Source organism: Parasutterella secunda (assembly GCF_023336895.1).
Taxonomy (GTDB): Bacteria; Pseudomonadota; Gammaproteobacteria; order Burkholderiales; family Burkholderiaceae_F; genus Aphodousia; species Aphodousia faecalis.
In genome coordinates this window covers 1-57,671 of the sequence record NZ_JAMBLT010000004.1, presented here as the reverse complement: position 1 = coordinate 57,671, position 57,671 = coordinate 1, and the positions used below count along the sequence as shown (strand labels likewise).

General features: G+C 46.8%; 54 protein-coding genes, 2 tRNA genes and 1 other RNA gene (1 of these 57 running past the window's edge). 28 read left to right on the top strand and 29 right to left on the bottom strand.

Going from position 1 to position 57,671, the window contains the following annotated elements; translation table 11 throughout:
* Positions 1 to 209, top strand: the 3' portion of a protein-coding gene (locus tag M3080_RS05485) for a FeoA family protein (protein WP_022472891.1). The gene continues 22 nt to the left of window position 1, outside the view; only the last 209 of its 231 coding nucleotides appear in the window; its start codon lies off the left edge, out of view; its stop codon occupies positions 207 to 209.
* Between the two features lie 17 nt (positions 210 to 226).
* A complete protein-coding gene (gene feoB / locus M3080_RS05480) occupies positions 227 to 2,575 on the top strand; it encodes a Fe(2+) transporter permease subunit FeoB (protein ID WP_249092225.1) in 2,349 nt (782 codons plus the stop codon).
* Positions 2,576 to 2,859: 284 nt separating this feature from the next.
* Here feoB and rnpB read toward each other — a convergent pair.
* Positions 2,860 to 3,170: RNase P RNA component class A (rnpB, locus tag M3080_RS05475), an RNA gene on the bottom strand.
* 9 nt (positions 3,171 to 3,179) lie between these two features.
* A complete protein-coding gene (locus M3080_RS05470) occupies positions 3,180 to 4,523 on the bottom strand; it encodes a sodium:solute symporter family protein (RefSeq protein WP_249092224.1) in 1,344 nt (447 codons plus the stop codon).
* A 187-nt stretch (positions 4,524 to 4,710) separates the two neighbouring features.
* On the opposite strand from M3080_RS05470, the gene M3080_RS05465 reads away from it, so the two are divergent.
* Positions 4,711 to 5,448, top strand: a complete 738-nt coding sequence (locus M3080_RS05465) for a gamma-glutamyl-gamma-aminobutyrate hydrolase family protein (protein ID WP_249092223.1) — start codon at positions 4,711 to 4,713, stop codon at positions 5,446 to 5,448.
* Positions 5,449 to 5,700: 252 nt separating this feature from the next.
* Here M3080_RS05465 and dcuC (M3080_RS05460) read toward each other — a convergent pair whose 3' ends face one another.
* Complete coding sequence (dcuC, locus tag M3080_RS05460) at positions 5,701 to 6,981, bottom strand: C4-dicarboxylate transporter DcuC (protein ID WP_249092222.1); 1,281 nt, start codon at positions 6,979 to 6,981, stop codon at positions 5,701 to 5,703.
* 261 nt (positions 6,982 to 7,242) lie between these two features.
* Here dcuC (M3080_RS05460) and M3080_RS05455 point away from each other — a divergent pair, with 261 nt between their 5' ends.
* From M3080_RS05455 to M3080_RS05445, 3 genes are all read left to right on the top strand, one after another.
* The gene (locus M3080_RS05455) at positions 7,243 to 8,400 is read left to right on the top strand and encodes an outer membrane beta-barrel protein (protein WP_022473215.1); all 1,158 of its coding nucleotides are present in this window, start codon (positions 7,243 to 7,245) and stop codon (positions 8,398 to 8,400) included.
* Between the two features lie 9 nt (positions 8,401 to 8,409).
* Positions 8,410 to 9,696 carry a glutamate-1-semialdehyde 2,1-aminomutase gene (hemL, locus tag M3080_RS05450; protein ID WP_249092221.1) on the top strand — a complete coding sequence of 429 codons (1,287 nt, stop codon included), beginning with the start codon at positions 8,410 to 8,412 and terminating at the stop codon, positions 9,694 to 9,696.
* A gap of 112 nt (positions 9,697 to 9,808) precedes the next feature.
* Complete coding sequence (locus M3080_RS05445) at positions 9,809 to 10,201, top strand: transcriptional initiation protein Tat (protein ID WP_249092220.1); 393 nt, start codon at positions 9,809 to 9,811, stop codon at positions 10,199 to 10,201.
* Between the two features lie 218 nt (positions 10,202 to 10,419).
* On the opposite strand, the gene M3080_RS05440 is transcribed toward M3080_RS05445, so the two are convergent.
* The 8 genes from M3080_RS05440 to M3080_RS05405 all read right to left on the bottom strand — a co-directional run bounded on the left by M3080_RS05440 (position 10,420) and on the right by M3080_RS05405 (position 17,190).
* Positions 10,420 to 10,905: a CreA family protein gene (locus tag M3080_RS05440; protein WP_022473212.1), complete on the bottom strand. Its 486-nt coding sequence runs from the start codon at positions 10,903 to 10,905 to the stop codon at positions 10,420 to 10,422.
* A complete protein-coding gene (locus tag M3080_RS05435; protein ID WP_249092219.1) occupies positions 10,902 to 11,417 on the bottom strand; it encodes an MFS transporter in 516 nt (171 codons plus the stop codon). Before M3080_RS05435 ends, M3080_RS05440 begins: the two co-directional genes overlap by 4 nt.
* A complete protein-coding gene (locus M3080_RS05430) occupies positions 11,395 to 11,715 on the bottom strand; it encodes an MFS transporter (RefSeq protein WP_249092218.1) in 321 nt (106 codons plus the stop codon). Before M3080_RS05430 ends, M3080_RS05435 begins: the two co-directional genes overlap by 23 nt.
* Positions 11,716 to 11,789: 74 nt before the next feature.
* Positions 11,790 to 13,301, bottom strand: coding sequence for a hypothetical protein (locus M3080_RS05425; RefSeq protein WP_249092217.1), 1,512 nt, complete (start codon positions 13,299 to 13,301; stop codon positions 11,790 to 11,792).
* A gap of 88 nt (positions 13,302 to 13,389) precedes the next feature.
* Positions 13,390 to 13,776, bottom strand: coding sequence for a cupin domain-containing protein (locus tag M3080_RS05420; protein WP_249092216.1), 387 nt, complete (start codon positions 13,774 to 13,776; stop codon positions 13,390 to 13,392).
* Between the two features lie 68 nt (positions 13,777 to 13,844).
* Positions 13,845 to 14,264 (bottom strand): MarR family winged helix-turn-helix transcriptional regulator, encoded by a 420-nt coding sequence (locus M3080_RS05415; protein WP_249092215.1) that lies wholly within the window; start codon positions 14,262 to 14,264, stop codon positions 13,845 to 13,847.
* 137 nt (positions 14,265 to 14,401) lie between these two features.
* Positions 14,402 to 15,511 carry a polyphosphate kinase 2 gene (gene ppk2, locus M3080_RS05410; protein ID WP_249092214.1) on the bottom strand — a complete coding sequence of 370 codons (1,110 nt, stop codon included), beginning with the start codon at positions 15,509 to 15,511 and terminating at the stop codon, positions 14,402 to 14,404.
* Positions 15,512 to 15,660: 149 nt separating this feature from the next.
* Positions 15,661 to 17,190: an SLC13 family permease gene (locus tag M3080_RS05405; RefSeq protein ID WP_249092213.1), complete on the bottom strand. Its 1,530-nt coding sequence runs from the start codon at positions 17,188 to 17,190 to the stop codon at positions 15,661 to 15,663.
* A 321-nt stretch (positions 17,191 to 17,511) separates the two neighbouring features.
* Here M3080_RS05405 and M3080_RS05400 point away from each other — a divergent pair, with 321 nt between their 5' ends.
* Both M3080_RS05400 and M3080_RS05395 read left to right on the top strand, forming a co-directional pair.
* Positions 17,512 to 18,780 (top strand): homoserine dehydrogenase, encoded by a 1,269-nt coding sequence (locus M3080_RS05400; protein WP_249092212.1) that lies wholly within the window; start codon positions 17,512 to 17,514, stop codon positions 18,778 to 18,780.
* Positions 18,781 to 19,025: 245 nt separating this feature from the next.
* Positions 19,026 to 19,808, top strand: coding sequence for a DUF134 domain-containing protein (locus M3080_RS05395; protein ID WP_249092211.1), 783 nt, complete (start codon positions 19,026 to 19,028; stop codon positions 19,806 to 19,808).
* A 95-nt stretch (positions 19,809 to 19,903) separates the two neighbouring features.
* Here the strand turns inward: M3080_RS05395 and M3080_RS05390 are convergent.
* The 6 genes from M3080_RS05390 to M3080_RS05365 form a co-directional block, all read right to left on the bottom strand.
* Positions 19,904 to 19,988: transfer RNA gene (locus M3080_RS05390), tRNA-Leu, on the bottom strand.
* Between the two features lie 25 nt (positions 19,989 to 20,013).
* A tRNA-Val gene (locus tag M3080_RS05385) sits at positions 20,014 to 20,088 on the bottom strand.
* A gap of 112 nt (positions 20,089 to 20,200) precedes the next feature.
* Complete coding sequence (folK, locus tag M3080_RS05380) at positions 20,201 to 20,683, bottom strand: 2-amino-4-hydroxy-6-hydroxymethyldihydropteridine diphosphokinase (RefSeq protein ID WP_022473203.1); 483 nt, start codon at positions 20,681 to 20,683, stop codon at positions 20,201 to 20,203.
* Positions 20,684 to 20,685: 2 nt separating this feature from the next.
* Positions 20,686 to 22,227 carry a polynucleotide adenylyltransferase PcnB gene (gene pcnB, locus M3080_RS05375; protein ID WP_249092210.1) on the bottom strand — a complete coding sequence of 514 codons (1,542 nt, stop codon included), beginning with the start codon at positions 22,225 to 22,227 and terminating at the stop codon, positions 20,686 to 20,688.
* 40 nt (positions 22,228 to 22,267) lie between these two features.
* On the bottom strand, positions 22,268 to 22,954 hold the full coding sequence (locus M3080_RS05370) for an HAD family hydrolase (RefSeq protein ID WP_249092209.1): 687 nt from the start codon (positions 22,952 to 22,954) through the stop codon (positions 22,268 to 22,270).
* Positions 22,951 to 23,598: an HdaA/DnaA family protein gene (locus tag M3080_RS05365; RefSeq protein WP_022473200.1), complete on the bottom strand. Its 648-nt coding sequence runs from the start codon at positions 23,596 to 23,598 to the stop codon at positions 22,951 to 22,953. The genes M3080_RS05370 and M3080_RS05365 overlap by 4 nt, the downstream gene beginning before the upstream one ends.
* A 103-nt stretch (positions 23,599 to 23,701) precedes the next feature.
* On the opposite strand from M3080_RS05365, the gene purM reads away from it, so the two are divergent.
* The 5 genes from purM to M3080_RS05340 all read left to right on the top strand — a co-directional run bounded on the left by purM (position 23,702) and on the right by M3080_RS05340 (position 29,084).
* Entirely contained in the window at positions 23,702 to 24,730 is a 1,029-nt protein-coding gene (purM, locus tag M3080_RS05360; RefSeq protein ID WP_022473199.1) for a phosphoribosylformylglycinamidine cyclo-ligase, read from the top strand.
* A gap of 66 nt (positions 24,731 to 24,796) precedes the next feature.
* A complete protein-coding gene (locus M3080_RS05355) occupies positions 24,797 to 25,891 on the top strand; it encodes an adenosine deaminase family protein (protein WP_249092208.1) in 1,095 nt (364 codons plus the stop codon).
* Between the two features lie 553 nt (positions 25,892 to 26,444).
* Positions 26,445 to 27,242 carry a DUF3100 domain-containing protein gene (locus M3080_RS05350; protein ID WP_022473197.1) on the top strand — a complete coding sequence of 266 codons (798 nt, stop codon included), beginning with the start codon at positions 26,445 to 26,447 and terminating at the stop codon, positions 27,240 to 27,242.
* A gap of 34 nt (positions 27,243 to 27,276) precedes the next feature.
* Entirely contained in the window at positions 27,277 to 27,741 is a 465-nt protein-coding gene (locus M3080_RS05345) for a hypothetical protein (protein ID WP_022473196.1), read from the top strand.
* Positions 27,742 to 27,770: 29 nt separating this feature from the next.
* Positions 27,771 to 29,084, top strand: a complete 1,314-nt coding sequence (locus M3080_RS05340) for an amidohydrolase (RefSeq protein WP_249092207.1) — start codon at positions 27,771 to 27,773, stop codon at positions 29,082 to 29,084.
* 56 nt (positions 29,085 to 29,140) lie between these two features.
* Here the strand turns inward: M3080_RS05340 and M3080_RS05335 are convergent, their stop codons facing one another.
* Complete coding sequence (locus M3080_RS05335; protein WP_249092206.1) at positions 29,141 to 31,540, bottom strand: autotransporter outer membrane beta-barrel domain-containing protein; 2,400 nt, start codon at positions 31,538 to 31,540, stop codon at positions 29,141 to 29,143.
* A gap of 264 nt (positions 31,541 to 31,804) precedes the next feature.
* Here M3080_RS05335 and dcuC (M3080_RS05330) point away from each other — a divergent pair, with 264 nt between their 5' ends.
* Positions 31,805 to 33,184 (top strand): C4-dicarboxylate transporter DcuC, encoded by a 1,380-nt coding sequence (gene dcuC / locus M3080_RS05330; RefSeq protein ID WP_249092205.1) that lies wholly within the window; start codon positions 31,805 to 31,807, stop codon positions 33,182 to 33,184.
* Positions 33,185 to 33,282: 98 nt separating this feature from the next.
* Positions 33,283 to 34,560 carry an amidohydrolase gene (locus M3080_RS05325; RefSeq protein WP_022473193.1) on the top strand — a complete coding sequence of 426 codons (1,278 nt, stop codon included), beginning with the start codon at positions 33,283 to 33,285 and terminating at the stop codon, positions 34,558 to 34,560.
* Positions 34,561 to 34,683: 123 nt separating this feature from the next.
* On the opposite strand, the gene nrdD is transcribed toward M3080_RS05325, so the two are convergent.
* Entirely contained in the window at positions 34,684 to 34,866 is a 183-nt protein-coding gene (nrdD, locus tag M3080_RS05320; protein ID WP_249092204.1) for an anaerobic ribonucleoside-triphosphate reductase, read from the bottom strand.
* Positions 34,867 to 35,133: 267 nt separating this feature from the next.
* On the opposite strand from nrdD, the gene M3080_RS05315 reads away from it, so the two are divergent.
* Entirely contained in the window at positions 35,134 to 35,739 is a 606-nt protein-coding gene (locus M3080_RS05315; RefSeq protein ID WP_022473191.1) for a phosphoribosyltransferase family protein, read from the top strand.
* 104 nt (positions 35,740 to 35,843) lie between these two features.
* Here M3080_RS05315 and M3080_RS05310 read toward each other — a convergent pair whose 3' ends face one another.
* From M3080_RS05310 to M3080_RS05300, 3 genes are all read right to left on the bottom strand, one after another.
* On the bottom strand, positions 35,844 to 36,779 hold the full coding sequence (locus tag M3080_RS05310) for a DMT family transporter (RefSeq protein WP_249092203.1): 936 nt from the start codon (positions 36,777 to 36,779) through the stop codon (positions 35,844 to 35,846).
* A gap of 95 nt (positions 36,780 to 36,874) precedes the next feature.
* Entirely contained in the window at positions 36,875 to 37,513 is a 639-nt protein-coding gene (locus M3080_RS05305) for an isochorismatase family protein (protein ID WP_249092202.1), read from the bottom strand.
* Position 37,514: 1 nt separating this feature from the next.
* Entirely contained in the window at positions 37,515 to 38,585 is a 1,071-nt protein-coding gene (locus M3080_RS05300; protein WP_249092201.1) for an NAD(P)H-dependent flavin oxidoreductase, read from the bottom strand.
* Positions 38,586 to 38,705: 120 nt separating this feature from the next.
* Here M3080_RS05300 and mnmA point away from each other — a divergent pair, with 120 nt between their 5' ends.
* Positions 38,706 to 39,797, top strand: coding sequence for a tRNA 2-thiouridine(34) synthase MnmA (mnmA, locus tag M3080_RS05295; protein WP_249092200.1), 1,092 nt, complete (start codon positions 38,706 to 38,708; stop codon positions 39,795 to 39,797).
* Positions 39,798 to 39,909: 112 nt separating this feature from the next.
* Positions 39,910 to 42,036: an ATP-dependent helicase gene (locus M3080_RS05290; RefSeq protein ID WP_249092199.1), complete on the top strand. Its 2,127-nt coding sequence runs from the start codon at positions 39,910 to 39,912 to the stop codon at positions 42,034 to 42,036.
* Positions 42,037 to 42,077: 41 nt separating this feature from the next.
* Here M3080_RS05290 and M3080_RS09370 read toward each other — a convergent pair whose 3' ends face one another.
* Positions 42,078 to 43,229, bottom strand: coding sequence for a metallophosphoesterase (locus M3080_RS09370; protein ID WP_022473184.1), 1,152 nt, complete (start codon positions 43,227 to 43,229; stop codon positions 42,078 to 42,080).
* A gap of 68 nt (positions 43,230 to 43,297) precedes the next feature.
* On the bottom strand, positions 43,298 to 44,203 hold the full coding sequence (locus M3080_RS05280; RefSeq protein WP_249092198.1) for an AraC family transcriptional regulator: 906 nt from the start codon (positions 44,201 to 44,203) through the stop codon (positions 43,298 to 43,300).
* 308 nt (positions 44,204 to 44,511) lie between these two features.
* Between M3080_RS05280 and M3080_RS05275 the strand changes: the two genes are divergently transcribed.
* The 4 genes from M3080_RS05275 to M3080_RS05260 all read left to right on the top strand — a co-directional run bounded on the left by M3080_RS05275 (position 44,512) and on the right by M3080_RS05260 (position 46,685).
* Positions 44,512 to 45,273 carry a carboxymuconolactone decarboxylase family protein gene (locus M3080_RS05275; protein ID WP_249092197.1) on the top strand — a complete coding sequence of 254 codons (762 nt, stop codon included), beginning with the start codon at positions 44,512 to 44,514 and terminating at the stop codon, positions 45,271 to 45,273.
* 229 nt (positions 45,274 to 45,502) lie between these two features.
* Positions 45,503 to 45,799 carry a hypothetical protein gene (locus M3080_RS05270; RefSeq protein WP_249092196.1) on the top strand — a complete coding sequence of 99 codons (297 nt, stop codon included), beginning with the start codon at positions 45,503 to 45,505 and terminating at the stop codon, positions 45,797 to 45,799.
* Between the two features lie 74 nt (positions 45,800 to 45,873).
* Positions 45,874 to 46,188: a quaternary ammonium compound efflux SMR transporter SugE gene (gene sugE, locus M3080_RS05265; RefSeq protein WP_022473180.1), complete on the top strand. Its 315-nt coding sequence runs from the start codon at positions 45,874 to 45,876 to the stop codon at positions 46,186 to 46,188.
* A gap of 11 nt (positions 46,189 to 46,199) precedes the next feature.
* Positions 46,200 to 46,685 carry a pyridoxamine 5'-phosphate oxidase family protein gene (locus M3080_RS05260; RefSeq protein ID WP_249092195.1) on the top strand — a complete coding sequence of 162 codons (486 nt, stop codon included), beginning with the start codon at positions 46,200 to 46,202 and terminating at the stop codon, positions 46,683 to 46,685.
* Between the two features lie 65 nt (positions 46,686 to 46,750).
* Here M3080_RS05260 and M3080_RS05255 read toward each other — a convergent pair whose 3' ends face one another.
* The 4 genes from M3080_RS05255 to M3080_RS05240 are packed head-to-tail and all read right to left on the bottom strand — an operon-like array spanning position 46,751 to position 49,675.
* Entirely contained in the window at positions 46,751 to 47,470 is a 720-nt protein-coding gene (locus M3080_RS05255) for an amino acid ABC transporter ATP-binding protein (protein ID WP_022473178.1), read from the bottom strand.
* Positions 47,457 to 48,119 carry an amino acid ABC transporter permease gene (locus M3080_RS05250; RefSeq protein WP_022473177.1) on the bottom strand — a complete coding sequence of 221 codons (663 nt, stop codon included), beginning with the start codon at positions 48,117 to 48,119 and terminating at the stop codon, positions 47,457 to 47,459. Before M3080_RS05250 ends, M3080_RS05255 begins: the two co-directional genes overlap by 14 nt.
* A 24-nt stretch (positions 48,120 to 48,143) precedes the next feature.
* The gene (locus M3080_RS05245; RefSeq protein WP_022473176.1) at positions 48,144 to 48,881 is read right to left on the bottom strand and encodes a basic amino acid ABC transporter substrate-binding protein; all 738 of its coding nucleotides are present in this window, start codon (positions 48,879 to 48,881) and stop codon (positions 48,144 to 48,146) included.
* Between the two features lie 41 nt (positions 48,882 to 48,922).
* Positions 48,923 to 49,675: a basic amino acid ABC transporter substrate-binding protein gene (locus M3080_RS05240; RefSeq protein WP_022473175.1), complete on the bottom strand. Its 753-nt coding sequence runs from the start codon at positions 49,673 to 49,675 to the stop codon at positions 48,923 to 48,925.
* 625 nt (positions 49,676 to 50,300) lie between these two features.
* Between M3080_RS05240 and M3080_RS05235 the strand changes: the two genes are divergently transcribed.
* On the top strand, positions 50,301 to 51,143 hold the full coding sequence (locus tag M3080_RS05235; protein ID WP_249092194.1) for a pyridoxamine kinase: 843 nt from the start codon (positions 50,301 to 50,303) through the stop codon (positions 51,141 to 51,143).
* 14 nt (positions 51,144 to 51,157) lie between these two features.
* Here the strand turns inward: M3080_RS05235 and dacB are convergent, their stop codons facing one another.
* Positions 51,158 to 52,516: a D-alanyl-D-alanine carboxypeptidase/D-alanyl-D-alanine endopeptidase gene (dacB, locus tag M3080_RS05230; protein WP_283162554.1), complete on the bottom strand. Its 1,359-nt coding sequence runs from the start codon at positions 52,514 to 52,516 to the stop codon at positions 51,158 to 51,160.
* 241 nt (positions 52,517 to 52,757) lie between these two features.
* Here dacB and M3080_RS05225 point away from each other — a divergent pair, with 241 nt between their 5' ends.
* The 5 genes from M3080_RS05225 to M3080_RS05205 all read left to right on the top strand — a co-directional run bounded on the left by M3080_RS05225 (position 52,758) and on the right by M3080_RS05205 (position 57,394).
* A complete protein-coding gene (locus tag M3080_RS05225; protein WP_022473172.1) occupies positions 52,758 to 53,045 on the top strand; it encodes a co-chaperone GroES in 288 nt (95 codons plus the stop codon).
* 40 nt (positions 53,046 to 53,085) lie between these two features.
* On the top strand, positions 53,086 to 54,720 hold the full coding sequence (gene groL, locus M3080_RS05220; protein ID WP_249092192.1) for a chaperonin GroEL: 1,635 nt from the start codon (positions 53,086 to 53,088) through the stop codon (positions 54,718 to 54,720).
* Between the two features lie 74 nt (positions 54,721 to 54,794).
* The gene (locus M3080_RS05215; protein ID WP_022473170.1) at positions 54,795 to 55,424 is read left to right on the top strand and encodes a YigZ family protein; all 630 of its coding nucleotides are present in this window, start codon (positions 54,795 to 54,797) and stop codon (positions 55,422 to 55,424) included.
* 119 nt (positions 55,425 to 55,543) lie between these two features.
* Positions 55,544 to 56,896, top strand: a complete 1,353-nt coding sequence (locus M3080_RS05210; RefSeq protein ID WP_022473169.1) for a dicarboxylate/amino acid:cation symporter — start codon at positions 55,544 to 55,546, stop codon at positions 56,894 to 56,896.
* Between the two features lie 63 nt (positions 56,897 to 56,959).
* On the top strand, positions 56,960 to 57,394 hold the full coding sequence (locus tag M3080_RS05205; RefSeq protein ID WP_249092191.1) for a rhodanese-like domain-containing protein: 435 nt from the start codon (positions 56,960 to 56,962) through the stop codon (positions 57,392 to 57,394).
* Positions 57,395 to 57,671: the final 277 nt, after the last annotated feature.

The following is a 57,671-nucleotide window of genomic DNA, read 5'->3' as shown; positions in this document are numbered from 1 at the left end:
TCGGAGCTAAGGGTCGTGTGAAATCCATGACCACTTCGACCCCTGAATACCGCAGACGCTTACTGATGCTAGGTGTTACACCGGGAAGCGCTCTTGAAGTCGTCCGCGTTGCTCCACTCGGCGACCCTATTGAAATCCGCATTCGCGGCTGCCTCATCACCGTTCGCAAAGACGAGGCTGAAATCCTTGATATCGACCCGATCGGTTAATGAAGGAGTTTGCAGTAATGAGTCAACATATCATCAGCCTTATCGGCAATCCCAATTGCGGCAAAACAACGTTATTTAATGCTCTCACTGGTTCTCGACAGCGTGTCGGTAACTGGCCGGGCGTCACTGTTGATAAAAAGACCGGGAATTTCTCCTTCGAAGACCACGATATTGAAGTTGTGGACTTGCCCGGTATTTATTCAGTGACCCCGACATCCGTCTCTGGCGAAGATGAAATTGTCGCTCGCGATTATCTCTTAAGCGGCGAAGCACAGGTAGTTGTCAATATTATTGACGCCTCCAACTTGGAGCGTAACCTCTATTTGACCAGTCAATTAATCGAAATGCATGTACCGATGATCGTTGTCGTCAACATGCTCGATATTGCTAAACAACACAAAATCAAACTGGATTTAGGTGCTTTGGAAAAACAACTGGGGTGCCCAGTTATTGGTCTGGTTGCCAACCGCAACAAAGGCGTAGAGGAACTTAAGAAAGCTCTGGTGAAGTTTCTCGATGCGCCCGTCACAACACAAGTCACCGTTCAGTATGACGAAGTGATTGAAAAGGCAGCCGATCTCATTTCCGCTCAATTGGGACTTAAAGAAAACGGCCGCTGGTTTGCCATACAGTTTCTTGAACATGCTCCGGGCATTGAGGATAAGTTCGAAGGCATTAATCTCGAAAAAGTGCATCAAGTTGTCCAAGAAACAGATCAGCATTTTGAAGGCAACACCGATATTGAAATCACTAATGCCCGCTACGAGTTAGTCTCCCAAATCGTTGAAAAAGTGGTCATCCGCGAAGGCGATATCACGGGTACCTTGACCGACCGTATCGACCGCATCATCCTGAACCGTTGGATGGGGTTGCCGATCTTTTTGTTGATCATGTACCTGACCTTCCTCTTTACCCAAAATTTCGGCGCTGTCTTCATCGACTTTTTCGATATTTTAGTGGGCGGCATCTTTGTGGACGGTCTGGGACAACTTCTTGCCTCTTGGGGAACGCCTGAGTGGCTCACGGTCTTTCTGTCTAACGGTATCGGTGGTGGTCTGCAAACCATTTCCACCTTCATTCCGGTGGTCTTTTTCATGTTCCTATTCTTAGCCATTTTGGAAGAATCCGGATACATGGCTCGTGCCGCATTCGTTATGGACCGCCTCATGCGTGCACTCGGACTTCCGGGCAAAGCATTTGTCCCGCTTTTAGTCGGCTTTGGCTGCAACGTGCCCGCCATCATGGCCACACGCACAATGGACCGCGCCAGTGACCGCATTATCACCGTCATGATGACGCCGTTTATGAGCTGCGGTGCACGCCTTCCGGTATACGTTCTCTTTGCCACAGCTTTCTGGCCGACAAACGGTCAAAACCTGGTCTTTGGTCTCTATCTCATCGGCATTGCCGCTGCCATCTTGACGGGTTATCTCTTAAAACGTACGGCTCTTCCCGGCGCTGCCAGCGCTTTTGTCATGGAAATGCCGCCGTACCACATTCCGACTCTCAAGGGCGTAATGCTTCGCACCTGGGATCGTGTCCGCACCTTTATGTTCCGTGCCGGTAAAGTGATTGTTGTTATCGTGGCATGTCTGGCATTCTTAAATTCCATGGGCACAGACGGCTCCTTCGGTAATGAAGACAGTGAAAAATCGGTTCTCTCGCAAGTCGGCAAAACCATTGTTCCGGTCTTTGAACCTATGGGCATTCAGGAAGAGAACTGGCCTGCCGCCGTCGGTGTGTTTACCGGCATTTTCGCCAAAGAAGCGGTAGTCGGTACGCTTAATTCGCTCTACGACACATTAGCCGTTGATAAGGCTCACGAAGAAGCTGCCGCAACCGGTGATGAGCCTGCTGAAGAAGGAGGATTCTCTCTCTCGGATACCTTCTCTGAAGCGGTTGGCACAATCGGTGAAAACTTCGCCGGTTTAGCCGGAGCGTTATCGGATCCCTTAGGTATCCACGTTGATGATCTCTCGGATCAAGCTTCTGCTGCCGAAGAGCAAGGCGTATCCCTTGGCACAATTGACACGATCAAAACTTTGTTTGGTTCTAGTTCCGCGGTCTTTGCCTACCTCCTGATGGTCTTGCTTTACGTCCCGTGTGTAGCCGCTGTTGCTGCGATCTATCGTGAAGTGGGGACAAAATGGACAATTTTCGCTTGCGCTTGGACATTGGCGCTCGGCTACTCTGCCGCCACCATCTTTTACCGTGTGGCTAACTTTGCCGCTGCACCAGTCTATTCAATCGTCTGCATAGTGATTGCTCTTGGCATCCTCTACGGTATGTATTGCTGGATGAAGCGCATGGCAAAAAAAGATGCCGGGAAAGGTCCGAAAATTATTCCGATCATTCCTGTAGCCTAATTATTTTCTTTCTCTGAAAAAGGCGGCGATGGGCACCTTGCCGCCACTTGCCCCGGAAGGTTTCACCTTTCGGGAATTTTTTCAAAAAAAACGCGGATGAAAGCATTGACCGATACCTTCATCCGCGTGCGACCTAACGAGAGATCGTTGATCATTTAGGTTTGATTGAATCAAACGTTTTTAGCGTCGATAATCCTACTCCACCCAACAACGGACGGTATAAGAACGGGAAAGATTTTTTAGCCTAAAGGCAAAAGAATGCGTTTTTGAAAAAAAGACAGGAAAGACAAAGCCCACCGATAAGCCGGATTATGTTTCGAGAAAAAGCATCCTCGACCGACAATCATTCATCTAGGACAAAACTCGCGCCTTGCCTCAAGCCATCTACCCGCAACCTCCCCGAGCAGGATCAGCGGTTGCCTATTTGATGTTGCTCCCCGTAGAGATTGCCCGTTTCACCCGACCCTAACGCCGGCTCGTCTCTGTTGCTCTAATCCGTACCTTGCGGCAGGCAGCCGTTAGCTGCTACGGTGCTCTATGGAGTCCGGACTTTCCTCGTGAACCAATGGTTCCCGCGATCGTCGTGGCGGACTTTGCCAGGCGCTCATTTTAACGAATTTTCTCTTTTCGGGATCACAGATGGATTTTCCATCTGACTCGTCTTGGAAAACCAGGCAAACATGGCAGACAAAACCACGCCCACGATGGCGAGTGGCCAGCCCGTTAAATTCCCTGCCAGCCCCAAAGCGCCGCCAATAATAGCTCCGACAAGCCAGATACGTTTATTGACCGAACCCTGTTTCTTTAAGAGCAGTACCAAAAGGGGCACTGCAACCCCCGGCACAAATAGAGCGTACGCATATAAGAGCCAGCCGATGATGTCCGAGGATTGATAAGTCAGTAAAACCGCTCCAAAACCAAACAATGCGATCAAGCGGCGCAACCGTGATGATTGGTCCCCATCAAGAAGATCCTTTTCTACAATACCCGCTGCAGACAATAAAACCGTGTCAGCCGATCCCGCTAAAGCGCTTACCAGCCCCAGCGCCAGAGCCACTTTAATAAAAGAAGGCATAACAGAGGCATCGGAAAGCCACCCAGACAAGGGGTTGGCTGCCGACAAATTGCTCATTGCCAAAAACGTAATAATGACGGCAAAAACCAATAAAAGTGCGGATCCCACCCATGCTCCCAATGAGGCCGAGCGGCTAGAGGATGCAGCAAATGTTCTTGAAAAAATATCAGGCCCGACCATATAAGTGACGCCCACCAAAAGAGCAAGCTTCAGCCAATCCCAAGCACCAAACGAATCATTAAAAGGAATCGGATCAATTGCGCCCCAGTCGACACTGGAGCTTGTCAGGCACCAAAGGGCTGCCGAGACAAACCCACCGGTTAAAAGAGCTGTCTGCATGGCATCTGTACGAAGAACAGCTTTTTGTCCGCCAAAAGCCGTGTGTAACACGATGGCCACCGTCAGAAGTAAATAAAGCACTTCCCCTTGTGATGAGGGCAGAATATCTGTCAATAAAGTCCGAAGCGCCGTGAATTGAGCGGCAACTACCCCTACCCAACTCACCACGATAATAAAAGCACTCCAACGCTTGGCACCGTTGCCCACAAGACGCCCCAATACATCGGGTAAAGTACAAGCTCCTGTTGAACGAATCGCACGGGCGATCCACAAACCGTGCAAAAAGAGCCCAATTGCACCGACCCCCAGCCACCAAAAAGCAGCTGTTCCGATCTTTTGAGCCAAAGCACCAATACCGAGCGTGGCAGAGCCTCCGATGATGGTACTAACCAAAGATAAGGCACAGAGTATGGCGCTGGCGCCGCCACTTGCCGTTAAAAAATTTCGAGCATTTTGTTCTTTTGTTTGTTTAGAGCGATACACACTCAAAACAATTAACAAAAAGATGTACAAACAAAGTAAAGCAAGAAGCATAGGGACGATCCGGCAAACGTCAGATGGAGTTCTGATTGTATCGAAAAAGTTCAGAAACTTTAGAATCTTCACGGCTCTTCTGACTATCTCTCTTTTCTGCAAAAGATTGGTGATAAACTGAGAAACTGGTTTTACGCCAACAAAACATAGACAGATTGACCTTCAAGGTTTACCAAGAAAGGAAACTATGATGAAGAAGATGCGCATTGCCATTACGGCCGATACGTTGCCACAAATTTCCCACGTCATCAATCACAAACTCGCTCCTTTTGCACCGCGTCAGTTGGTGGAGGTGATTGACGAGCTCGGCGCGATTCCCATCATTCTTGCTGATGTTCATAACGCTACTCCGGAAGACTTTGTTGACCTTTTTGATGGTTTGATTATTCCGGGTGGGCCTGATGTGGATCCGAGATTTTTCGGTCAGCAACCTGTTCGTGCACTCGGCCGCACAAACTACAAACGCGATGTTTTCGAGCTCGGCATGGCCAAAGCCGCCCATGCTGCAGGTAAGCCCATGCTCGGCATCTGTCGCGGTTGCCAAGTGATCAATATCGCTTTCGGTGGAACAGTTTGGCAAGATTTGACGACTCAGTGCTCCGATTCTTATATCCAACACTCACAATTAGCGCTTGGGAACTACCCAGTGCACGAAGTACGCCTGACCGAAGGTTCTTCTTTATTTGAAACGCTTGGAGAAACGGCTCAGGTTAATTCACGCCATCATCAGGCCGTCAAAGATCTGGGCAAGGGACTGAAGGTTACAGCCGTCGCCCTCGATGGAGTCATTGAAGGTATAGAGGGCACGGAGGGTGCATCTATCGTTGCCGTGCAATGGCATCCAGAAAATATGTGGCCGGATCACGAAGAAATGAAGCGAATTTTCAGCGATTTCCTTGCCCGCGTCAAAGAAAGCGTTCAATAATCTGCGAGGGACGCCGTCACCCTCTTCTCAATCGGCGGCACATCGATTATTGCACTTTATTTCTGACTAATTTGGGAGTGTTGTCAAAGTCTTCTTTAGACCTATTCGACACTCCTTATTTCTTTGCAAAAAGGCCTGTTTTTTTTGAGTTAGAAATTTTTTTGTTTAAATAAAAAGGGATTACAGCGTCCCTTCTGATAACGGGACTTCTGTAACCCCTTTCTCAAACTTTGCTAACTTTAGCCGTTCTGACTAGACCATAAACAAAGCCAATACGAAAACAGCAATCGTGCAACCCGGTGCGGTGCGTTTGACGACGTCCATCGGATTAGCCATAGCGATACCGGCGACAACAACCATAGCACCAGCGATCGGACTCATCGTACGACCCAAAGCACCCGTTAAGAAGGCTAGGGCACCTAGAGCTTTAACTTCCATGCCAAATTCAGGAGCATGCGGCGTCACAGCTTCGTTGAAGGCCATCGTGGCAGCGTCACCGGAACCAGTAATCGTACCCATGATCCACGGACCAAGGGAACCGCCCCAACGGGCGATGTCATTTGAATGCTTCAATACGTCAACGAACGTATCAATCAAACCGGTAGCACGCAAACCGGCAGCGAACACACCAGCGGCGATGATGATACCCATCACATCAGCGTATCCTTGACCCATACCGTTGAAGAATTTCTTGGAGAATTCTTGAGGATTGGTACGGTCCATAGCATAAGCGACCAACAAAGTAATGACGGCACCCAAGACCATGGCTTGAGCCACACCCATCTTGATAGCGGGAACCCAAACGTTACCAACAACGAGGATCGTGATCGGGATGAGCGTCATGATTGCCTTTAGAACACTGGGCTTAAAGCCGTCATCATCCGTTTGAGCAACAGCTTGAGCTGTCTCAGTCTTGCTACCCTTATGGTCTCCCAAAACCAGGCAAACCAGAAGGATACCGACAACAACGATCGATGCGGAAATAATAGACCATACAGCATGGAAGCCAATGAATTCCATGACTTCGATGTTGGCCATAGCTGCTACGAACGCATTGTGGGATGTGCCAGGAGAAAGGAAAGAGCCAATCGTACCGCCCATCACAGCGGCTGCGGCAGCGGCAGGTTTAATACCGGCTCGCAACATCACCGGAATCAAAGTAGAACCAACAGCAGCAGCACAACCGGCAGCAGACGGAAGAGCAATGTTAATGAAGAAGGTCACGATCGTGCAGATCGGGATCAGGAGAACACCCAAACCGCGGATGGGCGATGCTAAATAGTGAACAAGACTGCGGTCACATTGGGTGTAACTGGCAATAAAAGCAAAACCCATCGATGAGCAGATATTCATCACCAACGAATTGTTGGTCATGGACTTGGCAAACGAATTCAAGGCACTGATTGGATCCAAAGACACCAAGCAAAGCACAAAACCAGCGGTAAAAAGCACCAAACGCGTTTCATAGCGCTTGATCAAAGCGTAAACCGTCACAATCGTAACAGCTATAGCCAACCATTCAAGTAAAGACATAGAAAATTCCTTTCGAGGTTAAAAATCCTATGAGATGAGCGTTCTTAATGACGTTTTCTCATCACTGCTAAGTATCCTACTGTTTACACTTTCTGCCCACAGGAAAATCCCTGAACTAAAACCTGCCTCCGTTTGCCCCCTGTGATACTCTCAGCAGTCATTTGAAAGAGTCACTTATCAAAGAGGTGGAGAAAGAGGGAAAAACATGAAATAATTGAACATTTTCCAAAACTTAACAAACAAAATACAAAGGAGCACACAGTGCCCTCATTGAAAAAAATTGCATTGGCCACTTCACTCTCCCTGGCCGCTGTTGCCGCTCATGCCGGCTTTCTCGACAGTTTCGTCGAAACCCTTCCCGGTGCTGTCTCCCCCTATCCGGACGCAGGCTTTGTCGGCAATCAGTTAAATGGTATGCATGACATTATCGAACACGGTCGTACTGGTCTTTTAGTTCCGGCCTATACCAATCATCCCCGCTGGGACTACGACAACCGTGATGAAGAAAACGCCTATCCGTTTGGGGCTGGTATTTCCCGAGGCATCATCGATGAACACGGTAATGAACGCTTAATGTATATGATGCTTTTCCGCGATTCCCATTATGAGTTTGAACCCATTATGGGCTACGCTTGGGTCGCCCGTTTTCCCATTGCCAATTCCGGCTTTCATTTGGGAGCGGGTTACACTGCCGGTCTAACCTTCCGTCAAGACTACAACTGGTTGCCGATTCCAGTTCCGCTTCCTCTTGTCAGTGCCGGCACTGATTGGTTTAATGTGTACGCCACGTACATTCCGGTTTCTAACGTCTTTTTCTTCTTCTCCAAGATTGAATTTGACGATCAGTCTCGACGCTTCTCCCCGTGGCCCGATAGTGTTGCATCAGCGTGGTCTAACACAACCGAACTTTACGCACAGGGCTCTTGGGTAAAAACGGACCTCTCTGACGGAGGCGGCGACGTGCCGGGCGGATTCACATTAGACTCCGACTCCGGCTATAAGTTTGGTATTCGCCATTTCATGGATCGCCACTGGGCTTGGGATTTAAGCTATCAAAGAAGCGAACATGATTTAAATGCTCCGGGTAAAACGGTTAATAAATACCGCCTGACCAATACCAACTTAATGCTTCAGTACCACTTTGAAGTGTTGGATGCCATGCGCATGCATGTCGGCGCCGGTGCTGCTTATTCTGAATTGAAAGCAAAAGACGGCGGTGACTACAAAGAACACAGCATCAATCCTGTTGTTCAAACGGGCTTTACCTGGGCGGTTACGGATCATCTGCGTGTAATGGGTGACATGACCGTTAACTTCCCGCACTTCCACAATGTGGAAATTAATGAAAACGAAGCCCTTGACGGACGTTTCAAGCCTGCCAACACGAGCTTTAACTTAGGTGTGGGTTACGCCTTTTAAGGATTAAAAATGGATACGAATGATTCATTATTTGAACGCGCCCGTCAAAGCATTCCGGGCGGCGTGAATTCTCCCGTCAGAGCCTTTGGCTCAGTCGGCGGTTCTCCCCGATTTATGAAAAAAGCCCAGGGTCCCTACATGTGGGACGAGGACGGCAAACGCTACATTGATTACATCGGATCATGGGGCCCCATGATTTTGGGACACAACAACCCCGAAGTCATTAAAGCCGTACACGAAGCCGTCGATATGGGCCTGACATTCGGCTGCGCTACCCAACGAGAAATTTTAATTGCCGAAGAAATTAAAAAATTAATTCCCTCTATTGAGGAAGTGCGTTTAGTAAGTTCTGGCACTGAAGCGGGCATGAGCGCCATTCGCCTTGCACGCGGCTTTACGGGACGCAATAAGATTATTAAATTTGAGGGTTGCTACCACGGCCACAGCGATAGCCTTTTGGTAAAAGCCGGCTCCGGTATGCTCACGTTCGGCAACCCGAGTTCTGCGGGCGTTCCCACCGGTGTAACGGAACACACGCTTGTTCTCGAATACAACAATCCCTCTCAGCTTGAAGATGCTTTTAAGCGTTACGGAGACGACATCGCCTGTGTAATCGTGGAGGCGGTAGCCGGCAATATGAATATGGTTCCGGGCAAACCGGAATTCATTCAAACCATGCGCAAGCTTTGTACTCAATACGGTGCGCTCTTGATTGTCGATGAGGTCATGACTGGCTTTAGAGTCGCATTGGGCGGAGCTCAAAGTCTCTACAACGTGACTCCTGATATCACAATGTTTGGTAAAGTCATTGGCGGCGGCATGCCCGTGGCAGCCTTTGGCGGCAGACGCGATGTCATGGAAAAGATTGCCCCCTGCGGTCCCGTCTATCAGGCTGGCACACTCTCCGGGAACCCTGTTGCAGTTGCGTGCGGCCTAGCCACTTTGAAACTTATTCAACAGCCGGGTTTCTACGATCGGCTCTCTGCTCAGACATCTCGTTTAATTGAAGGTTTGAAAGCTGCTGCCAACCAAGTCGGCGTAACCTTCTCGGCTCGAAGTGTCGGTGGTATGTTCGGACTTTATTTCTTGGATAAGTGTCCCGAAGGTTTTGCAGACGTAATGAAGTCTGACACCAAACGCTTCAATGTGTTCTTCCATAGCATGTTGGATCAAGGGGTTTATTTCGCACCTTCTGTTTTTGAAGCAGGTTTTGTTTCCATCACCCATAGTGATGAGGTGATTGACGAAACCGTTAAAGCAGCTAAGGTGGCCTTTGAAAAAGTGGCCAGTATTTAAATTTCTTTTTCCTCTTTTATTAAGCCGAAAGACTGAAATGTTTTTCGGCTTTTTTCGTCATGCAAAAACAGCTGCATCGGAGTAACCTGGTCAAAACAGCCAAGAGGACCATATGCGAAAGATTTTTCTATTTGCCTTTGTTTTTATCAGTTCATTTCTGACAAGTGTCGCCTTTGCCCACCATTATGGCTACAACCATCATAACGGTCGTTATTATGACGATAGCGGCCGTTACGAAGGACGTATCGACAACGGTCGCCTTTATGATCATAGCGGTCGATATCAAGGAAAAGTGGATGCTAATGGCCGCCGCTATGACAGCAGCGGTCGCTATCAGGGACGTATGGATTCTTCCGGACGAATTTACGACAGCTCCGGACGCTACCAGGGACGAATCGATGCCGACGGTCGCCACTATGACCACTCCGGCAGATATTTAGGTCGAGAAGACACCAACGGTCGCTTTTATGACAACACCGGTCGTTATCAGGGACAAATTCGTTAGACACGGGAAATTTCCCACAATTGCCACTTTTTTAAGCAACGAGTTAACTCTCTGTTCCACTTGAGTTTTCTTACAAAAATATGAAAGTTATTCACAATTTCTGTGGATAACTTTCATAAATCAAAATTCCGCAAAAAGTGGGAAAACCCTCATTGATTTTTAGTTAAAACCAATAAAACTCAAAATAATGAGGGTTATTTTTCCATGTAAGTGGGACTTTATTGCACTTTTGGAAGCGGCTTTATGTAGCCCTCTGTCCCAAAAAGCGGAATCGCAGAGAGTGAATGATGGAAACTACCGCTTGTTTCTTTGGTGGAGTAAGCAACATATAGAAGCGTCTGAGATTCTGCATCATAGATACGGCGAATCTTCATATTTTTCAGCAACACGCTCTTTGAGCGCTTAAAGATTACTTCTCCCGATTTACTTTTATCAATAGCCTCAATCATCTGGCGTGTGATAGGGCCCGTTCGGTGGCATTCAATGGAATTGTTGGACGGATCGCTCAATGACAAATTTGCCTCTATGCTAGCCACATGACAGGTCACTCCTGTCACCACAGGATCGGTAAAGCGATTAATTTTGATGTCTTTAAACGTAAAAATACCCAACGAAACATCGCCGACATCCTCTTCGCCGCAACCGGTTAAACCTACCAATGCGGCGGCAAGGACCAATAAGCATTTGCCTTTTGTTAATTTCATTGCCATCTCCAAAAATCTACTTTTTGTCGAAAAATATTACTCGAAAAAGACACAATTACCAAAAAGGCCGCAAGCATTAATAAGGCAGTAGAAAGACTGGTGACTTTTGCGATGAATCCAATAAGTGCCGGGCCTGTCAAAAGTCCTGCATAACCTAAAGTTGTCACAGCAGCAAGCGCCAAACTCATTAGCATTTCGTTTTGATCCGCTGTACTGGCAAAGGCAATCGGAATGACGTTGGCTAATCCTAGTCCCAACGCAAAAAAGAGTATGACAACAAGCCAAATGTGAGGCAATAGGACACATCCCGTTAACATGAGAGCGCCAATCAGACAACCATATCGCACACAATTTCTGGGACCTGCATACGCAATTAATTTGTCGCTAATGAGACGCATGAGGGTCATGGCCGTAGAGAAAGCTGCAAAGGCAAAACCAGCGTTTTCAATCACAGCCGACTTTTCTTCGACCAAGAAAACACCACCCCAGTCAAGCACCGCCCCTTCTACCATAAAAAGCAAAAAAACAAATCAATCCCAACCAAAGCACGAAACCTCTTGGCCAAACAAAAGATTGGGATACACCTTGAGCTTTGCCTGCGTCAGGTAGAAGGGAATTGACCGAGAATCCCCAAATAATGATACAAATCAGCAGCCAAACGCCTGCGGCATAAAGTAATTCAATCCCGACATTGAGAAGAGTTGCCATCGCTAAAGCGCCAACCATGCTTCCCAGTGAATACAGAGCGTGAAACCCGGCAATCAGGCGTTTTTCGCTTCGATGATCTACTTCAACAGCGTGTACATTCATCGAAACTTGAAGCTCCCTCGTATGAATACGAAGGATTCACTTTGACCAACAAAAAGCTTTTCAGGCGGAGATGCTCACGCAGCGCTCGGCTTGACGTCACTTTTTGCACAAAGTGTTCGCGATAAACTCCTTACCCGCTCCTTCGGCTTTTCAACCTCCGGACTCGTGAGTCTCGGAACCTCTTTCGACGTTCCTTGATCGTTACGAAGTTCATGTCGGCATAGACCGCTATCGCTCAACAGCGCTTCCGCAGTCGCCCACTCGTTTAACAAGCGGGTTCGGTCATGCCCTTTTTCCGTCACATGGCACGCTAAGAACGCTGACATCACATCCCTTTGAACCAGAATGTCTGTCTCGCCCCAGCGATGCCACCGCTCTTTCAACGCCTTCTTTCGGTACGTGTCCGTGGCAGGATCGTATTGCGACAATTTCAGCTCATAGGCGTTTAATTCAATCACTTGACTGTTAGCTCTTTCAGCCGAACGCTTCAAGTGACTGACAAACGTTCCCATGCCTGTCCTTGTCGTTGATTTCCCAAAGTTTCGTTGATACGAACGGTAACTGTTCTTTTCGATCTTGATCGTGCCTGCTCGTTGCAGCAGAAAATTCGCCAGCTCCCCGTGATCACGCTTGCGCGTGGCCGCCAAACACCGATGGTGTTCAGCCAACTTTACTTGGAGTTTTTCCATCCGACGACTGATCTTCCAAGACGTCGGAGACGGCTTCGCCGTCCCGTCCGCATTGAAATGATCAGGATTGTTCGCCCGTCTGGATCGGTCGATTTTGCACTGCAATCGGCGGATCGCTTTTTCCTGCATATCCACATTCGGCGCTACCCGAACAAGTCCCGCTTTCTGCGGATGGAAATAAGCCAAGCCGCTTGGTCCTGGATCTATTCCCATCACTTCCGACTTCGGCGCGTAGATCTTTCTAACCGGGGGCATCCCTTCCAGACAGATTTGCGCGAACCAACGCTTCTTACCGTTGAGTGTCCGACGGGCAATACGGCAATACTTAATGCGTTTGGTTTGAGTCGGCTCGATAGGATCGGCCAAGGCTTCCTTGAAGTAGGAGGTATCTGGAATCATTAGTTTCATGACCTGTTTGCGCCAAACAATTGATTGGCGGTCAGGCTTGAACATGATTTCGCGATTATCCGTTCCTTCAATGGAATTGAGTCCTTGACGATAGGACTTAAAGCGTGGTTTACCGGCACCTAAGAACATGTAGCGCTCCAACGCGCGCCAAACAGTTCGTCCGACACACTGGGCTTCGTGAGCCCCGATGTCGTTGCGACCGCTGGCCTTGCGGTGGTTATTTGCTATTGTTCTTAGACCGTTTTCGGTTAAACCATAGGCTTTTTGCAGATCGGAAAAGCGTTTGCTGCGTTCTTTGCCTTGGGGCATTGAACGCGTTTGGCGCCACGGCAGACTCTCCCGCATTCGTTGGAGTCTGCCTAAAGCGGAGCCGAGCGTGGCGTTATACAACGTCCGCCCAAGCTCGAATGCCTGAGTGAGAAAACGATTTTGCTGATCGTTCACACACAGCGGCAACTCGATGACAAATGTAGGAGTATTCGATTTCATGATCGGTATCCTAGCCGATATTCATACTGATCGCCTTATCCCCTGACAAAGTCAGAAATTTGCGGCGTTAGCTCTCTATCAATCCAAACTACTTCAACCAAGACGGCTTTTTAAATTCTTCTGAAATGATCCCATCCGACATCGTATAGCCTTGCAAGCTGCCCGCCCTGCTTTGGATACAAAGGTAACGCAAAGCGCTGTCGTCTGCAGCCTTTAAACAACGCTCACCTTTGGGATCTACTCGCAAACAGTCTCCTTCAGAAATAAGGAATTCTTCACCGTCGACGAAAAAGGATCCCTTTCCTGACAAAACAATATAAAGCTCCTCATTATTTTTGTGGGCATGCACAAAAGGGATGCTTACCCCAGCGGGCAGATTATTTATCGAGACTTCGGTTCCAGTCAACGATAAGAGTTCGTGAAGTTCTGTACGGCTAGCCGTCATATTCACATGTTGTAATTTTGCATTCTTCATTTTCTTCTCCTTTAGTTCGATATCGAACTTTTAATAAAAACAAAAGTTAGTATCAGTTGATCAATCCGTCAATCAACACATTTTTTAAGTAATCTTTCCAACGTCTTGATTTCTTCTTCAGTCAGATTCTCTGTTATGAGTTGGTTGAGCCCCTCAGAAATTTCCTCGAAAATAGGTTCTAACTCAAGGCCTTTTTCCGTCAGAGAAACTAAAATTCCGCGACTATCCTTAGGATCACACTCTTTTCGAACATATCCCGCTTTTTCTAACTTATCCACTAAAACTGTTACGGTGGATTTACTACGCTTGACACTGCGAGCCAAATCCCCCATGTTGCATGTACCTTTAGTAAAAAGTTGAACCATGACATCTCCGTGGCTAGGAACAATTCCCTTTAGTCCGGCTCTCTCCAGCGACGCAAGAATATAAGCGTTACCTTTGGCACGAAGCTTCGCAGCATCGGAAAAAATAGATAAATACGATTTCATAATTTTCCTTTAATTCGATATCGAACTATATTAAATAAGTCAATCATTGTCAAACTCCTTTCTGCTCAAAAAGAAAGGACACCAACTTAAACGACTTTCCGTTTGCTTGGTGTCCTTTATGTTTTTACCGTTCTAAATTACTTCTTAGGGGTCGCAGTAATGGACGGTTCTTCGCCTTGTTCAAAAACAATATTGGCGCGGCCTACGATAAGGGGATCCACGGGACCGATCGCATTTTCGTTTTTGTTAGTGTAGGGCAAGAGGTGTAACACGTAACGCATCGCATTAAGACGTGCGCGTTTTTTATCATCACTCTTTACGACAATCCAGGGGCACTCCACCGTATCGGTGTTCAAGAACATCATTTCTTTAGCACGAGTGTAATCATCCCACTTTGACAATGATGCTACATCAATCGGAGACAATTTCCAGCGCTTTAACGGGTGAATTTTCCGTTCTTTGAAGCGACGGCGCTGTTCATCACGGCTCACTGAGAACCAGAACTTAATAATGTAGATGCCGTTATGAACAAGATTGCGTTCAAATTCAGGACACTCTTTCATGAAGCGGTCATATTGCTGCTCATTACAAAAACCCATCACTCGTTCAACACCGGCGCGGTTGTACCAAGAACGGTCAAAAAGAACCATTTCTCCACGTGTCGGAAGATGTTCAACGTAGCGTTGAAAATACCATTGCCCCAATTCGCGTTCATTCGGCTTTTCCAAAGCTACAACGCGAGCGCCACGAGGATTCATGTGTTCCATGAAGCGCTTAATGGTGCCGCCTTTACCGGCTGCATCTCGGCCTTCAAAAAGAATAACCACGCGCTGCCCGGTTTCCTTAACCCAAGCCTGCAACTTCAACAATTCCACTTGAAGGGCAAACTTTTCCTTTTCGTACGTTTTGCGATTAAGACGATTTTTGTATGGATAGACTCCGGTGCGCCAATCTTTAACCAAAATATCGTCGGGATTATCCACTCGCGAACTGGTTGCCGCGTAATTTAGACGTTCTTGACGAAGCAAAAGACGTAGCAAGCGAATGCGATCTGCGGGTGCTTCGCCTTTGAGAATAGTCCCCAATGCTTCCAATTCTTTTTGATCGGCGGCTTCCGTTGTTTCATCGGTCACAATACCTTGCACTTCATCAGTCGCACGAGCGTGAGAAACATCGCCTCTGGAAACAAGTTGGCTTCGATAAGGACCACGTTTGGACTTAACTGTGTTTTTCGAATTTTCGGTCATGATTTATGATCCTAAGAAAAAAGAGAATATCTATTTATTGTGCTCCAGGAACAAAATAGTATCAATAAATAGTATCCATAATTGCAAACTTATCAAAACGTTTTGGGGCGGTTTAACCGCCCCAAATGAACAGAAGTGTGTAGATAGAATTAAGGAATCATTCCAACACTAAAAACAGAGCAGATGATCGTGACAACAACGATCCCGCAAACATTAAGCCAAAAGCCTGCGCGAATCATCTCAGCAATACGAATGCGCCCCGTCCCGAAAATAATGGCATTAGGCGGAGTACCGACAGGCATCATGAACGCAAGCGATGCGCCGAACGTTGTTGCCACCAAAAGCGCTTCAGGATGCATACCAATAGAATCGGCAACGGCCGCAACCAAAGGCATCATGGTTGCAGCAAGCGCTGTATTGGAGGTAAATTCGGAAGCAAAAACCGTTAGCGTTGTAAGACCGCTGATTGCAGCAACTTCAGGTAGCGATGATAAGAACGTTGCTTGCGCTCCGATAATATCCGCCAAGCCTGTCTTTTGAATCGCAGCGGCCATAGACAAACCACCGCCAAATAACAACAAGACATCCCAAGCAACTGTATCGCTCGCACTGGACCAATCCAAAGCGTGTACTCCACGCTTATAGTCAACAGGGATAATGAACAAAATAATCCCAGCTCCCATTGCGATAACCGTATCAGACAATGCTTTAAATGGTGTCATATCTCCAATCTGAATGCCGCGAATCACAGGACCAAAACACCACAGTAGAGCCGCCGTCACAAAAACCGTCAAGACAATTTTTTCACCACGAGACATTGGTCCTAATTTGGAATACTCGTGCATAACCCAATCTTTTCCACCGGGCAATTCGCTCACCAATTCCCTGAATAAAACCTTTGTCATTAACAGCTGAGTTGCAACAATCATCACAACAACAATGGGAAAAGCAATAAGCATCCAATCAATAAAGCTCACGGGGACGTTATAGGTTTGTTCAACAAAGCGCGCAAAAATACCGTTGGGCGGCGTGCCAATCAATGTTAGAACACCGCCTAAACTGGCTCCATAAGCGACAGCCAATAAGACACAGACGCCGAAATTGTGCTCGGCACGGTCTATCGGTAAGTCTTCTCGGGTTGAACGAACGACTTTCAGCACGGCCAGAGCAATCGGAACCATCATGGCTGCCGTTGCCGTATTACTCACCCAGGCGGAAATAAACGATGTTGAGAGCAAAAGTCCCAAAATGATCTGCTGAGGCTTGGTTCCGACGATGCGAATCGTTAACAATGCAATACGACGGTCCAAGTGCCAACGAGCTATGCCCGCTGCAATTAAAAACCCACCTAAAAATAAGAAAATGGTGCCGTTTGCATACTCTTTGAGCGTATCTGACGATCCCATCACGCCAAAGAGCGGGAAAAGCACTATAGGTAAAAGGGAGGTAACAGCAATCGGGACAGCTTCGGTAAACCACCAAATGGCCATCCACAACACAATAGCTGCACAAGCACGCGCCGCATGAGAAAAGGTTTCAGAGACCCCGGCTGAGGTTGTGTATTGCTCAGGAAGAATAAAGTAAAACAGCAATGCCACCAACGGACCGAGAATTAACGGAATAAGTTTGGATTTGTTGCTGATGGCGCCAATTTCAATACTGGATTCATGGTGCTTCATAAAGGAGCTCCTTTCTTGATTCGTCCAACGGGCGGATCACTGATGGTGCCAGAGATGCCAGTTTGATTTGTAGAAACAAGATCTTTTGTTAAGATCGTTATTAATTTTGATGTTAATCAAATTTAAAAACCAGATCAAGCGATTTTGAATATTTTTTATAATTTTTCTCAATCAAAATAAGGAATTTTTCTTAGAGGAATAAAGAAACAAATAATTGAAGATAACGACAAAAAAGAACAAATCGGCTCCATTTAGGCGAGATACAAAATGTATTCTCATCCTAGGTTAGAATGGAATAGGTTGTGAAAGAAAGGATTTCAAATGGCAGAAAAATTAATCGTTGGCATGGCAGGATTCGGTACTGTAGGCAGCTCTGTCTACCAAGTCTTAAAACGAAACGCTGCGTTAATTCATGCGAGAGCAGGCAAACAGATTGAAATTAAACGGGTAGTTTGCAGAAAAACTGATAAGGTCATCTTGCAAACACAGGGAAACGTCATCGCCAGCAACGATTTAAATTCAATCATTGATGATCCTTCAATTTCTGTTGTCATTGAACTAATGGGAGGCATTGAACCCGCTAAAACATTTATTTTGAATGCCTTAAAAAACGGAAAAGATGTTATTACCGCCAATAAGGCTCTTTTAGCTACTCATGGCGATGAAATCTTTACAGAAGCTCGAAAACAAAATCGCTCCGTTTTCTTTGAAGCCTCGGTTGCCGGCGGTATTCCTGTTATCAAAGCATTACGAGAAGGACTTGCCGGTAATCAAATTTCCGAAATTAGCGGAATTCTCAACGGCACCTGCAACTATATTTTGAGCGCAATGCACAAAACGCCTCTGTCTTTTGCAGAAGCATTAAAAAATGCACAACAGTTAGGTTATGCTGAGGCTGATCCGACCTTTGATATCGAAGGATTGGACACTGGGCATAAATTGTCGATTTTGACTTCCCTGGCCTTCGGTGTTCCCTTTCACTTTGATATTACGGCTGTTGAAGGGATAAAAGGGATTTCTTCTCTTGACATTCAATTCGCTCAAAAGCTCGGTTTTGTCGTTAAACTACTGGCTACTGTAGAGAAAATCAATGATCGTCTCGCTTATCAGGTTGCGCCAACCTTAATTCCTCAAAACAGCATTCTGGCTCAAGTCAGTGATGCCATGAACGCGGTTGAAATAGTAGGCGACGCTGTTGGCAAAACCCTCTTTTACGGAGCAGGCGCCGGAGGCGAAGCTACCGCCAGTGCGGTTCTTGCCGACGTTATAGATATTGCCAAAGGACATAAAAGCATTGTCAAACCAGACTCTGCCACTGTTGTGACTTTTCTGGATAACAATGAAAAAAGAAATAAGAACTACATTCGATTTAACTCCAGCAGCTTGAATGACTTAACAAATCATGTTTTGCCCACGCTGGAAAAACATCAAATTGTCGTTGAAAAAATTGAGGAGATTAATGAGAACCTCGTTCTTTTGACTCAAGAAATTGACGAAAAAACTTTACAAAAAGCCTTGACGGAACTTTCTCAAACATATTGCAATCAGCTTTCATTTACACGTTTTCGCTTGGCAAAAAGCGTAAATTAACTTCAAGTTATCTCAAAAAGAGGCGAAACTTCATGTATCGCCTCTTTTCTGTTCCCTTTTTCTTGCTAAACAAAGTCAGTGATTTTCGTCTCATTTCTAAGCACGGATCCAAAAGAAAACTCATGTTTTTTGAGAGTCATTTATTGATGAGTCAACAAATTTTGTGCAGAGATTGATTTGACCTTTTGTTGGAATAGTTCTATCCTATATCCGACATATGTCGAATATTACGGACGTGAAAAACCATGCCAAGACCCAGTCGATGCCGACGAATATGCTCAGAACCTGTTTTTAGAGCGTTTAATTCCGAAGGAAAAAGCGATCCTATTACTCTCTTTGTTGATGAGTATGAAGTGATTCGTTTAGTGGATTACGAAAAAAGAACACATGAACAATGTGCTCAGCAAATGCAAATTTCGAGAACTACCGTTACCGAAATTTATGAAAAGGCCCGATTCAAAGTCGCAGATGCGATCGTAAATGGCAGACCTTTATTGATTGGTGGCGGTCACTACAGAATTTGCAATGGATTAGCTGAACACACTTGCCCTGGTCGTTGCCGTTGTAGACATGGGAAACAACATCAAGTCAATCAATTTCTCCAAGGAGCCAATACTATGAAAATTGCGATCCCCATCAAAAACGAAAATATTTACCAACATTTCGGTATGGCAGCTGCATTTAAGATTTACGATGTAGAAAATGGTCAAGTCGCTTCAACCAAAGTTGAACAGACTAACGGACGCGGACATGGTGCCATGCTCGACATTCTTCTTGCTGAGAATGTGAATTGCGTCATTTGCGGCGGTATTGGTGATGGTGCCATGCAAGCGCTGAAACAAGCCGACATTAAGCTTTATGCCGGTATTGACGGTGTAGCTGACGAAGCCGTCACATCCCTTTTAGCCGGAAATCTTCAAAGTAATTTGGAAGCGGCCTGCAGCAAACACCAGCATGCCCATCATGGACAATGTCAGCATGACAATTGCGGTCAACATGGCGATTGTCACTGTGACTGTGGGAAATAATCAGTTTTGAAATAGTTCTTGCTTGAATCCGATCTGATGCTCAATTTTCAGATCGGATACAAAAAAGCACGTTAAAAACGTGCCATTCTTTTAATTGGTGCCCGGGGAGAGACTCGAACTCTCACGGCTCATCACCGGTGGATTTTGAATCCACTGCGTCTACCATTCCGCCACCCGGGCATTTCAAATTGTCATCACTTACTACTGGTGCGCGATACAGGGTTCGAACCTGTGACCCCTGCCGTGTGAAGGCAGTGCTCTACCGCTGAGCTAACCGCGCGCTTGAACAAGCGAGGATTGGAATTATACCGAGCTTCTTAGGCTTGTCAAGAAAAATTACTAAAAAATTTTTCTTGATGGTGCAAAAGCCGATCAAGGCATAGCTTACCGAACTAAAGAAGTCGTTCAATTCCTTGTTCTGCAACGCTTTTCAGATAGTTTTTTGCCAACCCTTTCCCTGGAATAACAACTTCAGGAGAAATTTCACAAAGAGGAACTAAAACAAAAGCCCGCTCATGCATTCGAGGATGCGGAAGCGTTAAAAACTCGCTTTGTCTCACTTCATCCTCAAAAAGCAATAAATCCAAGTCCATTGTACGGGGAGCGTTATGAATACCTACCGGCCGGACACGCCCAAACTCCTTTTCGATTTCAAGCAATCGATGCAATAGTTGCTCAGCGGTCAACTCTGTTTTAATTTCGATGACCGCATTAATGTAATCGGGGCCGCTCGAGTCAATCGGTGTCGTTTTATAAAACGAAGACGTTTTAATCACAGCAACTTCATCTTCTTCATTGATTCGATCAATAACATCTTTTAAAGCTTGCTGAGCTTGCCCAAGATTAGCTCCCAAAGCAACATAGGCCTTTGCCATCATTAATCCTCAATCTGAATTTTTTTACGGCGAATGGCAGGACGGCGACGGCGTTTAGGCCGGGCCGCTTTAGTGTTCTGCGAGAGTTCTTCGTCATCAATGAGGTCAATCATGCCATCGCTGCCGGCTGTACCGCTTAAATCACGCACAAGCTGCCAACTATCGGCCTCGAGCAGCAATTGTTTTTTAATTTGGGCCTTACTGGGTCGCTTCGGTTCGCCTTTTCTCGGTTTTCGCGCCTGGGCGTTCGCAGCAGCTTGCTCGCGAACCATCTCTAGGCGGGTTGCTTCGTCAACCTCTTGGAACTTAGTCCACCAGTTCACAATCGCAGGATCAACGTATTCCAATTGACTTCTTAAAAGCATAAAGTCGTACCCGGCGCGAAACTTTGGAATATTCAAAAGTCCCATTGCCGACTTTGTTCCACGACGCAGCAATTTAATTTGTAGAACCCAAATTGTCAGAATGTCCTCTACAAAGCGCTTTTGAATAGCCAGCTTCTCGCATTGCTTATCAAGAACATAGCGGCCTGCTTCAATCATCGCCTGTATTTGACTCTCACCACGTGAAATACGCTCTTCAAAGTGACGGTACGTTAGGGGCCACAACAATGTCGCAAAGAGAAACGACGGAGAAACCTTTTTACCGATTGCAATCCGCTCGTCGGTCCGCTTCATCGCGAGCATTAAAAAGCGTTCCCCTTTTTGCTCTTTTAGTGCCACTTCTAAGAGAGGAATTACATTACGGTATAGCCCCAACTGTCGCAATTTTTCCGTACAGTCAATGGCACGGCCGCAAGTAAGCAATTTCACAGCTTCATCAAACAAACGAGCCTCTGGCACATTGGCTAAAAGCGGCGCCAAACGACTGATTGGCTCAAGCGTCGCTTCATCAATTTTGAACTGTAATTTAGAGGCAATGCGAACCGCTCGGAGCATGCGAACAGGATCTTCCCGATAGCGGTCTTCCGGATCTCCGATCATTCTCACGACGCCATCCAAGATATCACGCATGCCATTATGGTAGTCAATGAGCTCTTCCGTTGTGGGGTTGTAATAAAGCGCATTAATGGTGAAGTCGCGTCTTGCCGCATCCTCCCACATTTCCCCGAAAACATTGTCGGAAATTACGCGTCCGAATTTATCTTTTCTAACTCCGGCGCCTTCTAATGCACGAAATGTTGAGCACTCAATTTTCTCCCGACCGAACATGACGTGCACAAGCCTAAAGCGCTTTCCGATGATAATGGCACGCTTTTGACAACGCTTGACTTGTTCGGGCGTTGCATCGGTTACTACATCGAAATCTTTCGGAGTAACGCCAAGCAAAAGATCGCGAACAGCGCCACCAACCACATAAGCTTCGTAGCCCGCCCGCTGCAGATTTCGCACCGTTCGCATTGCTTCCAGACTGACTAACCGCCTATCAATTCCGTGTTCATCACGGCCAATAATCCGCGGGGTTTTTACGTAGTGTTCTGGTTCTTTTTTTGTTTTTGAAGAAGAAAATAATTCCTTAGTGTAGGCAATAATGTTTTTAAACATTGTTCGTCCTTGAAAGGCGGCGACTTCCGAAATCAAGGGCTCAGGCTCGATCAAAGAGCTTTAAAACAGCCCAACCGCTTTTTTGCGCTTTTTCTTTTAATTGGGGATCCGGATTGGTCGCGACCACATGACCATGAAAAGATTCGACGAATTGTAGCAAGGGAAGGTCTGTTATGGAGTCAGTGTACACAACGCTGTCGGAAAGTTCAGTCAAAGGCATGCCAAGCTTTTGACAAAATTCTTTTAATCGATCAATTTTATGCAGGCCATAACAAAAACCGCCCTCGAACTCTCCCGTGAATTCACCTCGAGAGTCAACAACCGGCCTTGTTGCCAATAAATGTTCAATTCCAAAAAGCTGAGCGACTGTCTCGGAAACAAAGGCTTGAGTGCCGGTTGCTAATACCGGAACGTAACCCTCAAGACGCATAGCCTCAACGACATTTTTAGCGGCTGAGGTGACATTAGGTTTAACGACCTCTTCAACAAATCGTTCTCTTAACCTTTCGATATTCTGACGGGAAAAACGTGATAAAAGCGCCATATGAAAGTGCATGAAGGGTTCAACTTGAAACCTGCCGCAGCGATAGTCTTCGAGATAGCGTTTTGATAAGACTAATTCTTCAGAGAGATCAGCTCCGCTTTTATTTGCTAAAAAATCAACCCACACCACACCGACATCAATGGGCATGAGTGTCCCGTCCATATCAAAAATTGCCAGTTTCAAAGGTTTTCTCCATGTTTGGTAAGCCAGGCTTTTAACGCCGGAATCGTTACCGTGGCTTTCTTCTTGGCCAACAGTTCCCGATCCATTTCATTGAGTAGTTGTGACAGCGTTTTAATATCCCGCGGCAAATAATTTTTCATCCAGTTTTCCGCCTCTGCCGTCACCTCTATTCCGCGTTCCTTGGCTTGAGCTGCGATCGCTTTCCACATATCCCCTTCAAGAGGTTTGATATGGAAAACCGCTCCCCAAGTTAAACGTGTGCAGATATCGGGTCTCACAAATTTTTCGGCGGGCGACTTTTTACCCGTCATCACTAAAGTGGCCCCCGGATGAACTCGCACTTCGTTAATCAACGCAAAGAGGCGATCCAACCCTTCCTCTGTGAGTGTATCCACATCATCAACGGCGTAGCGCAAACGATCAGCCGAAAACGCAGGGACATCATTTTCCTTTAATCCCATGGCAACAGCCAAATGGGTTTTGCCGACTCCCGACTCACCCCAAAGGTAAATCAATTGAGGTTCGCCTTTTTCCTGCATTTGCCTTAAGCACGTCAGAGCGCCGCCATTGGCTCCAACAATAAAATTGTCGAGCGTTGCGGCAGGTTCCATAACAATGTCTAACGGCAATTGTTCAAAGCGCATATTTATCTTAATGTGAAGGTTTCCTAGCCTTGCTAGAATCAACAAGTTAATTCATGCGGATACGCAAGTGTACCGCCACCTTCACCTTTTTTGGGCAAAGAACATGACACAACTTTCTTACGCTGCTGCCGGTGTGGATATTGACGCCGGTGATGAACTGGTTGAACGCATCAAACCGCTTGCTAAGCGCACGATGATTCCTGGCGTTTTAGCCAGTGTCGGCGGCTTTGGCGCAATGTTTGAAATTTCCAAAGAATACAAGAACCCCGTATTGGTCACCGGTACCGACGGTGTGGGCACAAAATTGAAACTTGCCTTCACCCTCGGCCGTCATGATACGGTGGGACAGGACTTGGTTGGCATGAGTGTCAATGACATTCTTGTGCAAGGTGCCAAGAGCCTTTTCTTCCTCGACTATTACGCCTGCGGTAAATTGGATGTGGACATTGCCGAACGCGTGGTTGCCGGTGTCGCTCATGGTTGCGAATTAGCCGGTTGTGCCTTAATTGGTGGTGAAACCGCGGAAATGCCCGGTATGTACCCGGAAGGTGAATACGATCTAGCCGGTTTTGCTGTCGGCATCGTGGAAAAAGATGAGGCTATTGACGGCAAGTCCATCAAGGCCGGCGACGTTGTTTTAGGCTTAGCCTCAAGCGGTCCCCACTCTAATGGCTTTTCACTGATCCGCAAGGTCGTGGAAGTTACCAATACCCCTTGGGACATGCCGCTTGATGGTCGCACATTGGCCGATTGCGTGATGGAACCCACGCGTATCTACGTCAAGCAGGTCTTAAATGTCATGAAGTCTGTGACAATTAAAGGCATGGCTCACATTACCGGGGGCGGCCTGATTGAAAACGTGCCCCGCGTGTTACCCGAAAACACGCAAGCTGTTATTCATGCCGACAGTTGGACGCGTCCCGCAGTCTTTGACTGGCTGCAAGAAGCCGGCAACATTGATTCCCATGAAATGCACCGAGTCTTCAATAACGGCATCGGCATGGTGGTTATCGTGGATGCGGCCGATGCTGAACGCGCCATGCAGGCGTTTAAAGCTGAAGGCGAAAAAGTGTTCCGCTTAGGCGAAATTGTTGAACGTCCGCAAGACGCCCCCGGCTGCATCGTAATCTAAATTCAATCACTATAATCAAGAGGCGATGCGCTGCATCGCCTTTTTGTTTTTCTCGGAGAATGATTCATGCGTAAAGATAACCCGGCTTTTGTTCCAGACTCCCCATTTGCCCGTCCGATGACTGCAGAACATATGGAATTTTTTAGAGCTATTCCGAAAACCGAACTGCATTGTCACCTGTTAGGCACCACTCAAAAATCCACTTTTGAAGATTTGGTGAAAGAGTCCGGCGCGCCGATTACGCAAGAAGAAATTGACGGCTTCTTTACTCGCGGTGACAAACCCGTTGGTGTTCTTCGTATTTTCCGCGCTCTTGAAGAACACATTTTGATCAAGCCCGAGATGCTCAAACGCATCACATACGAATATTTAGCTGACTGCAAAAAGCATGGTATTCGCTACACAGAATTTTTCTGGAATTACACCGGTCTTGCCCGTCACTACAGCTACAAAGACGCCCAGGCTGCCATCATTGAAGGCATTCACGAAGGTGAGCGCGACTTTGGCGTCATCGGTCGCTTGATTCCCTCGATTGACCGTGAAGATACCCCGGAAGCCGCCGTGCAATTGGCTCAAGAAATGATTGCTAATCGTGCTCCCGAAACAATCGGCATCGGCATTGACTACCGCGAAAATGACCATGAACCGGAAAACTTCTGGAAGGCTTTTTATATGGCCAAGGAAGCCGGCTTTAAAGTGACCATCCACGCTGGCGAATTCGGCTGTCACTGGAGAAACATTGAAACCGCCATGAAGCTTCTTAAAGCTGATCGACTCGATCACTGCTACACCATCATTGATAATCCGGAATTGGTGGAAGAAGTGAAAAAAGCCGGCTTAATTATCACGGTCGTTCCGACCAATTCTTACTACTTGCGCACATTTAGTGATGAGGAATGGGCACTTAAACAACCCATTCGTAAGATGGTTCCGATGGGACTTCGCGTGCATCCGAATACGGACGATCCGACCATGCACCATGTCAACGCCACTCAAACATGGATGTTGATGTATAACTTCCTCAATTTCAAGGTCAGTGACTTAAAGGCTTTCATGCTAAATGGTATTGATGGCGCTTGGATTGACGAAGAAACAAAACAAAAATGGAAGCGTGAATGGAGCGAGGAATTTGATCGTTTAGCGGAAAAATTCCCAGGCTAAAACAACACGTTAAAGATCACCGGGCCACCTTCAAACAGGTGGCCTTTCCTTTTTCCACCTAGGCCAAAGCCACTAGTCAATAGGAAAATAATTTCGCCTATTGTTTTGTACTCTGCTACAGTAGGAACATGTTCGAACTATCGAACGGTGTTTTAGGAGAGTCATCATGCTAGTACGCATAGACCGGTATGTAGCCAAACGAAATTATTGTCAACTTTTAGACTGCAACGTTTTGCGCTCTCACGCCACCTCCTCCTCACACTCATCATCTACCTCCACTACATCAACGGGCGCTTCCTGCTAAGGATGCCCGATTGAACAAAGGCTTTGTGATAGCCCACTCGCCCAGAGTCAAAAATCACAGTTTCCAACTTTTAACAATTTAACTTTCTCAAAAGACCAAAGTCTTTTTAGGCATTTTTGTAAGTGTCTCTAAAAGTACTTCCATTAGGGCTAAAAGTATTTAAACACTCCCCTAATCGTTGAGAAAGACACAGCAAAGACTTTTTCTCCTACGGTAAAGGGCCTTTGCAGTAAAAGAAAAGGACATATCATGCAAAAGATCGCAAACTTTAAATTGCATATATTGGCCCTCATCGTTGTGGTGATAGCCGAAGCCATCGGTACGCAGAAATTCGGACTCGTTGTGATGCTGCCTTTGCTGTTTGCATTGGTTATCGGCGGCATCATCAGTTTGCCGCGTCTGCACATTTTGAATAAATCGCAAATGGACAGAGCAGCTAAATTCATGCCGATTGCCATGCTTGTTTTGATTGCCAAGATCGGTCTGGATATCGGTCCGAATCTGGAAATTTTGCTCAATTCCGGTTGGGCACTCATCATGCAGGAATTCGGCCACTTCTTCGGCACCCTTATTTTCGGTCTCCCCGTCGCCCTACTTTTGAAAATGAAGCGTGAAGCCATCGGTGCCTGCTATTCCATTGACCGGGAAGCCAATGTCGCCATCATCGGTGAAAAATTTGGATTAGACAGTGCAGAAGGTCGCGGGGTAATGGGTATGTACATCTGCGGTACCGTTTTCGGCGCATTGTGGATTTCTTTATTGGCCGGTGTTATTGCCCAATTAGACATTTTCCATCCGCACGCTTTGGCCATGGGCGCCGGTATTGGTTCGGCCAGTATGATGGCCGCAGGCGTTGGTTCGATTGTCGCCTCCTATCCGCATGAAGCGCAGCTGGTTCAAGCGTACGCCGCCGCAGCCAATCTGATGACCTCGATTCTCGGCATTTACTTCGCACTCTTTGTTTCGCTGCCGGTCACGATCAAAATCTACGAATTCTTTACCGGCGACAAGCGTGTTGAAAACAAAAATGCCCAAGCTGAAATTTAATCAGGCAACCTAACGAACGGAAAAGGAAAAGATCATGTTAGCTTATCTCGAAAAAATGAAAGACATCCTGTTTATTCTGGTTGTGACGGCTGCCTATTCTGTCATCGCACATACGGTCGGCAGCAACGGCGATTTAGCAGCCGGTTCGATCGGTGCTCTTGTCTTGGTCGTTATTACGGTTATCGGTATTGTCATCAGTTGGCTGCCGGGCTTTAAGATGCTTCCCATGGTGTTTTGGGTCTCGATTGTCGCGGTTGTTGTCTCCATGCCGCAATTTCCCCTGAGTGATTGGATTCTGGCTCAAACGAAAAATGTCGGCTTTTTATCGATTACGACGCCCATTCTTGCTTACGGCGGCCTATGCTTAGGCAAGGATTTACAAGCTTTCAAGCAACTGTCTTGGCGCATCGTTCCGGTCGCTTTGGCAGTTGCCGCCGGCAGCTTCATCTGTGCCACGGCTTTGGCTGAATTAATGCTGCATCTGGAAGGTATTTTCTAAAGAATTCTTTGACTGAAAGGAAGGTTCAAATGAATAAAGCGCAATTAAAAGAAGCGGTCTGCAAGGCCATTGATGCCCGCTTTGAAGATGTTGAAAAATTGGCAATGGACATCTTTGCTGAGCCTGAACTCGGCTTTAAGGAACAAAAGACCTCTGCTAAAGTAAAAGCTGCCTTTGATGCCCTTGGCCTAGCCCATACGGATGGCTGGGGCATCACGGGTGTGAAGGCTCGTGTCAAAGGGAAAAAGTCTCGCAAAACTGTTGCGCTTTTGGGTGAACTCGACGCCATTGTCTGCCGGGATCACCCGAACGCTGATCCTGTAACGGGCGCGGCTCACTGCTGTGGTCACAACGTACAAATCGGCAATCTTCTTGCTGTAGCCATGGCCTTTAAAGATGCCGACATCATGAAGTACCTTGACGGTGATGTCGTCTTTTTCGCAGTGCCTGCCGAAGAATACGTGGAAATTGATTATCGAAACGGTCTTCGCGAAAAAGGCCAACTGCGCTATTTAGGTGGTAAAGCAGAAATCATTGCCCAAGGTGGTTTTGATGATGTGGACATGGCCATGCAGATGCACGTAGACCCGACAGACAATCCCAATGGAGAATTCCAAGTGGGAGCCAGTTGCAACGGTTTCATCGGTAAATTAATCGAGTACCGTGGTAAGGCCGCTCATGCAGCAGGTGCCCCCGACAAAGGGATTAATGCATTAAATGCCGCCATGATGGGCGTAATGGGTGTCAATGCTATCCGTGAAACGTTCCGTGATGACGACTGTGTTCGTTTCCACCCGATCATTAACGCCGGGGGTGACCTGGTTAATGTCATCCCTGATCGCGTAAAGATGGAAAGCTATGTGCGCGCAGCCAAGCTTGATGCGCTCACCCGATACAACAAAGCCATCAATCGTGCGCTTAAGGCCGGGGGCGACGCCATTGGAGCCAGTTGTGAAATTCAAGATTTACCCGGCTACTTACCGTTGCGCCCTGATGAAAACTTCCGCGATGTATTGAGAGCCAACGCTCAAGAAGTATTCGGAAAGGAAAATGTGGTTGAAGGCGTTCACTCCGCAGGTTCTACCGACATGGGCGATGTGTCGCATTTGATACCCGTCGTGCATCCCTGGGTGGGCTGCGTAAAGGGGGTCTTACATGGCGCGAGCTACAACTTCGACAATAAGGAAGCGGGCTTAAAGAAGACCGCAAAAGTGTTGGCAATGACTATTATTGATTTATTGGCTGATGACGCTCAGGAAGCTCAACGTATTTGCGATCATTTCAAACCGGTTCTCACCAAAGAAACGTATTGCAAATACATGGACTCTATTTCTGCCCAATAGCCGCAGATAGCGATAGGCCGACAGACTTACGTCTGCCGGCCCTTTAGCTTTGTGAATTAGAACAAATAACTGAAGCGACCAGACATTAGCCAAGTGTCTTCCGTTTTTCCGCCTGCGACCTTTTCAACATCTAACTGCAAGCCTAAACGGTTTTTCCAAACCCAAGAGGTGCCTACACCAAATGAAGCCCAAGTGTCCGTATCGCCCCAATTCACATCTAGGCGATGACCTTGCTGGTCACTGAAAACAGCATCCTGCCCGTCAGTAAATTGGTGATAAACATCCGCCCTAGCGTAGAAAGACCCGTTAGAACTTGAAGTCGTGATTTCGCGACCGGCTCTAAGGCCTGCTCTGCCAATAACACTTGTTTCACCATCGACATCTACTTCCATACCACGTTGACTGTCGTAGTCATAACCATCAACGTAAGCCACCTGTACTTGCAATTGCGGTTCTATGAAAACGCCGTTAGTATCGAGCAACTGATATCCATACTCAGCAGAAACAGCTGCATAATCTTGATCAAAGTCTCCGGAAGTACTGTAACTTTGATTACCGACGTTAAAGTCACTGGAAACGCGGCCCAAACGACCAACAAAATCGAAATAGTGCTGTCCCAACTGCAAGGTATCAAACACAGCCAATTCGTAGCGCTTCATGTCACCGTCACCGCGTACATCTAAAAACTCTGTGTCTCCTTGCGTGTAAGTAAAATACGCACCTAAACGGTTGTTACTAGTGATTTGACGATCAATACCGACGGTTGCTCCGGTGCGATCCCAACGATATTGGTTCTCTGCCCCGCTTCTGCCGTGATGCACACGAACCCAAAGACCATTATCTGAATTTTCTATATCGCGAACTTGCTCAGCTAAGCGACGATCTCGCCTATCCATTTCGATCGCAGCGTCGTAGCTCGCATAACCAGCACCGGTCATACCGACAGCGGCAGCAGATTCTTTGAGTGTTACACGACGAATAAACCAGTTTGTGCCACCGATAAAATCGGACATGTCTATTTTTTCTGCAGCTTCTTCAGACAAATCCTGATCATCGGGAATTACAATGTCCGCTGTTTTATCCCAATAAACATTATCAGGATCTGCCAAATCCGCTTCTGTGATCCCCTCTTCTTTTGCAATTTCCAATTCGTAGTCAACAAGGGCTTGACCATAAATGTTTTGCTTATCCCTGAATTGAACAGAGCTCTCTTTAGCCACTAAAGCAAATGTCAGAGTATTTTCAGGCGTGATAGATTCAAGCAACTGTAGGTTATAAGGCTCAAAGTAGTGCGTACCTTCACCAGATTCAATGTAGACCATATCACTTTGAGTTTTATCTTCGCCGTTGAGATCCAATCGGAATATGCCTCCGTTGCCCTTTAAATTACCAATTCGTACGTAGTCATACTCGGTAACACTTTCTATACCGTATTGCGGGTTTCTTAGTTGATCCCATAAATCAATTTCTTTAAGATATCCGACGACGGTTTCATCATGTAGGTTGATAATGCCGCCATTTAAAGTGATACTACTGATTCGTTTAGGAATTGCCCATCCCAAGTTCTCACCGTTAGAATCTCTATATTGATGCAAACCCAAATAAATCCACTGAGCTCCATCTTCGAAAGTTAGATCAATACAGTCTTTCTCTTCATCTTTTGCTGCATATTTAAAGCGGTAATCAGAATTTTGCCAAGATTTTTCATCCCCAATCCAATATGAGTTGCTACCAGAAAAGGTGATAGAAATTTCTGATGCTCCGTAAGAACCAATGTCATGGCTGTCCATTGTATCTATGGAGCCAACCAGCTGATTATGGGTTGATAGAATTTTGACCGCGCCACCATCTTTTGCACTTATCAGATCAGGCTGGCCTGCCAATACCCATAATTTTGTTTGACTACTTGGATTACCGACGGTAATGCTTGAGTTGCGTCTAGCGTATAAAAGATTGGCCCCTATGGTGTCCAATTGTTTTTGCTCTTCTGGAAATTTATGACTTACTAATAAATCAACATTTCCCATCAGATAGACCGAAGAACCATCCATTGATGCAAGCAAATAAGTTCCTGAATTGTCATAAGGCCTGCCAGTTCCAGGATTAATCTTAACCTCCGGTGCAAAGACCTCACCTACAGTATCTCCATTGACTTTAAATGAGCCATGGCTTATTTGTATGGTATATTGATCCCACTGAGCCTCAATTTCATGATTAATTTTTAGCGAAGAAAACTCTTCACTTTTTCTATCCCGTATAAAGGGACGATAATCTCCTTTGTTATCAATAACTAAACAATTTTCTTCTGTTATTTCGTAAGATTCTGCGCTAGCTAAGGACGGGAAAGCTAGAATCATTGCTAATAACAATGACGACTTCCTTAATATGGTTAAACAGGTACTTCTTTTTTCTGAATTAACAGCCGCTTTGTTGCGGGGGGGGGCAATATCAATCATTTTTCCTCTTATATGTTGAAAAATTTTTGGGATATTTTAATTTAAGACAGTCAATCAAATAAACTTCTTAGTGTTTTTACTACCTTTATGATTTCATAAAATCAAAGCTTTTCTGAGGTATCCGATAAAACTAATTAAAACCACTTAAAAATTAGGGTTATTGATCATTCACAGCCAATAAAGATTGAGCCAAGATAACTTACATTGGAACGTGTGTGCCACGTTTACTTCTTTTTTTCTCCGCTTCTCAATAGGAGTTTCACGATGACCGGTATTGTTATCGTTATTATTTCCGTTGTGGCAGCGGCATACCTCATCGTTAAGAAATACTACGCTCCGGGTGCCCTGCTGTTTGTTGGCCTCATCACACTAGCTGTGGTGGCGCTCATCTCCCCTGACCCGATTCTTACGGGTAAAAAAGCTACTCATTTAGAAGGCTTAGACGTCATCCAGATCATGACTAACCTCTTGCAAAGCCGCGCAGCAGGCTTAGGTATGAACATCATGATCATTGGTGGCTTTGCCTCCTATATGGATCGTATCGGCGCAGCCGGCGCTCTTGTTCGCTTAAGCGTCAAACCGTTGTCTTATATGCATTCGCCCTACTTGATCATGGTATTGGGTACGATGATCAGCATCGCCTTGAATGTATTTATTCCGTCTGCAGCTGGCTTGGCGCTGTTGCTCATGGTTTCGATGTACCCGATCCTTTTAGCGGGTGGCGTCTCTCGTCAATCGGCTGCTGCCAGTATCGTCATGAGCGGTTGCGTGTGCTTAGGACCGTCCGGAGCCAACAACCTCTTGGGCTCTGAATTGACCAATATGCACGTGATGGACTTCTTCTTGAATGTCCAATGGATCATCGCCTGGCCTGCATTGATCGTGCTTTTCATTTCCCACTATTTCATCCAACAATGGTTTGATAAGCGCGATCTCGCCAGTGGCAAAATCACCAAGGAAGACTTCCTCGCCACTGCTTCTAGCGCTGAAAGCAAGCAACCTGACGCTCCCGCTTTCTATGCATTCTTCCCGTTGATTCCGGTGATCATGCTCTTTGTATTCTCACCCTTGATGTACAAAGGCATTCGCATGGAAGTGGTGACCGCGCTCTTGTGCTCAACCCTTTTTGCTTTGGTTATTCACGGCATTCGCACTCGCAGCCTCAAGGAATGCTTGGCTTCGCTTAAGGCTTTTGCTCAAGGCATGGGCAAGGTGTTCACCTCAACCGTGTTCTTAATCGTGTGCGCCGAAGTGTTCGCTCAAGGCTTGACGAAATCCGGCGGTATCGACACGATCATTCAAGCGGTCTCCAGCATGGATGCGGGTGCTATCGCCCTTTACACCGCCATGGTCGTCATCGTCGCTTTGGCCTCTTTTGTGACGGGGTCGGGCAACGCCTCGTTCTTTAGCTTCGCTCCGATGATTCCGGATGCTGCTTTAACCGTTGGCGCCAACGCTGCCTTCATGATTTCGCCCCTGCAATTGATCAGCGGCATCATGCGTTCTTCAAGTCCTGTGGCTGGCGTCACCATTGCCGTCTCAGGTTTAAGTGGTTTGGATCCGTTCGTGGTGGTTCGCCGCTCCATCCCCGTCATGTTCTTGACTGGTATCGCGGTCTACTTCAGTGCCATGATTCATATTTAACGGTTAAAAACTTATGGAAACAAGCACCACCCGAAGAACAAATGACATCTCGGGTGGTGTTTTCGTTTTGAACATTGTTCATTGATAGGAAGTAGAAAATGGATAAAACAATTTTTGACGAAATGATCGCCACTCGTCGTCATTTGCATACCATTCCGGAAGAAGGCTGGACGGAATTTGAAACAACCTATTTGGTTGCTCAGCGCTTAAAAGAATTGGGTTACACCGATATCCGTTTGGGCACCCAAATTATCAATCCTGAAAACGTCTTGGGCCGCAACGAAAAGACTGTCGCTGAAGCCATTAAACGCGCCGAGGGCCATGGAGTTCCTCATGAATTCATCGAAAAAATTGAAGGCTACACCGGCTGCGTTGCCGTTTTAAACACCGGTCGTCCCGGCCCTGTCACCGCCTTCCGTTTTGACATGGACTGCAATCCTGTCGAAGAAACCGACGATCCTGATCATGCTCCTAATCGTTTGGGATTCCGCTCCACTCATCCGGGTTTCATGCACGCTTGCGGCCACGATGGTCATACCGCCCTGGGCCTTGCTGTCGCTCGCTGGTTGATGGAACACAAAGATGAGCTTAAAGGTACTTTCAAACTCATCTATCAGCCTGCCGAAGAAGGTGTTCGCGGAGCCGTGGCTATCGTCGGTTCCGGTGTCTTGGATGATGTAGACATCATCGTAGGCTCTCACTGTGGCGGCAAGGTCAAGTTGGGAGAAGTCGGCTTAGTGCACAAGGGAGTCCTTGCCAGCACCAAATTTGATATCTATTTCAAAGGCACGCCCTCACATGCCGGCAACAATCCTCACAAAGGCCACAGTGCCCTGTTGGCAGCCAGTGCTACCGCCATGATGATTGTGGGCATTCCGCGCCATGGCGAAGGCGCCTCTCGTGTTGCTGTCGGCAGACTGGTTGCCGGTGAAGGCCGCAACGTCACGCCTGTTCACGCTTATATGCAAACAGAAGTACGAGGCGAAACGGCAGAGATCAACGATTACCTTTGCCAAAAAATTGAACATATCGTCAAAGGTAATGCCGAGTCTTATGAAGTTGAAGGTCGGATTGAGAAAGTGGGCGAAGCCACAACGATTATCGAGTGCCCGGAAGTACTCAATGATCTCAAAGAAATTGCCAAGGGCATTCCTGAAGTCAGCAACGTGGTTGATCTCTGCTCGCCCGCCGGCAGTGAAGACTTCACCATGATGTTGCGCCGAGTGGTAGAACGAGGCGGCGTTGGCGGCATGTTCCGCTGGGGCTGCAACCATCACGGCCACCATCGCTCAGACTTCGATTTGCAAGACACGCAATCCATGCCGATTGGCTTTGAGGTCTTTACCCGTTACGCAAAGAAAGTTAACGGAATCTAACGCTCCTTTTCTTTGACCAGCTCCCAGAAAATGAATTTTTCTGGGAGCTTTTTAGTCGTCAGAAAAAATAAACGCCTAAAACGCGCGGATGCGAGACAGGCGTTTTTAACAAAATAGACAAACTTACTTTCCTGCTGGCGCCTTTTCGTCCAAGTGGCACTTGCTTTCTACAAAGCACTTGCGTTCATAGAATTCGCCCTTTTTACCGGTATTGAAGGAAGACACCGGGCGGTGATAGCCCATCACACGCGTCCAAACTTCGCAGGGTTGGCGTTCGCTATCCTTTAATTGCACTTGTTCAGCCATAATTCTCTCCATTCGTTTCAATCTTTCGGTCAGATCAATATAGCACAATAGATAGTGTTCTGTTTAATACTTTTTATCAATATGTTCCATAGTTTATTGACATCATCGCGTTTCGATTAAGAGGTGTCCGGCTATTTTTTTCTTTAATTCTTCCGAGTAAATCTCTATTTTCTCGCGAATCATAATTGTGACGATATACAATTACGGTATTCACAACACCGTTCGAATTCTTCGATCGGTTATTTTCTTTTTTCCCGCGGGTGAGACATGAAATACTTTGATTTTGAACTTCTGGGTATCAAGCGCAAGTTGCCTTTCGTTAAAGTCGCAGGCAGACTCGCTTTGGCCAGTTTTGTCGTTATTTCCGACACTGAGCTTGTAAAGGCAGCTGCCCCCGAACTTGTTAAGCGCTTGCCTGAAGTGGATCTTTTACTCACAGCGGAAGCCAAAGGCATTATTCTTGCCTACGAAATGAGCCGCATCATGGGAATGGAAAATTTTGTTGTCGCCCGCAAGAGCTACAAACCCTACATGCAAAATGCACTTTCCCATACCTTACGTTCCGTCACCACGCAAAAAGAACAAACGCTTTGGCTTGACGGACACGAAGCAGAACGTATCCGCGGCAAACGGGTCGCCATCATTGATGACGTTTTTGCAACGGGTGAATCACTTGCTGCTGTTGAAGCGCTCGCCACAGCCGCCGGTGCCAAGGTCGTTGCCCGCGCTGCCATTTTGGCTGAATTGGAATCTGTCGGCAGACCGGATTTGATTTATCTGAAAGAACACTATGTGTTCCGTGCGGAAGATGATGGCACGTTTACACCGATCAAAACACTAAAAGAAATGGAAGAGGCAAAGAACGCCAAATAAAATAAAACCGGTCCAAAATTCAATCGAATTCGGACCGGCTTTTCAATATATCGAAGACCGGGAACTCATGGTATCCGAGTGTCCCGGTTTTTTAGCACCTACAATTAGTGATCGCGAGCCTCTTTATGACGCAAGTGACGTTGCAGGCCTTCGGGCGTGTGCTTGGCTTCTTCCAAAGCACGTTGTTTTTCTTGACGAGTGAAGTAACTAGCCAAAATACCGGCCACCACAATCATCACCATACCGCCGATAACAGCCATGCTGACACTGTCGCCAAAAACAAAAACACCCATTAGTGTCGAGAATAAAATAACGGTGTACTGCAATGCGCCGCTTAAGACAAGATTGCCTCGGCTAAAGGCGATCGTCAAGAAGAATTGAGCACAGGTAGAGCAAATCACGAACCCTGCGATAGCCGCTGCTGCAACCCACGTCGGCATAGTAAATCCTCCATCGATCAAGGTTCCGACAAGGCCGCAAAGCGTACCGACTAAAACAAAATAAAAGAGAATTCGCAGCTCCGGCTCCTTCATTAAACCCAAACGTTTGACATAGGTCGTAGCCACGGCTGTACAGAAACCGGCGGCCAATCCCACCCCGGCAGCAAAGTATTCATCCGGCGTAATCGTTGGCGAGAGCATCACAACCACACCGAAAAAGCCTAATAAGAGCGTTGAAAGCAACTTCCAGTTAATCCCTTTGCGCTGCGACATCATAATACCGATCGTAAAACAGCCGATAAACAAAGGAGAGGTGTAGTTCAGCGTCATTGCCAAACCGACATTGAGATGTGAAATGGAATAAATCCCTGCCATCACAGCGCCGGCTCCCACAAAAGAGCGGATCATATGATCAACCGGGTGGGCAGTATGCACGGTGATATGCTGTATGCGCATCATCGTGTAAAAAATGATTAAACCAAAAATGGAGCGGTAGAAAAGAACTTCAAAAGAACCTATCCCCTCAATGCTAGCGAATTTAATACAAACCGCATAGAGGGCAAAAAACATAGCCGCGACAACCATCCACAATGACTGCATGATTAGACTTTTTCGTAAGGGTTAACGATCAATAAAGTGTAGTCCTAAAAAAAGAGGCCCTCAAGCCTCCTTTTTTAACTAAACTCAAAAATCCTTTAACGGATTTCCCTATTGATGACTTCATTACTTGTCACAAACTTCACTCCCTTGGCCTTCAAAAGGCCAATGCCCGTGTCATCCTCTGCAGTTAAACCGGCAACCGCATCCGTGACCCAATAAAGCTGATGTTCATAGTGCAAAGCATCCAAAGCCGTTCTCACCAAAGAACCATCTCGCGACAAGCCGCAAAGATAAATACGATTGACGAAACGGTCTTCGCAATAAGACTGTAAGCCTGTCTGCGTTTTGCGATCTGCTTCTAAGAATGCCGAATAAGTGTCAATCTGCGCATTCGTTCCTTTCAAGATAGCAATCACTCGGGACATGGGTAAACGCAGCCCTCTGGCAAAGTCGGCTCCTACGGAACCCTCCACGCAAAACTTTGGCGTCAAAATGATTTTCTGGCCATCGCAGTCAATACTTTCGCCAGGTTTCATCCCCGCGTGAGAGTCGGCGAAAACAACATGATTGTCAGGTCTGAATTCCTGAGTGGCGATAACACGATCAAAAGTGGCCGCCATCTTCGAGATCGGTTCCAATACCGCTTCAGCTCCCGCAACCGGTAAGGCCCCATCTTTCATAAAATCATTTTGCACATCTTGAACCAAAAGGGCCGTGAAAATCTTAATCGGCATGCTACTCACTCCAACAATCTTTTAAATCATTAAATAATTTCGTCACTATAGCGCAAGTCGTTCCCTTGGGAGCAGTCTGCGCGGCTTGCCCTAAAGCCATTTCCAATAAATCTGGGCGATTTTGAGCAATAGCCGCAGCAAAAATCGGAGCCAGTACACGCAGTTGACCTGGATAAGAACTTACAGCCAAACCCGCTTGGAACAAGGCTTCGATGATTCCGGTTGGTATTAGACGCGTTGCACGCCCAGTACCGACGTCTGACAAACGAGTAGCCGCATCATCACACCAAGGAATCTGATCTTTGAGCGACTGCGGCCACGCTGATTCTTCACTTCTCAGCAAAAGAGAGCCCAATTGCGCCCCACAGGCTCCCAGCATCATCGCTGCGCAGACGTGTTGCGCGCTCATCATGGCACCGGCGGCCACAACGGGCGTGTCCCCACAAACACGGACCACGGGCGGCAAGAGTGCCATCAAGCCAATTTGAGAACCTTCCAAAGGATTTTCAAAGTACTGTCTTGGACCACCCGCTTCTATTCCCTGAGCAATGATGACAGAGCAGCCAGCAGTTTTTAAAACCTTCGCTTCTCGAGTCGAATTGACCGCTCCCATCATGAGGATCTGTCGAGCTTCCAGAGCCTCTGCATAAATTTCACGAGGACCGCCGAAGCTAAAACTTACGACAGGCACGTCCGCTGACAATATGGCCTCAAACTGCTCGTCAAAAGCAGGAATATCCGCCATTTGATGCGCCACACCCAACTCTTCTCTTAAAGGTTCAAGCGCATCAAAAAGATTTTTCGTAGCAACTTTATCTTCCGCTGCCCGAGGAAAGACTCGAATATTTAAAGCAAAAGGTTTTGAAGTAAGCGTTTTAATTCTTTTAACCGCGCTCAGGATTTCGTTGGCATTCATTATGCCGCATGGCATCACGCCAAGGCCGCCCGCCTCACTTATCCCCGCCACCATTTCCGGCGTCGTTGCTCCCATCATCGGTGCTCCGATTAACGGCGCTTCAATTCCTAATAGTGAAGTGAGTCGTTGAGCTTGTTCGCTTAATTTCTTTTGCATTGACATCAAAAAATCCTAAAAAACTTCATGTGCATTGCCAAAATTAACTTCGCTATTTTACAGGTTGCCATCGCAACCTATAATTGCACTCATCGCAATTCAATTTTTAGGATTATCGGCATGGGAAAGCGTGTTGTGGTAGGTCTGTCCGGCGGCGTTGACTCTTCTGTTTCCGCTTATTTACTGAAAAAACAGGGCTACGATGTAATCGGTCTTTTCATGAAAAATTGGGAAGATGACGATGATAGTGAATATTGTTCTTCACGTCAGGATTTCATCGATGCCACAAGCGTAGCGGATGTGATCGGCATTGATATTGAAGCCGTTAACTTTGCCAAAGAATACAAAGAACGTGTGTTTGCTGATTTCCTGCGCGAATATTCAGCAGGCCGTACACCGAATCCAGATGTGCTTTGCAATGCTGAAATTAAATTCAGAGCTTTCCTTGATTATGCAATGGATATGGGGGCCGAGTGCATTGCCACCGGTCACTATGCCAGAACTCGCCTGACCGCTGATGGAAAAACACAGCTTCTTCGTGGTTTAGACGAAACCAAAGATCAAAGTTATTTTTTGCATCGACTCACCCAAGAACAAATTTCCAAAGTGATTTTCCCTGTGGGTGAATTGCGCAAAACGGAAGTTCGCCGTATCGCAGAAGAAATCGGACTGCCTAATGCCAAAAAGAAAGACTCCACCGGCATTTGTTTTATCGGTGAGCGGCCGTTCAGGGAATTTCTAAATCGTTACTTGCCGACACACCCCGGTCCCATGAAAACAACGGATGGCCGCGTGGTCGGTGAACACATGGGCCTGGCTTTCTACACTTTGGGACAGCGCAAAGGAATTGGCGTTGGCGGCAGTCGCGAGGGCAACGGTGAGCCTTGGTTTGTCGCAAAAAAAGACATGGCAACCAATACGCTTTGGATTGCCCAGGGACATGATCATCCTTGGCTTTTGAGCCATCACTTAACCGCTGTCATGCCCAGTTGGGTTAGCGGAAATGCTCCGCTTGAAGGCAGTCAGCTCACCGTGAAAACCCGTTATCGGCAAAAAGATGGGAATTGCACTGTCAGCCAAATCTCAGAAAATGCGTTCACTCTGAACTTTGACGAACCCCAATGGGCCGTCACCCCTGGACAAAGCGCGGTCATTTATGACGGAGAGGTTTGTCTTGGCGGCGGCTTCATTGACGTAATTGATCAACACTAGGTTTTCACAATATCCATTTCCCCCACAGATTCCTTCAACTTTCAAAACTAAAAGTTGGAGGAATCGTGTTTTATACTTTTTCTGTTGAGGCTTAATTTTTTCGGACACAAAAATGCAGGCATGGTTGAGTGGATTAAATCCTGAGCAACAGAAAGCGGTTATGTCCACTGAAGGGTATGTTCGTGTGTTAGCAGGCCCCGGCACCGGTAAAACACGAGCTCTGACCGCTCGCTACTGCTACCTCACAGAAACATTAGGCGTGTCCGCTAAAAATATTTTGTGCGTCACTTTTACCAACAAGGCCGCCAGCGAAATGAAGCAACGCATTCGTCAATGGCTAGGCGACTTGGATTTGGGCTATATCTGTACGTTGCATGCTTTCTGTGTTCAATTTTTAAAAGAAGAAATTCACGTTCTGCATTATCCGAAGAATTTCATCATTTTGGATGTAGAAGATCAGCGAGTATTACTATTAAAAATTTTTGAAGAAATGGGCCTAACGCTCAAAGAGGCCACGATTAAACAGAAAATTGACGAAGTACTGGAAGCCAGAAAACTCACGGCCGGCAGCTACATCAATGAAATCTTTACGCTGAGTAACTCCGAACTTGAAAAACGAATTCAATTGGCAACTGACGTTAATGACGGCATATTTTTGCGCTATCTCTATGAGCAAAAGAAAAACTATGCCTGTGACTTTAACGATTTAATCAACTTCACCGCCTACATTCTTAAACACTATCCCGACATTCTCCAAAAATGGCAGGACCGCATGCAGTACGTGATGGTTGATGAATTCCAAGATGTCAGCGCCAAACAATATTCCATCGCTCAAATGCTTTCAGGCAAACACCATAATCTTTTCATTGTCGGCGATCCTGATCAAACGATTTACACTTGGAGAAACGCTCACGTTAAACTCTTCTTGGATTTCGATAAACAATATCCGGATGCCCAAACCATCGTTCTGCAAACAAATTACCGCTCAAGCCCAGAAATTTTAAAAGCTGCCGACACGCTCATTCAGAAAAATGTTCTTCGTTATCCAAAGGTATTGAAGGCCACCAAACCGAATGGTCCCAAGCCCCTCTTTTTCCACGCACAAAGTGAAAAAGAAGAAGCCGATTGGATTAGCCAAGAAATAAAAAAATTAATCAATGCCGGCAACCGATATGATCAGATTGCAGTTTTATATCGTTCTCACTTTTTGAGTCGGTCAATTGAAGAAAGTTTTGTCAAAAACGTTGTTCCTTACAAGATTTATAGCGGAATCGAATTCTATGCACGGGCAGAAATTAAAGACTGTCTCTCTTACTTGCGTATGCTAACGACAGCCGATGATATTGCCTTTCTGCGAACGATCAACACTCCGGCTAGAAAAATCGGCAAGAAAAAACTGGAATTTCTAAAGACTGTGGCAGAGACAGAACATTGCTCTCTCTACGAAGCTCTAAGGAAGACTTTAGAGCAGGATTTATTCCGATCAACCGGAGCTAAGCAGTACGTCTACGCCATTGAAACGGTGAAAAAAGACGGGCACACCTTATCGCTAGGTTCTGTTTTACAACGAATTCTTGATATGAGTGGCTATGAACACTATTTGAGGCTTCAGTCTGATCAAGAACGTTTGGATAACGTAGCAGAACTTAAACGAGCCATTGAAGAAGAAGGACAGGATCCCGACGCAACACTTCAGGAGTTTTTAAATAAAACCGCTCTACTTAGTAATTTAGATCGAAAAGAAAAGCATGAAGCCGTTAAGGTGATGACGATCCACTCCGCAAAAGGCATGGAGTTCCCTTACGTCTTTATTTGCGGACTCAATGAAGGTGTTTTTCCTTCTAGAAAAATTTCCACGCCTGAAGAAATGGATGAAGAAAGACGAATTGCCTATGTTGCCATGACCCGTGCTATCAAAGCCCTGTATTTAAGCGACAGTGAAGGGTTTTCTAATGACAACGTTTTCAAACTTCCTTCTCGATTCATTTTTGATGCCGGGCGTGAAAATTTAACTTATGTCCGTGAATTGCCGGCGAGCTTTGAGGGACGGGTCAATCGAATAGCCAGCCCCAACATGATTCAACGGTTTCAAAATGGAGACCGTGTTGTGCACCCGGTATTCGGTTGTGGAACCATTATGGATGTGGATACCCAAACGCAGTCCTACAAAATTCAATTTGATCAGTTAAAAACAGAACGCAATATTCAATTCAAAGTGCCGCTAAAGCATTTCCAATGAAAAAGGCGGTTCGCCATTGAACCGCCCCACCGTAGTCGCATCTATTTCCTAGGTTCTGGTTTTGACCTTAAAACAATTTCTGTGATCTCCGAGGGATCCATGACGCGAAGCGCCATTCCGGTCCAAAGACCGGTTCCTGGAGAAACATAAAGTTGCGTTGTTTTATTGGCTTGATAGAGACCAGAGACAAAACCGTCGTTAAAGAAAGCAACAACCGGCTGCATCAGGGCATAAAGACCGCCATGCGTATGCCCGGAAAGCTGTAAATCCACGCCTTCCAAAGTCTTGGCACCCTTAGGTTGGTGAGCAAGCAAAATGGTCGCCGCATCCGGAGCTCCCTGCAGGGCTTTCTTCAAATCGGGGCCCGTAGCTCCGTAACGCACCGCCGAGCGGTCAGTGGTTCCAGCCAAAACCAATTGAGCGCTTCCACGGGTAATAACGTGGTGGCGATTTTCAAGCATCGTCACACCGCTGTCCTCGAAAAATCTCACCCATGCAGCCGCACCATGATGCCACTCATGATTTCCCGTTACACCATAGACGCCATCTTTGGATTTAATCCTGCCGTAGGCCTGTACCTCTTGTGCCAAAGAAGCTTCAGTTCCCTCAATCATGTCGCCAACCAGAACCACTGCGTCAGCATCCAATTCGTTGGCAGTATCAATGACAGCCTCTAGCCACGGACGTTTTAAGAGTTGTCCGACATGCAAGTCGGCCATCTGCACAATTCGATAACCATCAAATTCAGGAGCGAGGCGATCCAGTGTAATTTCCACACGATGCACCGTCGGCACCGTCAGAGCATAGTGAGTACCAGATATGGCAGCTGCTACTGAAAAAATTAAAAGAAGCCAACGATTTTTTGCTTCTTTTAATGGCCAAGGCACATGAGAACCGGTGGCCTTATTGACAACGGTCACCAATACAAAAAGAAGGTCTTTGACCACTAACAAAGGTACCAAGACCAGCAAAATGTTAAAAAGCGACTCCCAAACAATCAGCGTTGTCTCTGAAAGTTGGGGATTAAACATGTGCCCGCCGAAATAGTAGTAATAGGAAAATTTCTGACTGATGGCGAGGAAAAAGACCGTTAAGCCCAGCTTGACCTTCCAAGAAGCTTTAAATGGCAGCACATAACTTAGAAAAACATAAGCCACCAAAACCAATGAAATAATCATTAAAACATTAATCACGAAAAATTCCTTCCGTATCATCGACTTCAGACGGCGTATTTTAGCCGCCTGAAGTCAAAAGTACCGAACTATTGCATAGACATGAACGACTCTCTTCCCAAACCCCGTTGCTGTTTAATGTCTCGATAGGGTGGCAGACCGAACTGTCGTTTGTATTCCCGATTAAATTGACTGGGGCTTTCGTATCCCACTGCGTAGCAAGCCGTGGTGGCATCCATCTTCTGAGTCAACATTAGCCGTTTGGCTTCGTGCAAACGCAGACTCTTGTGAAATTGAAGCGGTGTCATGCAGGTGACTTCTTTGAAGTGCCGGTGAAAGGTTGAAACACCCATATGCACGTTATCGGCCAATTCCGACACACTCAAAGGAGAGGCGTAATTTTCACGCAACCAAGCGATGGCCTTAGCAATCTGCGCGCTGGCTCCCTGCTTTGCATTAAATTCTCGAAGACTCGTACCCAGCGGACTTTGCAGAACGCGGAAATAAATTTCCCGAATAATCATTGGAGCCAACACCTTGGCTTCAACCGGTTTATCCAATAGCCGCATCAGGCGCAGCACAGCTTCCCACACATCATCGTCCACCTGCCCCACGCAAAGCGCTTCATTGACCGGCTTTTCTGGCAAACCGTGAATTTCTTCCAATTGCATAATGAGATCTGACAACACCGAACGGTCAATCTCCACTGCAAGAGACAAAAACGGATGTTCGTGAGTGGCACCAATGGTGCAAAACGTTGCCGGGACATCGACCCCAACCACTAAGCAGTGATTTTTTCCATAAACGTATTCTTTATCACCAATAACGGAACGCTTTTGTCCATCAATGATAAAGGCCAAACTCGTTGAATAAATACTGGCCCCTTCACAGTTACCCTGCTCACGTCTGGATAGACTTAAACCCGAAATAATCGTGGGAAAGGTTCCCAATTCCGGCGTATGCTCAAGCGTGATAGCTCGGAGCTCTTCGTTCATTTTCTCTAATCTTTCACTTTGCATAATGACACCTCACTAGTGTCTATTATTGGCAAGAATCACTTTTTCAGACAAGACAAAATTAATCACGTTTTTGCCTAATCCTCTCAAATTACAGTTTTTTACAACATTTCACAATGAATTATTGACCAAAACCCTCATTGACCAATTCATTTCTAAAAAAGCGCTTTTTCAGTTTTAGGCAAAAATTCGCCCTTTTTGTAGAGGTTCAATCAAGTCCTCACTTTTAGACTTAACGCATAACCCTCCAAATTGGGAGAATGCGAATGAAAAGAAGGACTTTATTGATGAGCAGTTCCATTATTCCCGCGGCTTTTGCCGCCGACGCCCTCGCAACACCGAGTGCACAAGAAAGTCAATTGGCTAAGATGGACCCAGATTTCTCAGCGATTGAAGACTACTTGCTTAAAAAAGAAATGCCGCAAGCCGGTGAAATGTCAGTTAAAAATCGCAACATGATCACTTTGGCTGCACTGACAACCATTAGTGGCGTAACCCGTCTTCATCAGGCTACGGCGGATGCACTCAAAGCCGGTATGTCTGTGGTGGAAATCAAAGAAACGCTTTATCAGTGCGCCCCCTACATCGGTATTACCCGGGTTGAAAGTGCTCTCGTGGAAGTCAACGACGCCTTGCAAAAGCTGGGACAAAATCCAATTCCAACCTCGCAGAGCACGGTCAATGAAAATACGCGCTTTGAAAAGGGGCTCGCGGTGCAAAAGGGCATTTTTGGTAACGCCATTGACAAAATGCATGCGTCAACACCCGAAAATCAAGCCTATATCAGCAAACAAGCGCTGACCGCCTACTGCTTCGGTGATTTCTACACACGCACTGGTCTTGACTTGAAAGCCCGCGAACTGATCACTTTCACCGCCATTATGTGTCTGGGCGGTTGCGAACCGCAGTTAAAAGCACACACAGCCGCCAACCTTTCTGTCGGCAACTCCAAACAGGATCTAATTGATACCATTATGGTCGCCATGCCGTATATCGGTTTTCCCAGAACGCTAAACGCATTGGCTGTTGTTAACGAAATCGCCAAATAGTTTTCTTTTCGTGCTAGCGCCGGTACTCTGTGCCGGCGTTTGTGCAAATCTTTGTGTCATTTCTCAAATATTTGAAAGATTCGCTGCGATTAAAACAATTTATCCATTTGATTCCACTAAATAAATTTCAGTTAACCAAACATTGCTTAAAAATTTTCTAACAAGTTGAGAGAAGTATTTCTAGGTAATTTGAGATACTGAAATGCAGAAGAAAAAAGGAAAAAGAGACATGCCATTTCAGTTCAAAAGCGAAGAAGTTCGTTGCATTATGAAAGCGTGCGAGAACCACACTTTTAGCGGTCCGAAGCCTGCTTGTTTAGCAAACTTAACTCAACGGTTGACTCTTTCGGCGAAAGAATTCCGAGACCTTGTCCGTTATCTCAAGAGCGTTGCGATGGCCGGTATTCACAATGGCACCGTTGGTTGCGGCTTGGCCTACCGCCAATACTTGATGAGTTCCTACAACGCCATGCGAGCGTTGGATATCTGCAATACGGTCAAAATGGCAAGTCTTCCTAGTCGCTAACTTTGTTATACTGCCAGGCAGCGGACGACCGCTCTTTGCACCATTGGGGACGGCCCCGGCTAAAGGAATGACTTATGGCCTGGCTGTCTTTATTTTTCGCCGGTTTAACTGAAATCGGCTGGGCAATCGCCCTGAAATACTCCCACGGTTTCACACGTCTCATCCCTTCAATCCTTGCGATTGGCGTGATGATTTTGAGTTTTTTCCTTCTTGCCCATTCCCTCAAAACGATCCCCATTGGTACGGCCTATGCGGTTTGGACCGGTATCGGCATCATGGGTACCGTCATCTTGGGAATTCTTTTATTTAACGAGCCGGTAAGTTTTTGCCGGATTCTGTTCTTATCCATGATTCTGATCGGCATTGTCGGTCTTAAAGTCACTCAATAAGGAGCATATCCATGTTTCCCAACATGCGTCGCCACTTACAGCAAATCTCTCAGGAACGATCAATTGATATTTTGAGAAAAACCACCAATGCAGTGTTGGCTATTTTTGACAACATCACGGGCTATACGTACGCGGTACCTGTCAGTCCGGTCTACGATGAAGGGCACCTCTACATCCACAGTGCTCCGATGGGCCATAAAATTGCGGCTCTTAAAGCCAATCCCAAAGTATCGTTATGCGTCATTGAAAAAGATGAAATTCATCCTGAAACGCTTACAAGTTACTTTCGAAGCGTTATTGTTTTCGGCACCGCACGATTCGTTACCGATCCTAAGGAAAAACTCGCCGTTTTAGAAAAACTCGTCGATAAGTTTGCTCCGGATTATCGAAAAGAGGGAGAAGCCGAAGCCCATCAAAAACTTGCCTACGTTGCCATCATTGATATTGCCATCGAACACATAACCGGCAAAGAGGCTATTGAACTCGTAGAACATTAACTCAAAGGGAAAAGGCCGAGAAAGGAATATCCCCTCTCGGCCTCTTTCATTAAGCGACGTTTTCTTTAGAGCACTTTCGACAAGAATGCTTTCGTACGATTGTGCTGCGGATTACTAAAGATCTGCTCTGGCGTTCCTTCTTCCACAACGCTGCCGCCATCCATGAAGATCACCCGGTCACCCACTTCACGGGCAAAACCCATTTCGTGCGTAACGACCACCATGGTCATACCTTCTTTGGCCAACTGCTTCATCACATCAAGCACTTCTTTGACCATTTCCGGGTCCAAAGCAGAGGTCGGTTCATCGAACAGTAAAGCCTTCGGACGCATCGCCAATGCGCGGGCAATAGCCACACGTTGTTTCTGACCGCCGGAGAGCTGAGAGGGGTATTGATCAGCCTTATTGCGCAAGCCCACCTTATCCAAAAGGCGGAACGCGATTTCTTCGGCTTTCTCTTTACTCATCTTACGAACCTGAATCGGAGCGAGTGTCAGATTTTGCAACACCGTCATATTTTCAAACAGATTGAAGTGCTGGAACACCATTCCGACTTCCGCGCGGATGTGGTCAATATTGGTTTTATCATCGACTTCTTCACCGGCGATAAAAATCTTGCCTGCAGTCGGCTGCTCCAAATGCGTGATGCTACGCAAAAGCGTACTCTTACCAGAACCCGACGGACCGATGATCACCACCACTTCGCGCTCTTTGATCTCCATGTTCACACAAGGCAGAACGACATGATCGCCGAAGGCCTTTTTTAAGTCTTTAATTACGATCATTTGACTTAAACCTCTTTTCCAAATAAGCGACCAAACGGGTAATCGGCATGGTCATCAGTAAGTAAATCAATGCAACGGCAGTCCAAATTTCCATGGCACCGTACGTGCTGGCAATCACCAACTGACCTTGACGAGTCAATTCTTCGAAACCAATCACGGACACCAAAGAAGAGTCCTTCAACATGGCGATAAATTCATTGCCAAGCGGCGGGATGATTCGCTTAAACGCTTGGGGAATGATGATAAAGCGCATCGTCTGAGACCAATTCAAGCCCAAAGAACGACCGGCTTCCATCTGACCCTTATCAATCGACTGAATACCGGCACGGAAGATTTCGGCAATGTAAGCGCTGCTGTTGATACTGCAAGCCACAATGGCCGCAATGAAGGGATCAATACGCGTCCCGATCAAAAGCGGCAATGCAAAGTAGATCATAAAGATCTGAACCAAGAGTGGCGTGCCGCGCAAAAAGTCCACATAGACTTTTGCAGGAACTCTGAAAAAGGCTACACGGGAAATCTGGGCGATACCGATAAAAAGACCGAAGAATAACCCCAGGCCCACGCTGATCGCCGTAATCTGAACCGTGACGCACGCCCCTTGGAATAGCAAGGGAAGCGAGTCAATGATAAGTTGAAAGTCAAACATTTTTTATTGTGTATTCTCTATGAATTAATGAGCGCCAAACCACTTGGTGTAGATCTTGTCATAGACACCGTTGGCGCGAATGCGCTTAAGACCTTCGTTGAGTTTTTCAATGAGGGCCTTGTTGCCTTTTTTAACAGCCATGCCGTAATGCTCTGCATCGAAGACCTGAGGCACAGTCGTGACTGTCTCATCACCGCGGCGGACCAAGTAATAGTCCACCACCGGCTTATCGTTAATCACAGCCGTACAGCCCTTTGTCTTTAATTCCATAAAGGCTTCCGTGATGCTGTTAAATTCGGTCACCTTGGCGTTTTTCACGCGCTTGGCCATCATGGCTCCGGTCGTACCGATCTGTGCACACAAACGTTGGCCTTCAAGGCTTTCAAAATTTGTGTACTTTTTGGCATCTTCCTTGCGCACCATGATCACAAGGCCGGACTGATAGTAGGGATCGGTGAAATCCACCCTCTTTTGGCGCTCCGGCGTAATCGTCATGGCGGCAACCGTCACATCGATGATTCCGGTTTGAAGCGACGGAATCAAGGCATCGAAACCCATGTTGTGCACACGCACGTCATCGCCCATTTCCTTAGCAACCGCTTCAATGATTTCCATGTCAAAACCGGTCAATTGCTTCGTTTGTTCATCCATGAATTCAAACGGTGCAAACGTTGCTTCGGTTCCAACACTAATTGTTGCCGCTTGAGCGCTTGTAGCCAAAGCAGCTCCGACAGCCAACGAGAGTAAAAATTTCTTCATCATTTTCTAATCCTTTCTACCATCCGGCCGGCTCTCAGCCTTCTTTATTTTTGGGCGCCGAACCACTTGGTATAGATCTTATCGTACTCGCCACTGGCCTTGATCTTTTCAAGACCGGTGTTTACCCAATCGGCAAGCTTCTGGTTGTTCTTTGCCACTGCAATACCATAATCTTCAGCCGACAAGGTTTCAGGCAAACGGAACACACCTTTAGTGCCGCGACGAGCCATATAGTAATCCATAACAGGCTTGTCATGCACAACCGCATCACATCCGCCCGATTGCAATTCCATGAAAGTTTCCGGAGCGTTATTGAATTCCTTCACGTTCTTGCCGGAGAATTTGCGAGCGGTGATCGCACCGGTCGTACCGATTTGAGCACACAGGGTCTTGCCCTTGACACTATCAATCGTGGTGTACTTACCTTTATCGGCTTCACGAACCATCACCGCCAAACCCGATTGATAATAAGGCGTTGAGAAAAGAACTCGACGCTTGCGTTGATCGGTAATGGTGATGCCGGACATGGCGATATCAATGGCTCCTGTTTGAAGAGAAGGAATCAGACCATCAAAGGGAACGTTGTGTAATTTCACCTCTGCGCCCTGAGCTTTGGCAATCGCCACAATCAATTCCATTTCAAAGCCGGCCGGCTGATTGTTTTCGTCCACGTATTCAAACGGAGCAAAAGCCATGTTTGAGCCCACGTTGTAAACTTCGGCAGCCTGTGCCTGAGCCATCACACCGGCAGCAGCCAAAATAGCCGCCATCGCAGTCATTTTTGCTTTAAAGGTCATTTTCTATCTCCTATAAGCATTTACCGGTGATTCGGTCTTACCGTTTTTGTCGCGCGCCGTCACCGCCAGTCCGTTTATTCGGTACAAAAAGAGCCACCGCTCAAGTTGTGAGGAGACAGTTTATTGATTCAATCTATTTAAACAAACCCCTTCAATTAATTCTGCCTTTTATCAATAGTCGAAAACACTCAACAAAAAGCCGACAATAAACATGATTAAAACAACATTCTTCGGCAATACCTTGAAAAAATCAGCATTCATTTTCAATTGTGATTCAAGAGCAAGGATATCGCTAAAGAAACTTGTTTCCCGTTTTTGAGAGTTATCGCTTCCAATTACTTAATTTTCCTTAGAAAATTATCGGATATTTTCTTTAAAAGAACCTTGTATAGCTTAAATATCCTTTAAATATCAGATAGTTAGTTAAATTTCAATTTTTTATCACCTACATTTTTTTGCTTTATTTTTGTCGACTAATTTTTTCTTTGAGTTAGCTCAAAGTTTCTGTTTTTCTGAAAAAAGGAACCTAGGTCAAACGAACTATGCACAGTCAAAGAAATCCGATTAGACTCTACCGTTCATTACTACAAATAAATAGCATCCCTCAATGTCAAGGAGTTTTTCCATGGCTACAAAAAGAGTTTTGGCAATTCACGATCTTTGTTCATTCGGTCGCTGCTCACTCACAGCGGCCATCCCGGTGATTTCGGCAATGGGCTCCCAAGTTTGTCCGTTTCCCACCGCCATTTTCAGCAATAACTTTACGTATGGCGACTTCACCTTCTCCGATTTCAGCTCAAAAATGAGCACTTTTATGGATAAGTGGCAAAAACTCGGCCTTACCTATGACTGTATTTACAGCGGTTTTTTAGCCGATATTGGTCAAATTGAAATCGTCAAAGAAGCAATCGCCCGCTTCGCCCGTTTAAATTCAAAAAACGTTCTTGTCGTTGTGGATCCTGCAATGGGCGATGATGGCGCTCTTTACCCAACATTAAATTCTGAATTTGTCACGCACATGCGCGCTTTGACAAAAGAAGCCGATGTCATCACCCCCAATTACACGGAAGCCTGTTTATTGCTTGATCAACCCTACAATTCGACGGCTCCCGACCATGACACCTTGCAAAACATTTGTCGCACGCTTGCCAGTGGTCATCAAAAACAAAAAGTTGTCATCACCAGTGTTCCGGCTGAAGAAGGACAAATTAAGGTGGCGTGCTACGACGCAGAGACTGGTGCTTATCACGACTTCAGTACGCCGCGCATTCCTTTTGCGACCTGCGGAACAGGCGATTTATTCACAAGTGTTTTAACCGGAGCCATGCTTCAAGGGAAATCCTTAAACGAAGCCGTGTTACTCGCCATGAAGTTTGTGAGTCTTGCAATTGACTACACCTACAAGTCCGGCAGCGACTATCGGGAAGGCGTTCAGGTTGAACCCTGCTTGAAGCACTTGTTTGACTAAATTGGTTGGTCTTTTTAACCGTTGAAATAAATCCATTCGATCAAGCGATCAATGGGAGCATCCGTCTTGGTGGCATTTTTCCCCTGGACAACGGCGTAAAGCGCGTATCGCTTACCGCTTCTTGCCTGCACCATGCCACCGGCGGATTTCACATTATTAAGTAACCCCGTTTTGATGTAGGCATGGCCAGTAGCCACCTGACGGTTAGACATCGTGCCATCCGTTGCCGATATGGGAAATGATGAAATCCACTCCGGCATTCTGGCGCTCCTCCAACCATAGGCAATCAGTTTAGTCATCGCATGCGCCGTTACCCGACTTTTGCGAGATAGTCCCGATCCATTATCCAAAGTGATTTCACCTGGCGTCGTTTTAACGGCCAAAGTTAACCACTGCTCAACGATTTTTCGTGCATGAGAATAGCTCGCCGGCACTTGCGGACTGTCCTTAGCCGCCATTGTCAGCAAAAGATGTTTAGCAAAAACGTTATTGCTGAATTTATTGGTAAGTTTTACAAGCGTTCCTAAATCGTCCGACCAGGCATCAAATAAGAGCTGCGCCGCTTCAGGAACACCCCCTTCAATAACCTTTCCATCCCAAGCTAATCCGACTTGACGAGAGATGGTCTTCATATAAATCTGCCAATACGAATTGGCATCCGGTACGAGATAAGCCAGGATTTTTTCATCACACCCCGCGGGCAAAGCCCCTTCAAACTGGGGAGACCATGGATTTTCTATATCCAATTCCAAAGCCTGACGCCATTGCACACAGGCTTTGCGTCGAGCTAACGGAACCGATACCGGAACTTCAAGTCCATCCACTTGAGGCGAGACGGTAACAAGTGCTCGCCTTTGCTCTTTTTGAGGCGTCAGGGTCAGCGCAATAGAACGGTAGTTTAAAAGCGCCGCATCCGCCGGCGCGGTATAAGGGCGATCCCAATCCTCTTCAAATTCAGGATCTTGCTTATCTTTTTCAAAGTACGAGCGATCAATAACAACGTCTCCTGCGATATGGTTAATCCCCATGGACTTTAGACGCGATAGGTCTCTCCACAAATTTTCAATCACATATTTAGGATCGCCCCCTCCCTTAATAAAAAGGGTTCCGATTAAAACGCCGTCTGAAATTTCCCCTGTGTAATAAAACGAGGTTTTCCAACGCCAATCCGGCCCCAAAAATTCCAAAGCCGCCAACGTTGTTACCATTTTTTCAGTTGAGGCGGGAATAACCTTGACTCGATCTCGCCAATTTAAAGAAAGCCGCCCCCCGTCCAAAGCTACCACGCTGGCAGCCATCTGATTCTTCTCTAGATTCTCAGACCGTAAAGCATCTGAAACTGTAGGTGGCAAAAAATTTTGCGCCCAAGCCATTTCCATTACAAAACAACAAGTTAACAATGAAATAAAGCTTGAGAAAGTAAAATTTTTCATCTTTTTTAGCCTATCCCCTTGAAATAGAAAAAAGCATCCCCATATGAAGCATTAGTTTCAAGGGGGAAATGGTTCGGTTGCGCATATTGTCCCGCAATCGAAAAGAAATTTCCCAAAAATTGACCCAGAATGGGTCTTTTTAGAATCGATTTTTGAATTTAATAGTTAGGAGACATTCCAAATGCAAATTCGTCCTCTGCACGACCGTGTGATCGTCAAGCGCCTGGAAAGTGAACGTACGACCGCTGCCGGTATCGTTATTCCGGATAGCGCTGGTGAAAAGCCCGACCAAGGTGAAGTCTTGGCTGTTGGCCCCGGCAAGCGTGACGACGCCGGCAAGATCATCCCGATGGATGTGAAAGTGGGCGACCGCGTGCTCTTTGGTAAGTACGCCGGCCAAACCGTTAAGGTTGAAGGTGAAGAATTGCTCGTGATGCGTGAAGAAGACATCATGGGCGTGTTGGAATAATTTTCCGCCGGTACTGATTTATTAGTTGGAGTATTAACCCATGACTGCTAAACAAGTTCTTTTTGGTGATGACGCCCGCGTGCGCATGGTTCGCGGCATCAACATTTTGGCTAACGCCGTTAAAGTGACGTTGGGTCCGAAGGGTCGTAATGTTGTGTTGGATCGCAACTTCGGTAGCCCCTTGGTCACCAAGGACGGTGTGACAGTTGCCCGCGAAATCGAACTCAAGGATAAGTTCGAAAACATGGGCGCTCAAATGGTTCGTGAAGTGGCCTCTAAGACCAACGACAATGCCGGTGACGGTACAACGACCGCTACGGTTTTGGCTCAAGCCATCGTTGTTGAAGGTATGAAGTTTGTGGCCGCCGGCATGAATCCGATGGATTTGAAGCGCGGTATCGACAAGGCTGTTGAATGCGCCATTGCTGAATTGAAGAAGATCAGCAAGCCCGTGACCACCACGAAGGAAATCGCTCAAGTCGGTTCTATTTCTGCCAACAGCGACCAAGAAATCGGTGAAATCATCGCTGAAGCCATGGAAAAGGTCGGCAAGGAAGGCGTGATCACGGTTGAAGACGGCAAGTCCTTGAAGAACGAATTGGATGTGGTCGAAGGTATGCAATTTGACCGCGGCTACCTCTCCCCGTACTTCATCACGAATCCGGACAAGCAAGTGGCTGTTCTTGAAAACCCGTACATCTTGTTGCACGACCAAAAGATCAGCAACATCCGTGATTTGCTCCCGATTCTTGAACAAGTGGCCAAGGCCGGTCGTCCGCTCTTGATCATTTGCGAAGACTTGGAAGGCGAAGCCCTCGCTACGCTCGTTGTGAACAGCTTGCGCGGTATCTTGAAGGTCTGCGCTGTTAAGGCTCCGGGCTTCGGTGATCGCCGTAAGGCTACCTTGGAAGATATCGCCATCTTGACGGGCGGCACGCTTGTCACGAAGGATATCGGTTTGTCTCTCGACAAGGCTACGCTTGAACACTTGGGTCAAGCCAAGCGCGTTGAAGTCAACAAGGAAAACACCACGATCATCAACGGCGCCGGTAACCCCGAAATGATCGAAGCACGTGTCAAGAACATCCGCACGCAAATCGAAAGCGTAACGAGCGACTATGACCGTGAAAAGCTTCAAGAACGTGTGGCCAAGTTGGCCGGTGGCGTTGCCTTGATCAAGGTCGGTGCTGCCACCGAAGTTGAAATGAAGGAAAAGAAGGCTCGTGTTGATGACGCCTTGCATGCTACCCGCGCTGCCGTTGAAGAAGGTGTGGTGCCGGGAGGCGGTGTTGCTCTCGTTCGTGCCCAAAAGGCTGTTGCTCAATTGAAGGGTGACAACGAAGAACAAACGGCCGGCATCAAGATCGTCTTGCGCGCCATGGAAGAACCGATGCGCCAAATCGTCGGTAACGCCGGTCTCGAACCGAGCGTGGTCGTGAACGCTGTGGCCAATGGTGAAGGCAATTACGGCTTTAACGCTCAGACGAGCGAATACGGCGACATGGTTGCCATGGGTGTCTTGGATCCGACCAAGGTAACCCGTACGGCCTTGCAAAATGCCGCTTCTGTTGCCAGCTTGATCCTCACCACTGACTGCATGATCGGTGACATCCCTGAAGACAAGCAACCTGTGGCCCCGGCCATGGGCGGTATGGACGGTATGCCGATGATGTAATCGGTATCAACCGAATGATCTGATACCTGGCCCGAGAAGGATTACTCTTTCCCGGGCCATTTCTTGCATAGACAATGGCTGACCGTTATAACGTTCCGAACCTTGCGGCCGGAGAAATTCACCGGGCGGAAGAAACGATTCACCGCTCACGTTTCATCGTGACAATGGCTCGAGTGAGTTCTCCAGAAGAAGCTAAGGCATTTATCGACTCTATCCGAGCCGAGCACGACCAGGCAACTCACAATTGTTGGGCGTACGTGGCAGGCGAACCTGGCAGTACGGCTCAAATCGGTGCCAGTGACGACGGAGAACCGAAAGGTACGGCAGGTCGCCCAATGCTTACCGTCTTGCTTCATTGCGGGGTGGGAGAGATCGCTGCGGTTGTCACCCGCTATTTCGGCGGCATTTTGCTGGGAACAGGCGGTTTGGTTCGTGCCTATCAGGGATTGGTTAAGTTAGGATTGGAAACTCTTCCAGTAACCGAACGCGTTCCATCCGATCTTTTGAAATTCACACTGGAACATCCTTTTGTCAATATTGCCCTTCGAGAATTTGAAAACCATCAGGCAAGAATTCTCGAAAAAGACTTCGCAATGGATGCCACCTTCACGGTTTCAGTTCCGCAGTCACAAGCAGAAAACCTGATTAACACCCTCACTGAAAAAACATCAGGTGGTTTGCTTATTGAAAAAATACAGGGATAACCCGTACAATACTCGACGTGCGTCAAATTTTGGCGCTCTCTTTACAACTCTTGTGGGCTTCAGATCTCTGCCTAACAGTTTTCGAGATCGAGGTTCCCGCCCTTACAGAAAGGACGGATATGAAAAAACCTATTTATAAAGTTCTGTACTTCCAGGTGATCTGCGCGATCATCATCGGTGTTCTTCTCGGCTATTTTTACCCGGACCTCGGTGCTTCCATGAAGCCGCTCGGAGACGGCTTCATCAAATTAATCAAAATGATTATCGCCCCGGTGATCTTCTGTACGGTTGTGACCGGTATTGCCGGCATGGAAGACATGAAAAAAGTGGGCAAAACGGGCGGCTTGGCCATTTTGTACTTTGAGGTCGTCAGTACCATTGCCTTGGTGGTCGGTCTTATCCTGGTTAACACCCTGGGGCCTGGCCGCGGCATGCACATTGATCCGGCTACGCTTGATGCCGGTTCTGTTGCCGTTTACACCTCGGGCGACAAAATGGAGTCAACGGCGCAATTCCTGATGAACATCATCCCGAACACGGTGGTGAGCGCCTTTGCTGAAGGCAACATTTTGCAAGTACTCTTTTTCTCCATCCTTTTCGGGATCGCTTTACACCAATTCGGTGGCCGCGGCACCTTGGTCTTTGACGTGATTGAAAAGAGCTCGCAAATCCTTTTCCAAATCGTCAACATGATCATGAAGGTCGCCCCGATCGGTGCGTTTGGCGCCATGGCCTTTACGATCGGCAAATACGGTGTCCAATCGCTTCTGCCTTTGGCCGAACTGATGGGTACGTTCTATCTCACCTGCCTGCTCTTTATCTTCGTTGTGTTGGGTGCCATTTGCCGCTACGCAGGCTTTTCCGTATGGAAATACATCTGCTACATCAAGGAAGAGCTTCTCATCGTGTTGGGCACTTCTTCTTCTGAATCCGCGCTGCCCAAGATCATGGATAAGCTTGAAAAAGCCGGTGTGAGCAAATCGGTCGTAGGTCTTGTTGTTCCGACCGGTTACTCCTTTAACTTGGACGGCACCGCGATTTACCTCACAATGGCAGCCGTTTTCATCGCACAAGCTTGTGACGTCGACATGACGCTAACCCAAGAACTCACTCTCTTGGCTGTGCTGCTTTTAACAAGTAAAGGCGCTGCCGGTGTCACGGGTTCTGGCTTCATTGTTCTGGCCGCTACCCTCTCAGCCGTGGGTCACGTCCCCGTGGCTGGCCTTGCCTTGATTCTCGGCATCGACCGCTTCATGTCTGAAGCCCGCGCTTTGACCAACATCATCGGCAACGGTATCGCCACGATTGTGGTTGGCAAATGGTGTAAGGAACTCGATGAAGAAAAACTACACAGCGTCTTAGGTAAATCCGATGCGAAGATTCCTGAAATGCCGGAATTGCCGGAACCCAAAGTTTTCCGCGATACGCAAGAATTGAAATATATCCCTATCGACGACTACACTAACCGCTAATTTAAGGTAACCGCAATCCCCATCTCTCAACGATTTGGGGATTGTTTTTTAGGAACGTTCATCATGCTAAGAGTTCTTTTTCTTTCCTCACTGACTATCTTGGCGATTTCCAACGCACATGCCTTGGAACCGGTAGAACCTCAACCAGCCGTTCCACTAACTTTTACAAACCCAGCCTACCAAAAAGTGGTCCCGGCAGAAGCCTTAAAGATGATCAAAGAAGGCGTGGTTGTGATTGATGTGAGAAATCCAATTGAACGATTGACAGAAGGCTACATCAAAGGATCGGTTAATGTACCGCTATCTTCACTTAAATCCGGTGCAAAATTAACCGCTGTCCCCAATTTTGATCAAAAGGTCCTTGTGCATTGCCGCTCAGGCGTTCGTGCTGAAAACGCCGCTCGAATCCTCATTTCGACCGGCTACAAACATGTCTATAACATGTACGGAATCTTGCAATGGCCCTACAAACTTGAAAATGCCATCTTGTCAAAATAAATATCGGAAAGGACGACCTCTGTCGTCCTTTTTGTCATCCTCTGTTAAATAAGATGATATTTTTCCTGAAACGCCGCCAAAGACTCTTTACTGAGATGACCGTCAGTCAAAATGCCCTCAGCTTTTAGGCAATCATAAACTTGGAAAATATCCTTATCTCCTCTCCCCGACAAATTCACGATAACTTTTTACTCTCTCATAGTGACCCATAAAACCCATTCATTTGACTAGAATAAAGTATGTTTAAGTAGGTTATTTCTAACTGTTCCTAACCCTG

Bases quoted from the DNA above. Each gene is read 5' to 3' on its own strand.
- feoB (WP_249092225.1), top strand. From the start codon at position 227: ATGAGTCAACATATCATCAGCCTTATCGGCAATCCCAATTGCGGCAAA.
- M3080_RS05470 (WP_249092224.1), bottom strand. From the start codon at position 4,523: ATGCTTCTTGCTTTACTTTGTTTGTACATCTTTTTGTTAATTGTTTTG.
- M3080_RS05465 (WP_249092223.1), top strand. From the start codon at position 4,711: ATGATGAAGAAGATGCGCATTGCCATTACGGCCGATACGTTGCCACAA.
- dcuC (WP_249092222.1), bottom strand. From the start codon at position 6,981: ATGTCTTTACTTGAATGGTTGGCTATAGCTGTTACGATTGTGACGGTT.
- hemL (WP_249092221.1), top strand. From the start codon at position 8,410: ATGGATACGAATGATTCATTATTTGAACGCGCCCGTCAAAGCATTCCG.
- M3080_RS05445 (WP_249092220.1), top strand. From the start codon at position 9,809: ATGCGAAAGATTTTTCTATTTGCCTTTGTTTTTATCAGTTCATTTCTG.
- M3080_RS05440 (WP_022473212.1), bottom strand. From the start codon at position 10,905: ATGAAATTAACAAAAGGCAAATGCTTATTGGTCCTTGCCGCCGCATTG.
- M3080_RS05435 (WP_249092219.1), bottom strand. From the start codon at position 11,417: ATGGTAGAAGGGGCGGTGCTTGACTGGGGTGGTGTTTTCTTGGTCGAA.
- M3080_RS05430 (WP_249092218.1), bottom strand. From the start codon at position 11,715: ATGAATGTACACGCTGTTGAAGTAGATCATCGAAGCGAAAAACGCCTG.
- M3080_RS05425 (WP_249092217.1), bottom strand. From the start codon at position 13,301: ATGAAATCGAATACTCCTACATTTGTCATCGAGTTGCCGCTGTGTGTG.
- M3080_RS05420 (WP_249092216.1), bottom strand. From the start codon at position 13,776: ATGAAGAATGCAAAATTACAACATGTGAATATGACGGCTAGCCGTACA.
- M3080_RS05415 (WP_249092215.1), bottom strand. From the start codon at position 14,264: ATGAAATCGTATTTATCTATTTTTTCCGATGCTGCGAAGCTTCGTGCC.
- ppk2 (WP_249092214.1), bottom strand. From the start codon at position 15,511: ATGACCGAAAATTCGAAAAACACAGTTAAGTCCAAACGTGGTCCTTAT.
- M3080_RS05405 (WP_249092213.1), bottom strand. From the start codon at position 17,190: ATGAAGCACCATGAATCCAGTATTGAAATTGGCGCCATCAGCAACAAA.
- M3080_RS05400 (WP_249092212.1), top strand. From the start codon at position 17,512: ATGGCAGAAAAATTAATCGTTGGCATGGCAGGATTCGGTACTGTAGGC.
- M3080_RS05395 (WP_249092211.1), top strand. From the start codon at position 19,026: ATGCCAAGACCCAGTCGATGCCGACGAATATGCTCAGAACCTGTTTTT.
- folK (WP_022473203.1), bottom strand. From the start codon at position 20,683: ATGGCAAAGGCCTATGTTGCTTTGGGAGCTAATCTTGGGCAAGCTCAG.
- pcnB (WP_249092210.1), bottom strand. From the start codon at position 22,227: ATGTTTAAAAACATTATTGCCTACACTAAGGAATTATTTTCTTCTTCA.
- M3080_RS05365 (WP_022473200.1), bottom strand. From the start codon at position 23,598: ATGCGCTTTGAACAATTGCCGTTAGACATTGTTATGGAACCTGCCGCA.
- purM (WP_022473199.1), top strand. From the start codon at position 23,702: ATGACACAACTTTCTTACGCTGCTGCCGGTGTGGATATTGACGCCGGT.
- M3080_RS05355 (WP_249092208.1), top strand. From the start codon at position 24,797: ATGCGTAAAGATAACCCGGCTTTTGTTCCAGACTCCCCATTTGCCCGT.
- M3080_RS05350 (WP_022473197.1), top strand. From the start codon at position 26,445: ATGCAAAAGATCGCAAACTTTAAATTGCATATATTGGCCCTCATCGTT.
- M3080_RS05345 (WP_022473196.1), top strand. From the start codon at position 27,277: ATGTTAGCTTATCTCGAAAAAATGAAAGACATCCTGTTTATTCTGGTT.
- M3080_RS05340 (WP_249092207.1), top strand. From the start codon at position 27,771: ATGAATAAAGCGCAATTAAAAGAAGCGGTCTGCAAGGCCATTGATGCC.
- M3080_RS05335 (WP_249092206.1), bottom strand. From the start codon at position 31,540: ATGATTGATATTGCCCCCCCCCGCAACAAAGCGGCTGTTAATTCAGAA.
- dcuC (WP_249092205.1), top strand. From the start codon at position 31,805: ATGACCGGTATTGTTATCGTTATTATTTCCGTTGTGGCAGCGGCATAC.
- M3080_RS05325 (WP_022473193.1), top strand. From the start codon at position 33,283: ATGGATAAAACAATTTTTGACGAAATGATCGCCACTCGTCGTCATTTG.
- nrdD (WP_249092204.1), bottom strand. From the start codon at position 34,866: ATGGCTGAACAAGTGCAATTAAAGGATAGCGAACGCCAACCCTGCGAA.
- M3080_RS05315 (WP_022473191.1), top strand. From the start codon at position 35,134: ATGAAATACTTTGATTTTGAACTTCTGGGTATCAAGCGCAAGTTGCCT.
- M3080_RS05310 (WP_249092203.1), bottom strand. From the start codon at position 36,779: ATGCAGTCATTGTGGATGGTTGTCGCGGCTATGTTTTTTGCCCTCTAT.
- M3080_RS05305 (WP_249092202.1), bottom strand. From the start codon at position 37,513: ATGCCGATTAAGATTTTCACGGCCCTTTTGGTTCAAGATGTGCAAAAT.
- M3080_RS05300 (WP_249092201.1), bottom strand. From the start codon at position 38,585: ATGCAAAAGAAATTAAGCGAACAAGCTCAACGACTCACTTCACTATTA.
- mnmA (WP_249092200.1), top strand. From the start codon at position 38,706: ATGGGAAAGCGTGTTGTGGTAGGTCTGTCCGGCGGCGTTGACTCTTCT.
- M3080_RS05290 (WP_249092199.1), top strand. From the start codon at position 39,910: ATGCAGGCATGGTTGAGTGGATTAAATCCTGAGCAACAGAAAGCGGTT.
- M3080_RS05280 (WP_249092198.1), bottom strand. From the start codon at position 44,203: ATGAACGAAGAGCTCCGAGCTATCACGCTTGAGCATACGCCGGAATTG.
- M3080_RS05275 (WP_249092197.1), top strand. From the start codon at position 44,512: ATGAGCAGTTCCATTATTCCCGCGGCTTTTGCCGCCGACGCCCTCGCA.
- M3080_RS05270 (WP_249092196.1), top strand. From the start codon at position 45,503: ATGCCATTTCAGTTCAAAAGCGAAGAAGTTCGTTGCATTATGAAAGCG.
- sugE (WP_022473180.1), top strand. From the start codon at position 45,874: ATGGCCTGGCTGTCTTTATTTTTCGCCGGTTTAACTGAAATCGGCTGG.
- M3080_RS05260 (WP_249092195.1), top strand. From the start codon at position 46,200: ATGTTTCCCAACATGCGTCGCCACTTACAGCAAATCTCTCAGGAACGA.
- M3080_RS05255 (WP_022473178.1), bottom strand. From the start codon at position 47,470: ATGATCGTAATTAAAGACTTAAAAAAGGCCTTCGGCGATCATGTCGTT.
- M3080_RS05250 (WP_022473177.1), bottom strand. From the start codon at position 48,119: ATGTTTGACTTTCAACTTATCATTGACTCGCTTCCCTTGCTATTCCAA.
- M3080_RS05245 (WP_022473176.1), bottom strand. From the start codon at position 48,881: ATGATGAAGAAATTTTTACTCTCGTTGGCTGTCGGAGCTGCTTTGGCT.
- M3080_RS05240 (WP_022473175.1), bottom strand. From the start codon at position 49,675: ATGACCTTTAAAGCAAAAATGACTGCGATGGCGGCTATTTTGGCTGCT.
- M3080_RS05235 (WP_249092194.1), top strand. From the start codon at position 50,301: ATGGCTACAAAAAGAGTTTTGGCAATTCACGATCTTTGTTCATTCGGT.
- dacB (WP_283162554.1), bottom strand. From the start codon at position 52,516: ATGGCTTGGGCGCAAAATTTTTTGCCACCTACAGTTTCAGATGCTTTA.
- M3080_RS05225 (WP_022473172.1), top strand. From the start codon at position 52,758: ATGCAAATTCGTCCTCTGCACGACCGTGTGATCGTCAAGCGCCTGGAA.
- groL (WP_249092192.1), top strand. From the start codon at position 53,086: ATGACTGCTAAACAAGTTCTTTTTGGTGATGACGCCCGCGTGCGCATG.
- M3080_RS05215 (WP_022473170.1), top strand. From the start codon at position 54,795: ATGGCTGACCGTTATAACGTTCCGAACCTTGCGGCCGGAGAAATTCAC.
- M3080_RS05210 (WP_022473169.1), top strand. From the start codon at position 55,544: ATGAAAAAACCTATTTATAAAGTTCTGTACTTCCAGGTGATCTGCGCG.
- M3080_RS05205 (WP_249092191.1), top strand. From the start codon at position 56,960: ATGCTAAGAGTTCTTTTTCTTTCCTCACTGACTATCTTGGCGATTTCC.